Raw genomic sequence first — 55,118 nt, 5'->3', positions numbered from 1 at the left:
GGTCAGGCATGCCGGAACGAGCGCTCACCGCCGCCCAGCGCGTATTTCGCGATCAGCGGCGCGGCCCGCCCCCGCCGCCGATCGTGGTGCCCGGCCACATCTGACGCGCGGCGTCCTTGACATTCAATCGAACTATTGTTCGAATAGGTCATGCGTTGGGCGGACCAGGCTGTCGCCGTCAACGGGGAGCCCGTCGAGGACGGAGCGTTGCCGGGGTTGCAGCGGATCGGCCTGGTCCGCAGCGTGCGCGCGCCACACTTCGACGGCATCACCTTTCACGAGGTGCTGTGCAAGTCCGCGCTCAACAGGGTGCCGGATGCTTCGGCGCTGCCCTTCCGCTACACCGTCAACGGCTACCGCGGCTGCTCGCACGCGTGCCGCTATTGCTTCGCCCGGCCCACCCACGAATACCTGGATTTCAACTGCGGCAACGACTTTGACAGCCAGGTAATCGTCAAGACCAACGTCGTCGAGGTATTGCGCCGCGAGCTGCGCCGGCCGTCGTGGCGGCGCGAAACCGTCGCGCTGGGCACCAACACCGACCCATACCAGCGCGCCGAGGGCCGCTACGCGCTGATGCCGGGCATCATCGGCGCCCTGGCCGAATCCGGCACCCCGCTGTCGATCCTCACCAAGGGCACGCTGCTGCGCCGGGACCTGCCGTTGATTGCCGATGCGGCGCAACACGTTCCGCTATCGGTCGCCGTGTCGCTGGCGGTCGGTGACGCGGACCTGCATCGCGACGTCGAACCCGGCACGCCCACGCCCCAGGCGCGGCTTGGCCTGATCGCCGCGGTCCGCGAGGCCGGGCTGGACTGCCACGTGATGGTGGCGCCGGTGCTGCCGTACCTGACCGACTCGAAAGAGCACCTCGATCGGCTGCTCGGCCAGATCGCGGCGGCCGGTGCCACCGGTGTCACGGTCTTCGGCCTGCACCTGCGCGGTTCGACCCGCGGCTGGTTCATGTCCTGGCTGGGCCGTTCGCATCCCGAGCTGGTGTCCAGCTACCGCGAGCTGTACCGGCGCGGGGCGTACCTGCCGGCCGGCTACCGCGAATTGCTGCGGGGGCGGGCCGCGCCGCTGATCGCGAAATACGCGCTGGGCGGCGGTGAGCGCTCGTTCCGGCAACCCGCACCGGCGCCCGTGGAGCCGGAACCCGTTCAGGCGACGCTGTTTTGAGCTACCCGCGCGGCTTGGTCAGCGTGAACTGGTCCACCGCGGTCACCGCGCCGAACGGTCCGCTCACCGCGTAGTGCGTCGCCTTGATCGAGGTGTTGCCGCCCGGCTGGCCGGGGTCGACGTCGAACGCGACAAAGCCGTAGGGGTTGTCCCGATCCCGGACGGCGGACCACGGCGCGTCCTCCACGACGTAGGTCGGCGCCTTGTGCCCGAGCCCGGGATCGAAAGCGCCGACGGCGGTCAACACGCGGCAGCGCGGCTCGGGAAACAGCAAGCCGTTCGTGGGCATGGACGTGCCACCGCCGCCGATCACGACGTGCACCGTCCCCTTGGTGGAGTCGATGACGTCGTCGCGGGTGTCCACCGGCATCGGCGTGCGGGTGTCGGTCTGCAGCGTGCCGCGCACCGGGTGCGAACGCTCGTAGTGGTGTTCGTGCCCGCACAGCACCAGGTCGACCCGGTACTGATCGAACAGGGGGAGCCATTCCTCGCGGATGCCCAGGTCGGCGCCGTTGGCGGGCGCGTCGGCGGTGGAGATCGCCGTCTGGTGCATGCACACGACCACCCAGTCGATGTTCCGATCGCGTCGCGCGGCGGCGAGTTCGGCTGCCAGCCAACGCCTTTGCTCTCCTCCTGAGTAGCCGTGCACGTAGAAATTGCCGGCGTCCTGAAACGCCACGTCGTCGTTGTTCAGGCTGATCACCCGCACCGAACCGGCGGTGAACGAGTACCACAGCCCGCGGGTCTCGGGGCTCGATCCCGAGTCCGGCACCGCGAAGTAGGTCTGATAGGCGCCGAAGCCGATTGGCCCGTTGCCCCATTCGTTCTCGTGATTGCCCGCCGCCGGCATCCACGGCCGGTAGCGCGCCGATCGGGTGTTGTTGTCGAACCAGGCCGACCAGGTGCGGATCCGGTCTTGCGCGAGGTTGGCGTAGCACAGGTCGCCGTTGACCAGATTGAACAACGGTGCCATGCGCTCGATCGCCAGGGTGGTGTCGGCGGCGGCCGGTGACCCGATGTTGTCGGTGCCGTACCGGCCGTCGGGCAATCTCGCCAGCGTCGGCGTGGACTGATCGCCGAAGCTGGTGAAGCGGAACGGCTTTCGGCCCAGCGGGGCGGTTCGGATGGTGCCCATCTGCGGCTCGGCGCCGTCGTGGACCGCGGCGTACACGTAGTCGGTGTCCGGGGTCAGGTTCGTCAGGCGCGCGTGGTTCACTCGGACTTCGGTGTTCGACCTGGCGTCGCGGTAGGTGCGGGTTTCGGCGGCCACGGTGCGCCCGAGGCCCGACGTCGGCGTGCCGAGCAGCACGCGCGGGTTGCCGACGGCGTCGACGGTGTGCCAGGACACCACCGCCTCGGTGCCGGCATTGCGGCCGAATTGCAGGTGCAGCCCGCTCACCGGCGGCGCGCCGACGCGGCCGGGCTGATACCAGAGGCCGGGCGCGGCTGGGTGGGACCACAGCAGGGCGGCCCCGCCGCCCACGCCCGCGCCGAGGGCTGCCGAGACCGCGCCGGTCGCCAACAACCGCCGGCGGCTGACGCCGGCGGCGGGCTGTTCGGAGTCGTCGGCCACCCCTGCTTCATACCGGAGCGGCGTGAACTCCGCCGCTAGTGGCGGTGCGACTCGAGCAGCGCGGCCTGGCCGGTGGAGGGGCGGCGGCCCGCCAGCCACTCTCGGGTGGCCGCGTGCGAACGCTCGATAAGCGTTGCGCCGTGCGAGAAGTCGGCCCCGGAGATGGCGACGGGGCACAGCGGCCGGATGACTCGCAGGTCCACCGTCGGCTCGAACCGCTCGATATCGCCGGCCAGGCGATGGTTCAGGGCGAGGGTCATGGCGTGCAACGCCATGTTGACCGCCGTCTTCGGCGATTCGGGCAGGGCGCACGAGTAGCCGGTCGGCAGCACCCAGACCCGGTCGGCGCCCAGCGCGACGGCGTGCGACACCGGCGTGTTGTTCACGACACCGCCGTCCATCATGTCGCGCCCGCCGACCCGCACCGGCGGGAAGACGCCGGGAATGGCGGCGCTGGCCGCGATCGCGTCGACCGCGTTACCCGACGACAGCAGGACATCGTCGCCCGAGATCACGTCGGTGGCCACCACGTGCAGCGGGATCGGCGCGTCCTCGAGCCGGGCGAACTCCAACTTCTCGGCCAGCAGCCGGCGCAACCCGACGTTGGGCACCAGGTGCGAGCGCCGGCCCAGCATGCCCATCGCGCCCGCGATCGGGTGGGTCGGGAAGATGTCTTTTCGCGTCAGCGACCTCCACAGGTCGGCCAGCCCGAGAATCCCCTGCCGGTCGGGCCGTGAGGCGATCCAGCCGCCGTTCACCGCGCCCACCGACGTCCCGACGATCAGGTCGGGCCGTTCCCCCTCGTCGGCCAGGGCGAGCAGCATCCCGACGTGGATCGCGCCGAGGCTGGCCCCGCCGGACAACACGAAGGCCGTGGGCACAGATGCATAGTAGAGACCTTTTCGCACGCATAGCCTTCTCACGCGTAGCCCCGTAACGAATTGGGTAGCGTTTTCGATATGACGAACGTGCGAATAGTGACTACCGGGGTCGCGGTGGCGACGTTTGCGGCGGCCGCGGCGGTGGCCGTCACGCCCGCGACCTCCTCTGCGGATCCCGTCGGCCACCAGGTCACCTACACCATCACCGCCACCGGCAACCTCACCGGAAACGTCCGCTACATGAACACCGATCCGCCCAGCCAGGCGGCCTTCGACGCGAACTCGTCGCAGTTTCTGAACAGCGTGCAGACGGCGTTCGCCGCGGGCCAGCCGCTGGTGTACAACACAACCCTGGCCGACCCGAATCATTGGGCGTTCGTGAACGCGAGCGGCGGGTGTCACTGGCCGGACTGCGACTCGTCGAACACGCCGCAGATCCAGTGCCAGATCGCCGTCGACGGCCAGGTCGTGGTGACGCAGAGCGCCACCACCGGGGTCACCTGCTCGACGCGGCCCTGGTAGAGGCCGCACGGTTCATCGATGCACCCGTAGCGCGAGGAAGTACTCGTGCCGCCGGGCGCGGTCGACGGTGTAACCCACCGCCTTCGTCACGCCGTCGTGGTCGGACTCCAGCCAGCGCTCGGTGTGCTGGCGTTCGAATTCGGTCCACGACGGCACGGTGAACCTCTCGAGGACCGTGTCGGGCTGCTCCAGGCTGTGATAGAGCCCCCAGCTGTGGCCCCCGGTCCGCAGCCGCGAGCGCCGCACCGCGCTCATCGCCCCGACGAACTCCTCGAGGGTGTCGGTCGCGACGCGATAGCGCACGGTCACCAGCACGGGCCCGTCGTTGGGGCACGGCTCGAACACGACCATGGGCATCGGCCAGGCCCGCGAGATGTCGCGGCTCAGCTTCCCGGTCTCCGGCCGCAACCCGAACGGGACGACGCTGAGCGCGGCGACGCCCAGCAACACCGCCGCCAGGGTCAGCGCCACGCCGAGCCCCTCGCGCGTGGCGATCACGCCCCAGAGATACGAGCCGATCGCCTGGGATCCCGTGAAGACCAGCAGATACATTGCCAGCCCGCGGGCCCGCACCCAGCGCGGCAGGTGTAGCTGCGCCGCGGCGTTCAACGTCGTCAGCGTGATCAGCCAGGTCATCCCCGACAACACCAGGAACGGCGCGGCCGCGGCGAACGGCAGGAAAACGACCGCGAGCGTCGCGCCGCCGTACCCGGCCGCGCACGCCGCCAGGAGCGTGTTGGGCGGCAGCTTCTGGCGCAACGACGCGGGAACCGCGACGGCGAGCACCGCGCCAACACCGATGGCGCCCAGCGCCACGCCGTAGCCGCCGGCCCCCAGGTGCCAGGTGTCGGCGGCCGTCACCGGCAGCAGCGCCAGCAGGGCGGAGGCGGGGAAGACGAAAACGGCTGCGCGCAGCAGGATTCGGCGGAAGATCGGGCCGTTGATCACGTAGCCCAATCCGGTCAGGATCGCCTGGCCCAGGTGCTCCCGTTCGATGGGTGCGATCTGCTGGGGCCGCCGCCATCCCATCAAGGCGATGATGATGCCGACGAACGAGATCGCGTTGATCGCGAAGACCGCCGCCGGTCCCGTCACCGCCAGGACGATGCCGCCGATCGCGGGTCCGACCACGCGGGCGACGTTGACCGAGACGCTGGCCAACGTCGCGGCGGCGGTGATCTGCTCGCGCGGGACGACCTCGGGCTGGATCGCCTGCCAGGCCGGGGCCGTGATCGCGGAGGCGACGCCGATGGCCAGGGTGAACAGCAGCAGCGCCGTCGGGGTGAGCCGGCCGAAGTAGGTCAGCCCCGCCAGCGCCAGCGCCACCAGCACGGCGTAGGTCTGCAAAACGATCAGCAACCGCCGCTGATCGAACACGTCGGCCAGCGCGCCCGCGAACAACGCCAACACGAGCGTCGGCCCGAGGCTGGCGGTCTGGACCAGCGCCACGACGGTGGCGCTGCTGTGGCCTTCGACCAAGACCCATTGCGCCGCCACGCTTTGCATCCAGGTGCCGACGTTGGACACGAACTGCGCGACGAACAGGGCGCGGAAAACCGGATTCCGCAACGGCGTCCAGACCGATACGTCCCCGCTGTCGGTGCGCTCCTGCGTCATGTCCGACATACGAGCCTTTCGCGTCGTGCGGCGGGGTAGAAGTCTAGGGCACCCGCCCGGCGCACGCATGACGGAGCGCCGTCAGGCGCCGAAGTGATGGAAAAGCCCTGCGGCTAGCCCAAACTGGGTGCGGCGAAGGTGTCGCACTGCTTGGGGTCGCCGGTCTGGTAGCCGACGGTGAACCAATGCTGCCGCTGCTCCGACGAGCCGTGCGTCCAGGACTCGGGATTGACCCGGCCGGTCGACTCCTTCTGGATGCGGTCGTCGCCCACCGATGACGCGGCCGACAGGGCGTCGGAGATGTCCTGGTCGCTCAGGGGCTGTAGGTAGGGCACGCCAGTGCTCTCCTGCTTGACGGTGGAGGCGTAGTGCGCCCAGATCCCGGCGTAGCAGTCCGCCTGCAACTCCGTGCGCACGCCATTGCCGCCGGCGCCCTTCGCCCCCTGCTGGGCACGGCCCAGGACGCCCTGCAATTGCTGCACGTGGTGCCCGTATTCGTGGGCGACCACGTACTCCTGCGCGAAAGGCCCACCGCTGGAACCGAATTTGTCGACCAGCTCCTGGAAGAAGTCGGTGTCGAAGTACGCGGTCTGGTCCACCGGGCAGTAGAACGGCCCGACCGCGGTGGTGGCCGGTCCGCAGCCGGTGTCGACGGAACCGGTGAACAGCCGCACATGCGGCCGGGTGTAGCCCTGCATCAGCTGTTTCCACACCGCGTCCACGGAGTTGCCGGTGGCCACGACCCGGCACTGCACGTACTTGTTGGCGTCGGCCCCGGTCTTGCACTGGCTCAGGTCGAAGCCGGGCGCCGAGTAGCCGCCGGTGTTCTGCTGGGTGTTGAGCACGCGGCCCGGATCGACGCCCAACAACAGCGCCCCGACCAGGATGAGCAGGCCGAGGCCGCCGCCCCCCAGGGCCATCCCCATGCCGCCGCCGGACGAGGAAGCGGTGCTGGTGTCGATCTGCATTCCCTCGTTGAAGGACATGGAGCGCTCCTAACCTTGCTGGGTCGCGGGGTAGCGGGCGTCGGTGTAGCTGCGCAGGTTGCGCAGGAATCGGCGGAGCCCCAGGTTCAGCAGCGGCCCCACCACGAACATCGCCAGGCGGGCCGGGCCCGCGGGCTTCTGCGCCATGGTCCACGTCAACCGGCAGCCCCCCGGGACGGCCTCGACCCGATAGTCCTCCGCGAACGCGGCCACCGACCGGGTCGAGCATTCGTTGAACCGAAAAGCCATGCGCGTGAACGGCTCCCAGGCGATGTACTCTCCCCCGCAAGCGGGAGGTGCCCCCACATCACCGACAATGCCGCCGCGCATCTCGACGACGCGGGTGGTGCCCACCCCGCGCGGCTCGGGGCTGGTCCAGGTCACCTTGGTGATCACGCTCGCCCAGCGCGGCCAGGACTCCGCGTCGGCGAGCACCTCGAACAGCTGCTCGGGCGTGATGGCGAGGTCGACGCTGTTGCGGTACACGAATGGCGCGCTGTCGATGAAGCCCAGGTCGACGCGCTCGCAGGGATGCATGGAATCAATCTAACCGGGGCCGTCGCTCGCCGCGGCCAGCAGCGGCACCACGACGTCGCTGATCGGCGTCGCCAGGTTGTGCGCCCGGCCCTTGCGGATGATCACCCCGTTGCGGATGTCCCATTCCATCGCGCGGCGGTTCTCCCGGTCGGTCAGGATCGAGGTGCTCATGTCCTCGGGAACGTGCCGGAACATCTCGGCCAGCTCGTCGACGATGCCGTCGGGCAGCCGGGCGCCCTCGGCCCGCGCGACGGCCAGGCATTCGGCGACGTAGCGCCGCGACAGTTCGGCGACGTCGTCGCGGCGGAACATCCCGGACCGCCGGCCGGACAACGCCATGAACCCGGCCAGCGCGTTGGTCAGCAGCTTGCGCCAGGCCGCGGTGATGAAGTCGGGGTCGCAGTCCACCCGGCACCCCGCGCCGCGCAGCAGCTCGGCGACCTCCTGGGCGGACGGCCCACTCGGCAGCACCAGGGCGGCCTCGGTGCGCAGCCGCACCCACCCCGCGGGCTGGGTTTCGGCGGAGTACCAGACGATGCCCGGGACCACGGGCGACGACGGGCAGTGCGGTTGCACCTGCTCGACCTGCTCGACCCCGTTCTGCAGCACGGTGACGATCGTGTGCTCGTCACAGAGCCGGGCCAGCCACCCGGCCGCCGCGTCGTTCTGGGTGGCCTTGACCGCGAGCACCATGACGTCGACCGGGCCGGTAACCGAGCCGGGGTCGGTGTGCACGGGGCCGGGCACCACGATCGGATCCGCGCCGTCGGGCCGCAATTCGATGCCCTCCCGCGGGGTGTGCCCGCAGACCACCAACCGGTGTCCGGCCTTGTGCAGCAGCGCGGCGACCGTCGTGCCGACGGCGCCGGGGCCGACTAGTGCGATCCTGGCTGGGGGGTTGGTGGCAATAGGACCGAAACTACCTGCTCTAGACTGGTCACTCGTCCAAAGCCTGCTGAAAGGGAGTGTTTGTGCTGCGCAGCCACGCCGCCGGTTCGCTGAGAAGCAGCGACGCCGGGCAGCAGGTGACCTTAGCGGGCTGGGTGGCTCGCCGCCGCGACCACGGCGGCGTCATCTTCATCGACCTGCGGGACGCCTCGGGCATCGCCCAGGTGGTGTTCCGCGCCGAAGACGTGCTGGCCCAGGCGCACCGGCTGCGCGCCGAGTTCTGCGTCGCGGTGACCGGCGTCGTCGAGATCCGCCCGGAGGGCAACGCCAACCCCGAGATCGCCACCGGCGAGATCGAGGTCAACGCCGCGTCGCTGACCGTGCTCGGCGAGAGCGCGCCGCTGCCGTTCCAGCTCGACGAGCCCGCCGGCGAGGAGCTGCGGCTGAAGTACCGCTACCTGGACCTGCGCCGCGACGGCCCGGCCGCGGCAATTCGCTTGCGCTCCAACGTGAATGCCGCCGCCCGCGCGGTGTTGGCGGCCCACGACTTCGTCGAGATCGAGACACCGACGATCACCCGCTCGACGCCGGAGGGCGCGCGCGACTTCCTGGTGCCGGCCCGGCTGCACCCCGGCTCGTTCTACGCCCTGCCGCAAAGCCCGCAGCTGTTCAAGCAGCTGCTGATGGTGGCCGGCATGGAGCGCTATTACCAGATCGCCCGCTGCTACCGCGACGAGGATTTCCGCGCCGACCGCCAGCCCGAGTTCACCCAGCTCGACATGGAGATGAGCTTCGTCGACGCCGAGGACATCATCGCGATCTCCGAGGAGATTCTGTCCGCGCTGTGGGCGCTGATCGGCTACGGGATCCCGACGCCCATCCCGCGGATCAGCTACGCGGACGCGATGCGCCGCTTCGGCTCCGACAAGCCGGACATGCGGTTCGGGCTGGAGCTCGTCGAGTGCACGGAGTTCTTCAAAGACACCACGTTTCGGGTGTTCCAGGCGCCCTACGTCGGTGCGGTGGTCATGCCGGGGGGCGCCTCGCAACCGCGGCGCACGCTGGACGGCTGGCAGGAGTGGGCCAAACAGCGCGGGCACCGCGGGCTGGCCTATGTGCTGATCGGGGACGAGTCTTCCGGAGGCACGCTGGGCGGCCCGGTGGCCAAGAACCTGAGCGACGCCGAACGGGACGGCCTGGCCGCGCACGTCGGGGCCAAGCCGGGGGACTGCGTGTTCTTCTCGGCCGGACCGCCGAAGTCCTCGCGCGCGCTGCTGGGGGCCGCCCGGAACGAGATCGCCGACCGGCTCGGCCTCATCGATCCCGAGGCGTGGGCGTTCGTCTGGGTCGTCGACCCGCCGCTGTTCGAGCCCGCCGACGAGGCGACCGCCGCCGGTGACGTGGCCGTCGGCTCCGGGGCGTGGACCGCGGTGCATCACGCGTTCACCTCGCCGAAGCCCGAGTACGAAGGCGTGGTCGACACCGATCCCGGCAACGTGCTGGCCGACGCCTACGACATCGTCTGCAACGGCAACGAGATCGGCGGCGGCTCGATCCGTATCCACCGCCGCGACATCCAGGAGCGGGTGTTCGCCGTGATGGGCCTGGACCACGCCGAGGCCGAGGAGAAGTTCGGATTCCTGTTGGAGGCGTTCACCTTTGGCGCGCCGCCACACGGCGGAATCGCCTTCGGCTGGGACCGGATCAACGCGCTGCTGTCCCGGGTGGACTCGATCCGCGACGTGATCGCCTTCCCGAAGACCGGCGGCGGCGTCGACCCGCTCACCGACGCGCCTGCGCCGATCACCGCGCAACAGCGCAAGGAGTCCGGAATAGACGCCAAACCGGAGAAGGTTGACCAGGCATGACTGAAATGCCGGACACCCAGACCATCAACGCGTTCAACCAGGCCATCATCGACGAGTTCCACGCCAACGGCGGCAAGGTCGGTGGCCAGTTCGAGGGCGCCAACCTGCTGTTGCTCACCACCACCGGCGCCAAGTCGGGCGCACAGCGGGTGTCACCGCTGGCGTACTTCGACATCGACGGCAAGCTGATCATCATCGGCTCCTTCGCCGGCGCCCCCGTCAGCCCGGCGTGGGTGCACAACCTGCGGGCCAACCCGGCGGCGCGCGTCGAGATCGGGACCGACGAATTCGCCGTCACCGCACGCGAATTGCCGTCCGACGAGCGCGACGCGCTCTTCGACAAGATCACCGCGGCCGCGCCCGGCTTCGCCGAATACCAGTCCAAGACCAGCCGGGTCATTCCGTTGTTCGAGTTGCAGCGCACCTAGGTTCGTGACCACCTCGCGGCCATCGGTTGTTCTCGCCGCCGCGCGTGCGGGCAACAAGCGGCTGCGGCAGGTGTGGTTCAACCTGGTGCAGACCGCGGTGGCCGCCGGGCTGTCCTGGTACATCGCGCACGACGTCCTGGCGCACCCGCAGCCGTTCTTCGCGCCGATCGCCGCCGCCGTGTCGTTGTCGACCAGCAACGTGCTGCGCGCGCAACGCGCCATCCAGATGATGGTCGGCGTAACCCTGGGGATCGGCCTGGGCAGCCTGGTACAGGCCGCGCTCGGCCCCGGCGCCGTGTCGATCGGCGTCGCCGCGTTCGTCGCACTGTGGGCCGCGGTGTTCATCGGCCACGGCCTCATCGGGCAGGGGATGATGTTCGCCAACCAGACCGCCGTCTCGGCGATCCTGGTGCTGGCGCTCTTCCACCTCGGCCTGGGCTGGGAACGCATCTTCGACGCGTTGCTCGGTGGCGGCGTGGCCATCGTCTTCGCGGTTCTGCTCTTCCCGGCCGATCCGTTGCAGGTGCTGCGCAACGCGCGCGTCGGGGTGCTAGGAGTCTTGCACGGGGTACTGACCCGCACCGCGGACGTCGCCGCGGGTCGCCGCGTGCCGGCACACGACTGGCCGCTTGCGATGGCCGACCGCGTGCACCAGCAGCTGGGCGCGCTCATCGAGGCCCGAACCACCGCCCGCCAGGTGGTGCGCGTCGCGCCGCGGCGCTGGCGGGCGCGCGGCGCCGTGCGCGCCGCCGATGAGCAGGCGATCCACGTAGTCGAACTCGCTGGCTCGGTGCTGCAGCTGGCCCGCGTCGTCGTCCCGGTTGTAGAGGGCCACTGCGACGGATCACCCCGGCCGGTGACCGCCGTCCTGGTCCAGCTCTCGGCGGCGACGGCACTGGCCGACTCGGACCCCGCTGGGGCGGCGGCCTACACCGCCGCGGCGCGCCGCGAAGCGTCGGCGATGCAGGCCGGCGCGCACGATCGGGCGGAGGTGGTGGTGGCCGACGTCGTCAGCGCCTGCGTCGACGACCTGCAGCGGGTGATCGACCTCCGGGAGGTGTGAGGAGCTTCAGCGGGAGTCGGCCAGAAACTCCTGGACCAACTTCCGCGGGGCCTGGGTCAGCCAGGCCTCGGTGATCAGCTCCTCGAGGTCGCGGACCGAGATCGCGGACAGCTTGACCAGCACCGCCGGATAGCCGTCGAAATGCGGGGTGGTGAAGTACACGGCCGGCTCGTCGGCGATCAACCCGAACTTGACGCCCTCGTCGGACACCCGCACGCCCAGGATGTCGCCGTCGGGCGGTTCCGACCCGCCGTGCGCCAGCGCCTCGCGCTCGGACGGGCGCAGCGGCCGCTCCCAGGCCAGCAACTTCTTGCCGACCCGCCAGTCATGCGGTGACGGCTCCGAGGTGAGTGCCAGCTCATTCACGATGCGGGCGACGTCGTACCACGTGGCCACAATTCGATTGTGCTCCCGGTTTGGCACGAGTGCCGCTGTATTGGCAAACGGTTTCGCGGCGCGAACGGCGCGCAACCGCCCGGGGTGTGATGTGATCAGGCTTGTGCCTGAAGCTGACGCCGGGGTCGCGCGCCGCCATCGCGTCACCCACCGCACCGAGTACCGGTACTCCGACGTCGTGACCAGCTCCTACGGGCGTGGCTTCCTCACCCCGCGCGACTCGGCACGGCAGCGCTGCATCGCCCACCAGCTGACCATTGACCCCGCGCCCGCCGACGTCTCCACCAGCGTCGACGTGTACGGCAACATCAGCTCGTATTTCCACGTCACCGAGCCGCACCACACCCTGATCGTCACCAGCGACTCCATCGTCGACGCGTATCCGCCCGCACCCGGGCGCTACACCAGCGGCCCGGCGGTTCAGCCGTGGGAGGCCTCCCGGCCGACGGGGGGCAAGGGGGCGCTGGCCGTCGAGTTCACCTTGGACCTGATTCCGCCCGAGATCACCGACGAGATCCGCGAATACGCGGCGCCCAGTTTCGCGCCGGGGCGCCCGCTGGTCGACGTGCTGCGCGACCTCACGTCGCGAATTTTCACCGACTTCACCTACCGCTCGGGGTCCACCACGATTTCCACCGGGGTAAAAGAGGTTCTGGCGGCCCGGGAGGGGGTATGTCAGGACTTTGCACGGCTGGCAATCGCCTGCCTGCGCGCCAACGGTCTTGCAGCCAGCTACGTGTCCGGCTACCTGGCCACCGACCCGCCACCGGGGAAGGATCGAATGATCGGTATTGACGCCACCCACGCCTGGGCGGCGGTGTGGACACCGCAGGAGCCCGGCCAGTACGAATGGCTCGGGCTCGACCCCACCAATGACCAGCTGGTCGACGAGCGCTACATCATCGTCGGACGCGGCCGGGACTACGCCGACGTGCCGCCGCTGCGGGGCATCATCTACACCGATTCCGAACACAGCGTGATCGACGTCGCGGTCGACGTGGTGCCCTTCGAGGGAGATGTGCTTCATGCGTGACTTCAACTGCCCGAACTGCGGCCAGCGCCTGACGTTCGAGAACTCCACCTGCCTGAATTGCGGCAGCGCGCTGGGGTTTTCGCTCGAGCAGATGGCACTGCTGGTGATCGCCGAGGAGAACGCCAGCGAGCACGCCGGTTTCGTGGATGCCGCCGAGTACCAGCTGTGCGCCAATCTGCAACTGGCCGAATGCAATTGGCTGGTGCCCGTCAACAACCCGCGGCTGCTGTGCACGTCCTGCGCGCTGACCACCGTGCGGCCCAACGACGCCGACACCGCCGGCCTGGCCGAGTTCGCCCGCGCCGAGGCGGCCAAGCGGCGGCTGATCGCCGAGCTGCACGAGCTCAAGCTGCCGATCATCGGGCGCGACGAGGATCCTGAACAGGGATTGGCCTTCCACCTGCTGTCCAGCGCGAAGGAGAAGGTGTTCACCGGCCATGACAACGGCGTGATCACCCTGGACCTCGCCGAGGGCGACGATGTGCACCGCGAGCAGCTGCGGGTCGAGATGGAGGAGCCGTACCGCACCCTGCTCGGGCACTTCCGGCACGAGATCGGCCACTATTACTTCTACCGGCTGATCGCCCCGTCCAGCGACTACCTGGCGCGCTTCAACGAGTTGTTCGGCGATCCCGACGCGGACTATCAGGAGGCGCTCGACCGCCATTACAGCGAGGGCGCACCCGAGGGCTGGCAGGAGAACTTCGTGTCCTCCTACGCCACCATGCACGCCGCCGAGGACTGGGCCGAGACGTTCGCCCACTACCTGCACATCCGCGACACCCTGGACACCTCGGCGTGGTGCGGCTTCGCGTCCGCGTCGGCGACGTTCGACCGGCCGGCGTTGGGGCCCAGTGCTTTTCAGACGATCATCGACATGTGGCTGCCGCTGTCGTGGTCGTTGAACATGGTGAACCGGTCGATGGGCCACGATGACCTGTACCCGTTCGTGTTGCCGGTCGCGGTGCTGGAGAAGATGAAGTTCATCTACACCGTGATCGACGAGATGACCTCCGACGCGCGCGGGCCCGCAGCCATCGCGGGTTAGGCTGGGCGATGTGCTTTTCCATCACCGCCGATCTGGTGGTGGGGACCGCCCTCGTGCCGGTCGCGGTGGCGAGCCTGCGCGAGGTGAAGCACTGGCGTGAGGTGCCTTTCGCCTCGCTGCCGGCGGTGTTCTCGGTCCACCAGTTTCTCGAGGCGGCGGTGTGGCCCAATCGCTTTGTCTCCGCCGGAATGGCCGACTTCGCGATGCACGCCTACGTGTTCATCGCGCTGCCCGTGCTTCCTTTACTGCTCCCGCTGGCGATCCTGATGCTCGAGCCGCGCGGCGCGCGGCTACGGGTGGCTCCCTTCGCGTTGCTCGGTGCGGTGGTGTCGGCCTACCTCGCGTTCGTCGTCCTCGCGAAACCGGTCGGGGTGACGAGGTGCCCGCACGTGCTGGAATACCAGACCGCCTCCCGCGACAGTTATCTGTGGGCGGTGCTCTACATCCTCGCCGTCATCGGGCCGGCCCTGATGTCGGGCTATCGCTCCATTGTGGTGTTCGGTTTGGCAAACCTGGTGGGGCTGGTCCTGGTCGCGGTGCTCTACCTGCAGGCGTTCGCGTCGCTATGGTGCATCTACGCCGCCGTGATGTCGGTCCTGGTGCTGGTGCACATGGTGCGCCGGCGCCGAATGCCCGATCCGCACCGATACCGGGGTGTCGGCCCGGACCGGCCGGTGCCCGTTCGTTCTTGAAATCCCTTGTGTCACTTTAGCTTCAACCGTCACAAGTCGGCCATTTTTGTCGGTGGGGGTTTTTAGAGTTTGAGGCATGGACGCCAGTCGTGAGGAGATCGTCGAGGTTTTCGACGCGCTCGACGGCGACGTGGACCGCCTGTGCGCGTTGTCTTTTGACGTGCTCACCACCCCCGAGCGGCTGCGCGCCTTGGAGCGGTTGGAAAGCGCGGCACGCCGGCTGCGCACACCCCGGCACGCGCTGATCAACCAGCTCGATGCGCAGGCCAGTCCCGAAGAGTTGGGTGGCTCGCTGCGTGTGGGGCTGGCCGACCGGTTGCGCATCACCAAGGCCGACGCCGCCCGGCGCATCGAGGAAGCCCGCGACCTCGGGCAGCGCCGGGCGCTGACCGGCGAACCGTTGCCGCCGAAATTGAGCGCGACCGCGGCCGGCCAACGCGCGGGACTGATCGGCGACGCGCACGTCAACGTGATCCGCGGCTTTTTGGCCCACCTGCCGGCCGAGGTCGACGCGTTGACCCGCCAGGCCGCCGAAGCCGATCTGGCCGCCAAGGCCGGCGGGTATCGGCCCGACGAGTTGGCCAAATACGCCCGGCGGGTGATGGACTGGCTGCACCCCGATGGGGATTTCAGCGACGCCGAGCGGGCCCGCAAGCGCGGAATCACATTGGGCAAGCAGGACTTCAACGGTATGTCGCGCCTCAGCGGCCTGGTGACGCCCGAACTGCGGGCCGCGATCGAGGCCATGCTGGCCAAGCTGGCCGCCCCCGGGGCGTGCAATCCCGACGACGAGACCCCGGTGGTCGATGCCACCCCCGATCAGGATGCGGTGCGCCGCGACACCCGCAGCACCGCCCAGCGCAACCATGACGCGTTTGTGGCCGCCCTACGCGGCCTGTTGGCGTCGGGCAATCTGGGTCAGCACAACGGGCTGCCCGTGTCGATCGTGGTGACCACCACCTTGCAGGACCTCGAGGCCGCCGCCGGCAAGGCCCTGACCGCCGGGGGCACGCTGGTGCCCATGTCGGACGTGATCCGCTGGGCCGGCCACGCGCACCACTATCTGGCGATCTTCGACGAAGGCCGGTCGCTGGCCCTGCATCACACCAAACGGTTGGCTTCCCCCGCCCAGCGAATCATGTTGTACGCCAAGGATCGTGGCTGCACGCGGCCGGGATGTGATGCGCCGGCCTACCACAGCCAAGTCCACCACGTCCGCGGCTGGACCACCACCCACCGCACCGACATCGACGACCTCACCCTGGCCTGCGGCCCGGACAACCGGCTCGCCGAAAAGGGCTGGACCACAAGGACCAACGCCCGAGGCGAAACCGAATGGCTACCCCCGGCACACCTGGACCGCGGCCAACCCCGAACCAACAGCTTTCACCATCCCGAGAGATTCCTCCGCGACGCAGACGACGACCCCGTTTGACGCAGGAAGGATTTTGGTTACGGCGACCGGCCATGCGAGCTAAAACTTCACGGCAAGATCCTGGCGAGCCAACCTGCGAACCCCCCAGAAGTAGGTGACGAGTGGCATGGTGCACCACAAGAGGTTCAGAACCACGAACTTGACCCACATCTCGACTGGGCTTGTCATGCTTTGCAGCTTGTTGGCGATCTCCACCCCGAAGTAGACCGCTGGCAGCGTAACCTCCACGATCATCCCGCCCATGATGAAGGAGAGCTGGATGCTGGTGAACCGCTTACCATTCCGGAAGAACTGCAACATGGCATACGCCTCGAAGAGTCCAGTGAAGAAGGCGATCCACTCAAGGACGACGATGAGCGGGTCGCCATTCAGGTACCGTGCGTCCCCTCCGAGCAGGATGGGTGACCACATGTACGTCCAAAGCGCGCCATGCTGCACACCGTCCCTGATCTGATCGAAGAACAAGAGCCACGGCAGTTCCCAGATGAATCGTGGAATCAGGGCGATGAAGACCCAGACGATCACCATTGCACCCAAACGCTCCCACTTCGTGCGGTCACGTTGACCCGGAAGCGGAAGCCACGGGAGCGCAAGAGCTGTCAAGAAACAACCCACGACGAAGACGACCAACGTGGTGGACGCGACCACGTGGGACACCCCGGCATGAAATTCCAGATACCAGAACACGATGTGGATGGCGAAGAAGAACGCCAAAACACCGAAGAGCGACTTTTGCAGCGACGAGAGTCCGCCCTCGGCCGGGTAAACGTGCGTGTTGTCGGCGCTGATCGTCTCAGGCATGAGGGCGGCTTTCGGGGCGAGGCAAGCTGGACCCCGAAAGCATGGCACACGCCATGTTTTAGTCGCAAGGGTGTTGACCTAAGGTGCTGTGAATGAGCCAGCGCGGATCACAGAGATGACTGGGCGCAGACGAACCGCCCCGCGCCGTCCGAGCACCGGGCGACAGGAGCGCGGGGACCGGACCCGCGACTTGCTCATCGACGAGACGGTTCGGTGCATTCGCGAGGAAGGCTTCTCGGCGGCCAGTGCTCGGCACATCATCGAGCGCGCCGGGCTGAGTTGGGGTGTCATTCAACATCACTTCGGGGATCGGGATGGTCTGCTGACCGCGGTGATCGAAGATGCCGTTGACCGTCTCGTCGCCTCGCTGGATGCGTTGGCCGATTCTGAGCAGGTCATGGATACCCAAGACCTGGTGCGGGCGACATGGGACGCATTCGCCAATCCAAAAGCCATGGCAGGGTTGGAGATTCTTATCGCAACCAAGGACTTGCGTGACGGCCTTGATCGGCACCACATGGAGCGTCTCGGCGCCGCCCTAGCGGCGTTGATCACCCGTTTGAATACCGGTGCCAACCGTGAACATGCCGTTGCGTTGGGCCTGTTGCTGTGGACAACGCCGGTAGCGATGATGATCGCCGAGATGTTTGCCACGCCTCCGCTACGCACGGGGGATGCCCAAAAGGCGGTTGCCGATCTGATCGATGCGCATCGCTCAAGCGATCGCCGCTAGGCCTGATCGCGGCGACCCGCTTCGCCCGGCTCCGCCGCGCTCGCGATCGCCGCTAAGCCGGCATCACCCGGCGAACGTCCGGTCCCCACAGCGGCTGCACCGCGGGCAGGGCCAGCTGCGTGGTGGTGATGACGTCGGCCAGTTCGCGCAACTGCGCGTGCACCGAACCGAGCAGATCGGACAGCTCGGCGCGCAGCCCGTCGGCACTGACGGCCTCCAGTTCGCCGGGATGCGAGCGGCGCAGCAGGGTGCTGATCTCGTCCACCAGCCGCTCCGGGCGCGACGACCCCGACGCGCCCGGCAGGTCCTTGAGGTTGGCCCGCAATCGCTCCACCTGATACAGCAACGACCGCGGATTCTGCGCGTCGAACAGCATCAGCTCGGTCACCGCGGCGATGCTGACCTTGCCCACGGTGCGGCGCCGGTAGATGACCGAGGACTCGCACGCCACCAGCGTCGCCTCGATGATCATCTGTTCGGCGGCCGCGCGCCGGACCGCGATCAGCGTTTCCCGCAGCAGCGCCGTCAACCAGAGCCCACGTTCGATGCGCTTGCCGATGTCCATCATCGTCCAGCCCACGTCGCGCACCATTGACTCGCCGGCCACCCCGGCCAGGGTCAGCATCCCGGAGAGCGTCTGCACCTGGGCCGATGCCAGCAGCGCGTCGGCCTCGGCCAGCGAGTCCGGCGGCTCGCGCCGCTGGGCCAGCGCGCGCTCCACCCCGGCCAGCACCATCCAGGTGTCGTTGGACATCTGGTCGCGCACCGCCCTGGCCGCGAGCGCCAGGCCCTCCACCGACTGCACCAGGGACCCGGACCGGTCCGGGTCCACCGTCAAAGACCACAACGTCGAAGGGGCGACGGCGATCATCTCCGCCCCATCAACCGGACCGCCGTCGACCGCGGCGTCGGTCCCGGTGATCCGGCCCAGCGCGGCCAACAGCACCGGCACGCACTCGCTTTCCTCGGTGTGCTGCTGATGCCGGTAGACGTGGAACCTGTCCCGGGTGACCAACAGCAGCCGCGCCATGTTCTCCGCGCGCTCGCCGTACCGGCCGATCCAGAACAGGTCGGACAGCACGCGCGGCGAGCTGACGCCCCAGGTGCCCGCAGCCGTCTTCGCCGGGGGCGGCGGCGCTGGCAGGCTCACGGCCTCGGCCCGCGCGCGCTCCGTCGGACGCACCCAAACATCCTTCGCCGCAACGGTTTCCAGCGTGTATGCGGCCGGCCCGGGCGCCAGCACGTAGCCGACGCCGCCGATCATCGGGGCATACCCACTGCGCTGGGCCACGTTGAACAACCGAATGCCGACGCCGGCCGATGACAGCACCCCGGCGTGGTCCGTGGGCGCCGACGAGAACTGCGGCAGCTCCTGACCGATCCACTGCCATGGCATCCTCTCGATGCGCCCGGCCAACTGCGCCAACTCATAGGACGAAAGGGTGGGCCCGACAAGGGTTTTCCCACCGACGGTTGACTTCACCAGCAGCGATGACAGGTTCGCCAGCAGGTGCGAGCGTTCGGCGTCGATGCCGCCCCAGTAGACCGGCGCCGTCTGCAGCAGCGGGGCCTCGGCGAGCAGATGCTCGGACAGCTGCGGCAGGAACCGCAGCAGCCCAGGGTTTTCCAGGATTCCACTGCCCAGCGTGTTGACCACGGTCACGGTCCCGCGGCGCGACGCCTCCACCAGACCGGCCACCCCGAGCCGGGAGTCGGCGCGCAGATCCAGCGGGTCGGTGTAATCGGCGTCCACCCGGCGCAAAACCACGTCCACTCGTTTCAGCGTGCCCAGCGAGCGCATCCACATCTTGCCGTCGCGCACCACCAGGTCCGCGCTCTCCACCAACGGGAAGCCCAGCAGCGTCGCCAGATACGCCTGATCGAAGGCGGTTTCGGAGAAGATGCCCGGGCTGAGCACCACCACCACCGGATCCTGCGCGTCGTCGGGCGCGGCGTCGATCAGCGCCAGGCGCAACGCCTGGGCGAACGGCGTCGTCGGGCGCGGGGCGATCCTCTCGTACAGGTCCGGAATCGAGTGCGCGACCACGCGCCGGTCGGCCAGCGCGTAACCGGCGCCCGACGGCGCCTGCGTCCAGTCGGCGTTCACCCGGAAGGTGCCGTCGGGCAGCCGGCTGACGTCGCAGGCGTGCAGGAAAAGCTGGTGATGCCCGGGCACTTCGATGCCGTTGGCGGCACGCACGTAACCGGGATGGGCGAACAGCAGCTCCGGCGGCAGCACGCCTTCGATGAGCAGGCTGCGCGGCCCGTACAAGTCGGCGAGCACGGCGTCGAGCAGCCGCGACCGCTGCACCAGCCCGGCCTCCAGCGCCTCCCATTCCGCGGCGGACAGCACGATCGGCAGGGTGTCCAGGATCCACGGCCGCGGCTCGAGCCCGTGCCCGCCGGGTTCGACGTCGGTGTAGGTGATGCCGTCGCTGTCGATCAGGCTGCGCACCACCGAGCGGAGCCGGTCCAGCCCCGGCCGGCCCCGTTCGGCGATGGTGTCGGCCAGCTCGGACCAGGCCGGCCGCACGTTGCCGTCCTGGTCGACGAATTCGTCGTAGCCGGCCGCCGGCCCGTGCCGAAGATCGAAGAGCGCCTCTTGGGCGCGCGCGGCCCGGTAGCCGGCCAGCAGGCGGTCGGCGTCGTAGCGGTCCTCGTAGCGGTCTTCGTGACGGCCACCAGCAGCCGCCGCGGGTGCGCCGGTGCCGAATGTCATGTCCGCAAACGCCATTACCGCGAAACGGTACGCACGCGACGCAGGTCGAGGATGCCCGGCGCGCCGATGTCGGTGAAGATGCGCGCCTGTTTTTCCCGGATGTCGGACAGGTCGAGCTTGCCGGGGGTGAAGCCGGTGGCCTCGAAGCGGCGGGCGCGGCGCGCCTCGGCCTCGACCGCGTTGACGGGCGGCTCGTCGTAGGCCCGCCCGCCGGGATGCGCGACGTGATAGGTGCAGCCGCCGCGCGAGGTGCCCGTCGTCAGGTCGACAAGCTCGAACTGCAGCGGCACGTCGGTGCTGATCGTCGGGTGCAGCGCGCTCGGCGGCTGCCAGGCCTTGAACCGCACCCCGCCCACGTGGATGTCGGGGTTGTCGGTCGCCAGCAGCGGCACCGGGTAGCCGTTGACCAACACCACGTAGCGGTGCCGGTCGGCGCCGATGATGCGGATCTGGATGCGCTCGACCGACGAGTCGACGTAGCGGGCGGTGCCGGTGGCGGTGGCCTCCTCGCCGAGGGTGTTCCACGGCTCGATCGCCCCGCGCAGCTCGATCTCCACGCCGTCGAACACCGCGGTGCCGATGCGCGGGAAGCGGAATTCGGTGAAGGGATCCAGCCAGCTGGTCTCGAACGCGATGCCGTGCGCGCGCAGGTCGGCGGCGACGTCAGCGATGTCGTGAATGAGGAAGTGCGGCAACAGGTATCGGCCATGCAGATTGGCGCCGTGCCGGATCAGCGGGGCGCGCAGCGGCTCGTCCCAGAACCACGCCACCAGCGAGCGCACCAGCAGCGACTGCACCATCGCCATGCGCAGGTGCGGCGGCATCTCGAACCCGCGCAGCTCCAGCAGGCCGAGCCGGCCGCGGGGGCTGTCGGGGCTGTACAGCTTGTCGATGCAGAACTCGGCGCGGTGGGTGTTGCCGGTGATGTCGGTCAGCAGGTGGCGCAGCGCCCGGTCGATCATCCAGGGCCGGGGGGCGTTGCCGCCGAAAGGACCGGCCAGCCGGGCGATCTCGGCGAACGCGATCTCGAGTTCGTAGAGCGCCTCGGCGCGGCCTTCGTCGACCCGGGGGGCCTGCGAGGTGGTGCCGACGAACCGGCCGGCGAACAGATACGACAGCGACGGGTGCCGCTGCCAGTACGTCAACAGCGAGACCAACAGGTCCGGCCGCCGCAGCAGCGGCGAGTCCGCGGGCGTGACGCCGCCCAGGGTGATGTGGTTGCCGCCACCCGTGCCGCCGTGGGTGCCGTCGACGTCGAAGGACTCGGTGGAAAGCCGCGCCAATCGCGCCTGCTCGTAAAGGGTTTCGAGCTGCTGGCGCTGCTCGGCGAAGCTGGCGCTGGGCGCGACGTTGACCTCGATGACGCCGGGGTCGGGGGTGATGGTGGTCGAGCGCAGCCGCGGGTCCGGCGGCGGGTCGTAGCCCTCGATCACCACCGGGCAGTCGGCCTTGGCCGCGGCCGCCTCGACACGGGCGATGAGATCGACGAAGTGATCCAGCGCCTCGCTGGGCGGCATGAAAATGTAGAGCAGCCCGTCGCGAACCTCGGCGACCATCGCGGTGGGCGGCGCCGAGTCGGGGTCCTCCACCACCGCCGCGTCCGACTCGGTCGACAACGTGTCCCCGGCGGTCTGGGGATCGGCGTCGAACGTCGGCCGCGGCGGCCGCCAGCTGATGGAATCCAGCGGCAGCCGCAGCCCCGCCGGAGAATCGCCGTGCAGCAACACGATTCGGCCGCGGCGCAGCCGCCAGTCGGCGCTGGCCCAGCCCAGGCCGTCATCGCGGCGGTGCAGGGGTAACACGAAAGCCGCTGGGGCCGTGACGGATTCGTCGAGTCGTGCCAGCAGGGCGGCGCGGTCGGCGGGGGAGTCGCGGTCGAGATCGTCGGCCGGATGTACCGGCTCACCCTCGGGCTGGCGCACCTTGTCCGCCAGCCGGTGCAGCGGGTCCTCGTAGGCGGCCCGCACCTGGGTTAGCGGCAGTCCCAGACCGTCGGCGACCCCGGCGAGCACCTGATACGCCGCCTCCTCGTCGACGGGGGCCGGCCGGTCGCCCCAGGGGTCGGCCAGCAGCGCGTCGTCGGTCCACAGCGGTCGCCCGTCGGTGCGCCAGTACAACGCAATCTGCCAGCGCGGCAACGGTTCTCCCGGATACCAGCGGCCCTGTCCGCGCTGAATCAACCCGTCCGGCGCCCACGCCTGTTTCAGGCGCGCCGCCAGGTCGGAGGCGCGCTGGCGCTTGTGCGGGCCGTCGGCCGCCGTGGTCCACTCCTCGGCCACCTGATTGTCGACGGAGACGAAGGTCGGCTCACCGCCGATGGTCAGCCGCACGTCGGCGGCGGCCAGTCGCTCGTCGACGCGCTGCCCGACCTCACAGATCGTTTCCCAGGCGGCGTCGGTGTAGGGCAGGGTGACGCGGGGGTCCTCGTGGATGCGGGTGACGGTGTTGGAGAACTCCAGCACCGATTCGCACGGTTCGGTGCCGCCGCTGATCGGCGCCGCGGACGCCGGGTGTGGGGTGGCCGCCAACGGGATGTGGCCCTCGCCGGCGAACAAACCCGAGGTCGGGTCCAACCCGATCCACCCCGCGCCGGGGATGTACACCTCGGTCCAGGCGTGCAGGTCGGTGAAGTCGGCGGCGGGCCCCGACGGCCCGTCGAGCGCCTCCACGTCGGAGGCCAGCTGCACCAGATACCCGGAGACGAAGCGCGCGGCCAGCCCCAGCTGGCGCAGGATCGACACCAACAACCACGCCGAATCGCGGCACGAGCCGACCCCGGTGCGCAGCGTGTGGTCCGGCGTCTGGACGCCGGGCTCCATCCGCACGCTGTAGGCGACGTCGGCGTTGACGGCGTGGTTGAGGGCGACCAGCAGGTCGATGGTGCGCGTGCCCTCGCCCACCGAGAAGTTCTCCACCCACGCCCGCGTGAGCTTGCCCGGGCCCGACCCGTCGCCCTCTTCGTCGATCGGCCGCAGGTAGGGCTCGAGGTCGGCGGCCAGCTCCTTGGGGTAGATCAGCCCGGCCCGTCCATTGGAGGGGGCCCAGATCTCGGCCCAGTCCTCGATGAAGAAGTCGAACGGGTTGATCACCTTGAGGTCGGCGATCAAGCCGACCGTAATGGTCAGACGCCGGGTCGGATTCGGAAACACAAGGCGCGCAAGGAAATTGCCGACGGCGTCCTGTTGCCAGTTGATGAAGTGCTCCTCGGGCTCGATGCGCAGCGAGTACGCCTCGAGCGGCGTGCGGCAGTGGGGCGCCGGGCGCAGCCGCACGACGTGCGGATACACCCGGACCGCCCGGTCAAAGGTGTAGCTGGTGCGGTGCTCCAGCGCGACTTTGATGCTCATAACAAGGTGATCTCATCACAAGCGGCACAAGGCCGCAGCGCACCGCAGCCAGCGCTTACCGCGCTGTAACTTCGGACGCTGACCGGCGCTTATGCCGGCTGCGGCCCCGGCGGCGGGCCCGGTTGGTACCCGGGCTGCTGCGGCGAGACGACCTGGCCGCCCGTCAACTTGCGGTAGGCGTAGGTCAGGATGAGCCCGTCGAGCGGGGCGGTGACCAGCAGGCCGAGGCCGCACGTCACGACGCCGGCCAGGATCAACGCAAACACCACGAGCCACACCAGCAGCGCGTTGGCGAAGTTCGACCCCACCAGCGAGAAGCTGGAGGTGAAGCCGCCGATGGCCGACTCGGAGCGATCGACCACGAACAGGATGGTGAACTGCACGAAAAGGCTCAGCACCAGACCCGGAACGAAGCACAGGGAATAGCCGATCGATGTGAGCACGCCGATGATCAGCGCAGCCAGAAACGCCATTCCCAGATTGCGCGGCTTGAAGAACGAGCCGATGGTCACGGGGCGCCCATCGGCGAGATCCAGGCAGCCGGACAGGAAGCCGGCCTGGGCGAAGGCCGTCACGAGGTAGGTCAGCAGCGTGCCGAGGATGAACACGCCCAGCCCGGGCCCGGTGAGGTTCGTCGTGAAGTAGAAGCCGTAGTTGTCGGTGGTCGTCGTGCCCGGCGACATGTTCTGGCCCGCGAAGCTCACCCCGGAGGCCACCGCGAACAGCAGGCCATAGACGAGCGCCGGCACGATCAGCGTCAGGGCGTTCTTGGTGAAGGTGTTCCAGGCCCAGCTGACGGCCTCGCCGATGCTGAACGCGGGCGTGGTCGGCGCCCCGTAGCCCGGCTGGGGGTAGCCACCGTAGCCGGGCGGGGGCGGCGGCGTGCCGTAGCTCGGCGGTGCGCCGTAGCCGGGGGGTGTGCCGTAGCCAGGCGGCGGTGTGCCGTAGCCGGGCGGCGGTGTGCCGTAGCCGGGCGCCTGCGGTGGCGGTGCGCCATATCCGGACGGCGGTGCGCCATATCCGGACGGCGGTGCGCCGTAACCGGGGGGCGGTGGATAGCCCGGGGGATTCTGCTCGCTCCCGTGGGGATCGGCCGGGGTGCCTGGATATTCGGGAGGCTGGCTCATGTCCGTCCTAGCTGTTGACTCAACCTGTGGGCACGCGCACACGGGAACTTAGCAAAGATGAGTCCTCAGTGCCCGGCTTCGCCTGTCGTGGTATGCCTGAAGCCGTGTCCGACGGTCTTTTTGACCTGCCCGGCGCGGCGCCGGCGAGTGACCACGGCCTGGGCGTGTCGGCCGGCGCGCCCCTGGCGGTGCGCATGCGGCCGGCCTCGCTGGACGAGGTGGTCGGGCAGGACCACCTGCTGGCGTCCGGATCGCCGCTGCGCCGCCTGGTCGAGGGCTCGGGCGTGGCGTCGGCCATCCTCTACGGCCCGCCCGGCAGCGGCAAGACCACGCTGGCCGCGCTGATCTCCCAGGCGACCGGCCGCCGGTTCGAGGCGCTGTCGGCGCTGTCGGCCGGGGTCAAGGACGTGCGCGCGGTCATCGAAAACGCGCGGAAGGCGCTCCTGCGCGGCGAGCAGACGGTGCTGTTCATCGACGAGGTGCACCGGTTCTCCAAGACCCAGCAGGACGCCCTGCTGTCGGCCGTGGAGAACCGGGTGGTGCTGCTGGTGGCGGCGACCACCGAGAACCCGTCGTTTTCGGTGGTGGCGCCGCTGTTGTCCCGGTCGCTGATCCTGCAGCTGCGGCCGCTGGGCGCCGACGACATCCGCACCGTGGTGCAGCGCGCGATCGACGATCCCCGCGGCTTGGGCGGCGGGGTCGCGGTGACGCCGGACGCCGTCGAGCTGCTGGTGCGACTGGCCGCCGGCGACGCGCGGCGGGCGCTGACCGCATTGGAGGTGGCCTCCGAGGCGACCGATTCCGTGGGCGTCGAGACCATCGAGCAGTCGCTGGACAAGGCCGCGGTGCGCTACGACCGCGACGGCGACCAGCACTACGACGTCATCAGCGCGTTCATCAAGTCGGTGCGCGGCTCCGACGTCGACGCGGCGCTGCACTACCTGGCCCGCATGCTCGTCGCCGGGGAGGACCCCCGGTTCGTCGCGCGCCGGCTGATGATCCTGGCCAGCGAGGACATCGGCATGGCCGACCCGAGCGCGCTGCAGGTCGCGGTGGCGGCCGCGCAGACGGTGGCGCTCATCGGCATGCCCGAGGCGCAGTTGACGCTGGCGCACGCGACCATCCACCTGGCCACCGCGCCCAAGTCGAACTCCGTCACCACCGCGCTGGCCGCGGCCATGGACGACATCAAGGCGGGCAAGGCGGGCCTGGTGCCGCCCCACCTGCGCGACGGGCACTACTCCGGCGCGGCCGCGCTGGGCCACGCCCAGGGCTACCGGTATTCCCACGACCAGCCGGATGGCGTTGCGGCGCAACAATATCCACCCGACGAGCTGGTGGGCACCGACTACTACCGGCCGACCGGTCGCGGCGCCGAGCGGGAGCTGGCCGGGCGGCTGGAACGGCTGCGCGCGATCATCCGCGGGAAGCGAGGACGGGCATGAAGACCTTCACCGACGAGGAGATGGGCCGGCTGCTGGCCACCACCAAGGAATACAGCGTCGTCATCCTCAAGCGCGGCCCCAGGTTCGGCGACGAGTCGTCGCCGGGGCTCATCTGGGAGCACGGGCGGCGCAACTTCGGCCTGCGCGACGACGGCGTCCTGGCGGTGGTGCTGCCCGTCGCCGACGAGTCCGACGTGTGCGGCATCGGGGTGTTCGCCGCCACGGTCGACGACACCGCCGCGATCATGGCCGACGACCCCGGCGTCGCCGCGGGCGTGTTCACCTATCAGGTGCACCCGTGCCGGGGATTCCCGGGCGACGCGCTGCCCTGAACGCGCCGCCCTGAGCGCGCCGAGCGTCACGCCAGCGTGGCGTTGAGCCGCCGCCGCCACGCTGGCGTGACGCTCGCGAGCGCGCGAGCGACGTGAGCGCGCCGCTAGACCAGCTCGGGCACCCGCAGGTGGGCGATCGCCAGCTCGAACTCGGCGACGTCGATCACCTCGGCGCCCAGCTCCCGGACGCGCCTGCTGCGCAACTCGCTCGCCCGGTCGCTGTTGCGGGCCATCGCGTCCATCGAGTCGAACGTGGAGCAGGCCACCGCCCGCCGGCACGCGGGGTGGTCGACCAGCAGGCTGGCGCTGCAGAACCCGTCGAGTTCCTCGAGCTCGGGCAGCACCGAGGAGCGATAGAAGTCCAGCGACCGGTTGAGCTGATCCGGCACCACCTTGAGCCAGGTGGCCCGCACGCACGCCCCCTGACGGGACGGGTGGTCGCGGTGCAGCAAAGCGATGTCCCACTCCTCGACGCGGGCGCTGCCGTCGAACATCAGAGCGGCCCGGTCACGGATCGGGGCGACCCGTTCGGCGCTGGCCCGCATGGCCTCGATGCCGTCCCACGAGCTGGTGGCGATGCAGGTTCCGGACTGCCGGTCGACCAACAGTGACAGCCCGACGCACCCGTCGATCTCGGTGAGGGCCGGCATCACGACATCGCGCATATGCGCGATTCCGATGTCCACCGACAAGGGTTGCGCCTGAATGGTGGTAGAGCGTGCGTACACGGCCGACCCTCCTCTGTCGAGGGCAGCGCCCCGGTGGCGCCACCGGTCTCACCAGTTACCTTCCTCCTGCGCGCCGCACGCCGCAATGCCCGGATGTGGCGGCGCTCACAAACGATTGCCCGGCCTTGAGCGGCCCCCGCGGGTGCGCCGTAGGCTGGTCGGGATGCATACCGACGTGCTGGACGTGGACACCTCGCGCCGCCGCATCGTCGATCTGACCGAGGCGGTGCGGGGCTTCTGCTGGTCGCGGGGCGATGGGCTGTGCAACGTTTTCGTCCCGCACGCGACGGCGGGCGTCGCCATCATCGAGACCGGCGCCGGTTCCGACGACGACCTGATCGAAACGCTGGAACGGCTGCTGCCGCGCGACGACCGATACCGGCACTCGCACGGCTCCCCGGGGCACGGCGCCGACCACGTGATGCCGGCGCTGGTCGCGCCCTCGGTGACGGTGCCGGTCTCCGGCGGCGAGCCGATGCTGGGCACCTGGCAAAGCATCGTGCTGGTCGACCTGAACCGCGACAACGCGCAGCGCTCGGTGCGGCTGAGCTTTGTGGAGGGCTAGCGGTCCGATAGCCCGGCCACGCCAGCGAATAGGCTGGAACAATCCTCCACGCAACCAGGCCACAGGAAGAAGCGGATTCAACAGTGCAGACACACGAGATCAGGAAGAGGTTTCTTGATCACTTCGTGAAGGCGGGCCACACCGAGGTGCCGAGCGCCTCGGTGATCCTCGACGACCCCAATCTGCTGTTCGTCAACGCCGGCATGGTCCAATTCGTGCCCTACTTCCTGGGGGCGCGCACGCCGCCGTACCCAACGGCCACCAGCATCCAAAAGTGCATCCGCACGCCGGACATCGACGAGGTGGGCATCACCACCCGGCACAACACCTTCTTCCAGATGGCCGGCAACTTCTCGTTCGGCGATTACTTCAAGCGGCGCGCCATCGAGCTGGCGTGGACGCTGCTGACCAACGCCGTGTCCGAGGGCGGCTACGGGCTGGATCCCGAAAGAATCTGGACGACGGTCTATTTCGACGACGACGAGGCCGTGCAGCTGTGGCAGGAGATCGCCGGGCTGCCGGTCGAGCGGATCCAGCGCCGCGGCATGGAGGACAACTACTGGTCCATGGGGATCCCCGGGCCGTGTGGCCCGTCGTCGGAGATCTACTACGACCGCGGGGAGGAGTTCGGGGTCGGCGGCGGCCCGGTGGCCAACGAGGACCGCTTCATCGAGATCTGGAACCTCGTGTTCATGCAGAACGAACGCGGCGAGGGCACCGGCAAGACCGACTTCGAGATCCTGGGGCCGTTGCCCCGCAAGAACATTGACACCGGCATGGGCGTCGAGCGGGTCGCGTTCATCCTGCAGGGCGTGCACAACGTCTACGAGACCGACCTGCTGCGGCCCGTTATCGACACGGTGGCCGCCCGGGCGCCCCGCGGCTACGACGTCGGCGACCACGAAGACGATGTGCGCTACCGCGTGATCGCCGACCACAGCCGCACCGCGGCGATCCTGATCGGCGACGGCGTCACCCCCGGCAACGACGGCCGCGGATACGTGTTGCGCCGGTTGCTGCGCCGGGTGATCCGGTCGGCCAAGCTGCTCGACATCGAGGGCCCCATCGTCGGCGACCTGATGAGCACCGTGCGCGACGCGATGGGGCCGTCGTACCCCGAACTGGTCGACGATTTCGACCGGATCAGGCGCATCGCCGTCGCCGAGGAGACCGCCTTCAACCGCACCCTGGTGGCCGGATCCAAGCTGTTCGACGAGGTGGCCGGCACCACCAAAGCGGCTGGGGCGAAATCAATCTCGGGCTCCGACGCCTTCACGCTGCACGACACGTACGGCTTCCCGATCGAACTGACCCTGGAGATGGCCGCCGAGGCCGGCCTGCAGGTCGACGAGATCGGCTTCCGGGAACTGATGGCCGAACAACGCCGCCGCGCCAAGGCGGACGCCGCGGCCCGCAAGCACGCGCACGCCGACCTGAGCGCCTACCGGGAACTGGTCGACGCCGGGCCCACCGAATTCACCGGTTTCGACGAATTGTCCTCCGAGGCAAGGATTCTCGGCATCTTTGTCGACGGCAAGCGGGTGCCGGTGGTTGCCCACGGCACCGACGGGGCCCAACAGGTCGAGCTGGTGCTGGACCGCACCCCGCTCTACGCCGAGTCCGGCGGCCAGATCGCCGACGAGGGCACGATCAGCGGGACGGGCACCGGCGAGAGCGCCCGCGCGGCGGTCACCGACGTGCAGAAGATCGCCAAAACCCTGTGGGTGCACCGGGTCAACGTCGAATCCGGCGAATTCGTCGAGGGAGACACCGTAGTGGCCGCGGTCGACCCGGATTGGCGCCGCGGCGCCACCCAGGGGCACTCGGGCACCCACATGGTGCACGCCGCGCTGCGACAGGTGCTGGGGCCCAACGCCGTTCAGGCGGGATCGTTGAACCGCCCCGGCTACCTGCGTTTCGACTTCAACTGGCAGGGCGCGCTGTCCGACGAGCAGCGCACCCAGGTCGAGGAGGTCACCAACCAGGCCGTGCAGGCCGACTTCGAGGTGCACACGTTCACCGAGCAGCTGGAGAAGGCCAAGGCGATGGGCGCCATGGCGATGTTCGGCGAGGCCTACCCCGACCGGGTGCGGGTGGTGGAGATCGGCGGGCCGTTCTCGCTGGAGCTGTGCGGAGGAACGCACGTGCACAACTCGGCCCAGATCGGGCCGGTGACCATCCTGGGCGAATCGTCGGTCGGTTCCGGGGTCCGCCGGGTGGAGGCCTACGTCGGGCTGGACTCGTTCCGCCACCTGGCCAAGGAGCGCGCGCTGATGGCCGGGCTGGCGTCGTCGCTGAAGGTGCCGTCCGAAGAGGTGCCGGCGCGGGTGGCCGGCCTGGTGGAGCGGCTCAAGGCCGCCGAGAAGGAACTCGAACGCGTGCGGCTGGCCGGCGCGCGGGCCGCCGCGACCAACGCCGCGGCCGGCGCGGAGCGGATCGGTAACGTCCGTGTGGTGGCGCAACGCATGTCGGCGGGGATGACGGCCGGTGACCTGCGTTCCCTGGTAGGCGACATTCGCGGCAAGTTGGGCAGCGAGCCCGCCGTGGTGGCGCTGATCGCGGAGGGGGAGGGCGGCAGCGTGCCGTACGCGGTCGCCGCGAATCCGGCCGCCCAAGACCTGGGGATCCGCGCCAACGACCTGATCAAGCAGCTGGCCGCGACCGTGGACGGCCGCGGCGGCGGCAAGCCCGACCTTGCGCAGGGTTCGGGCAAGGATCCGAGCCGCATCGACGCGGCGCTCGAGGCGATCCGCTCCGAGATAGCGCGGGTTGGTTGAGTGGTCCCCGCCCAGCATCGCGCGCCCGACCGGCCCGGCGACCCCGATCAGGATCCCGGCCGGGGACGCCGGATCGGCATCGACGTCGGCAGCGTGCGCATCGGCGTGGCCTGCAGCGACCCCGACGGCATCCTGGCGACCCCGGTCGAGACCGTGCGCCGCGACCGCTCCGGCAAACACGTGCGGCGGCTCGCCGAGCTGGTCGCTGAGCTCGGGGCCGTCGAGGTGGTCGTCGGGTTGCCGCGGACGCTGGCCGACCGGACCGGGCCGTCGGCGATCGACGCGATCGGGTTGGCCGACGAGCTCTCCCAGCGGATCGCCCCCACGCCGGTGCGGCTGGCCGACGAGCGCCTGACCACGGTCAGCGCGCAGCGATCGCTGCGCGCCGCGGGCGTCCGCGCCCGGGAACAGCGGGCGGTGATCGACCAGGCGGCCGCCGTCGCCATCCTGCAGAGCTGGCTCGACCAACGCCGCGCCACCCTGACCGCGGGGGAGCCGGCCGATGGTTGACAGCGCGCGGCGGGAACGCGCCGAGCCCGAGGCCGTCGGCCCATCGCGAAAGCGCAGCCGCGTGGCGCGCAATCAGGCCGAGCGGGGCCGTCGCCGCCGGCGGTTCGCCGGCAAGATCGTGCTCGCGATCGTCGCCGTCGTCGTGCTGGTCGGGGTCTTCGTCGGGGCCAAGCTGTGGCATACGGTCTTCGGGGCCGGCGACGACTACACCGGAAACGGCAAGCGCGACATCGTGATTCAGATCAAGGACGGCGACTCGACCACCATGGTGGGGGAGACGCTGCAGCACGAACAGGTGATCAAGACGGTCCGCGCATTCGTCAACGCCGCGCACGGCAACAGCAAGATCTCCTCGATCCAGCCCGGCTTCTACCGGATGCGCACCGAGATCCCGGCGACCGATGCCGTCGCGCGGCTGGCCGACCCGAACAGCCGCGTTGGCCGGCTGGTCATCCCGGAGGGCCGCCAGCTCGACGACACCACCGACATGAAGACCAACGTGGTGACCCCGGGGATCCTCACGCTGATCTCCCGCGCCACCTGCGTGACCCTCGACGGCAACCAGCACTGCGTCGCGGTGGAGGAGCTGCGGGCGGCGGCCACCAACGCCACGCCCGCGGCGCTGGCCGTCCCGCCCTGGGCCGTCGAACCGTTCACCGAGCTGGGCAAGGACCACCGCCGGATCGAGGGGCTGATCGCGCCCGGAACCTTCAACGTCGACCCCTCCGCGCCGGCCGAGACCATCCTGTCGGGCCTGATCAGCGCCGGCGCGGTCGAATACGTGAAGTCCGGGTTGGTGGACACCGCCCAGGCCATGGGCCTGTCGCCCTACGACATCCTGGTGGTGGCCTCGCTGGTGGAGCAGGAATCCAAGTCGCAGGACTTCGCGAAGGTCGCCCAGGTCATCTACAACCGCCTGCACGCGCACCACACGCTGGAATTCGACTCGACGGTCAACTACCCACTGGATCGCCGGGAGGTGGCCACCACCGACGCCGACCGGGCCCAGAAGACGCCGTGGAACACCTACGTGTCGCAGGGGCTGCCCGCGACGGCGATCTGTTCGCCCGGCGTCGACGCGCTGCGCGCCGCCGAGCACCCCGAGCCCGGTGACTGGCTGTACTTCGTCACCATCGACGCCCAGGGGACGACGCTGTTCACCAAGGATTATCAGCAGCATCTGGCCAACATCGAGCTGGCTAAGCGCAACGGTGTCCTCGACAGCACGCGCTAGAAGGGCGGCCGTCCTCGGCAAGCCGATCGCCCACTCGAAATCCCCGCAACTGCATCTGGCGGCCTACCGGGCGCTGGGCCTGGACGACTGGACCTACGAGCGCATCGAATGCGACGCCGAGCAGCTGCCCGGCCTGGTCGGCGGGTTCGGGCCCGAGTGGGTCGGGGTATCGGTGACCATGCCGGGCAAGTTCGCCGCGCTGCGGTTCGCCGACGAGCGCACCGAGCGCGCGGATCGGGTGGGGTCGGCCAACACCCTGGTCCGCACGCCCTCGGGGTGGCGGGCCGACAACACCGACATCGACGGGGTGAGCGGGGCGCTCGGGTCGGCCTCGGGACGCGCGCTGGTATGTGGATCGGGCGGCACCGCGCCGGCGGCCATCCTGGGGCTGGCCCAACTGGGCGTCAGCGACATCGCCGTCGTCGCGCGCGACCCCGACAAGGCGGCCCGGCTGGTGGAGCTCGGCGCGGGCGCCGGGGTGCCGACGCGGTTCGTGGCCCTGGACAGCGACGAGCTGGCCGGCGCGGTGCGCGGGGCGCAGGTGCTGGTCAGCACCATCCCCGCGGGCGTTGCGGCGCGCTACGCGGACACTTTCGCGCCCATCCCGGTGCTGCTCGACGCCGTCTACGACCCCTGGCCCACGCCGCTGGCCGCCGCGGTCGCCGCGGCCGGCGGCCGGGTGATCGGCGGCCTGCAGATGTTGCTGCACCAGGCCTTCACCCAGGTCGAGCTATTCACAGGGCTGCCCGCGCCGCGAGAGGCCATGGCCGCCGCCCTGCGTTAGCGTCTCGCGGCATGCGGATAGCCGCGGCGGCGCTGGTGCTGGCCTGGCTGGCGGCGTTGAGCGGCTACGACGTCCGCGAACGTCGGCTGCCCAACCTGCTGACGCTGCCCGGGGCGTGCGCGATCCTGCTGGCGGCCGCGGCGAGCGGGCGCGGCGGGCCCGCGCTCGCCGGGGCGGCGGCGCTGACCGCGATCTACCTGCTGGTGCACTGCATCGCCCCGGCGGGGATGGGCGGCGGCGACGTCAAGCTGGCGATCGGGCTGGGCGCGCTGGCGGGTTGTTTCGGGGTGGGGGCGTGGTTCCTGGCCGCGCTGGCCGCGCCTTTGCTGACGGCGCTGCTCGCCGCGCTGTGCGGTGCGCGGGCGGTGCCGCACGGCCCGTCGATGTGCCTGGCCACCGCCGGCGCGATCGGCCTGGTTCTCGGGATTTAAGCCCGCGCCGGACCCCGTGGGAGAATGTCCGGGTGTTGCGTTGGATCACCGCCGGGGAGTCGCATGGCCGCGCGTTGGTGGCCATGCTCGAGGGCATGGTCGCCGGCGTGGAGGTCAACTCCACCGACATCGCCGACCAATTGGCCCGCCGCCGGCTCGGTTACGGCCGCGGCGCGCGGATGAAGTTCGAGCGCGACGCGGTGACCGTGCTGTCCGGGGTGCGCCACGGCGTCACGCTGGGCGGCCCCATCGCGATCGAGATCGGCAACACCGAGTGGCCCAAGTGGGAAACCGTGATGGCCACCGACCCGGTCGACCCGGCGGAGCTGGCCAACGTCGCGCGCAACGAACCGCTCACCCGGCCGCGGCCCGGCCACGCCGACTACGCAGGCATGCTCAAGTACGGCTTCGACGACGCCCGCCCGGTGTTGGAGCGGGCCAGCGCGCGCGAGACCGCCGCCCGCGTCGCGGTGGGCACGGTGGCGCGGTCCTTCCTGCGCCAGGCCCTGGGCGTCGACGTGCTCTCCCATGTCGTCGCGATCGGGCCGTCGGCGCCGTACGACGGCCCGCCGCCGCGGCCGGAGGACCTGGCCGCGATCGACGACAGCCCGGTGCGCGCGTTCGACAAGGCCGCCGAGGAGGCGATGATCGCCGAGATCGAGGCCGCCAAGAAGGACGGCGACACCCTCGGCGGCGTCGTCGAGGTGGTAGCGCTGGGCCTGCCGGTCGGGCTGGGCTCCTTCACCAGCGGCGACAACCGGCTCGACAGCCAGCTCGCCGCCGCGGTGATGGGCATCCAGGCCATCAAGGGCGTGGAGATCGGCGACGGCTTCGAGACGGCGCGCCGCCGCGGCAGCCGCGCCCACGACGAGATGTATCCCGGACCCGACGGCGTCGTGCGCTCGACCAACCGCGCCGGCGGGCTCGAGGGCGGCATGACCAACGGCCAGCCGCTGCGGGTGCGCGCCGCGATGAAACCCATCTCCACGGTGCCGCGGGCGCTGGCCACCGTCGACCTGGCGACCGGTGACGAGGCCGTCGCCATCCACCAGCGCTCGGACGTCTGCGCGGTGCCGGCCGCCGGCGTCGTGGTCGAGGCCATGGTGGCGCTGGTGCTGGCCCGGGCGGCCCTGGAGAAGTTCGGCGGCGATTCGCTCACCGAGACCCGCCGCAACATCGAGGCGTACCAGCGCGCGGTCGCCGACCGCGAATCGCCGGCCGCCCGGGGTACCGCCTGATGGCACCCAGGGCGGTACTCGTCGGGTTGCCGGGGTCGGGCAAGTCCACCATCGGACGGCGCCTGGCCAAGGCGCTCGGCGTCGGATTCCTCGACACGGACACCGCCATCGAACAGCAGACTCAGCGCAGCATCGCCGACATCTTCGCCACCGACGGGGAGCAGGAGTTCCGCCGCATCGAGGAAAACACGGTGCGTGCCGCGCTGGCCGACCACGACGGCGTCTTGTCGCTGGGCGGCGGCGCCGTCACCAGCCCGGGGGTGTGCGAGGCGCTGGCCGGCCACACGGTCATCTACCTGGAGATCAGCGCCAACGAAGGCGTGCGCCGCACCGGCGGCAGCACGGTGCGCCCGCTGCTCGCCGCGGCGGACGACGCCGAGAAGTACTCGAAATACAAGGCGCTGATGGCGAAGCGGGCCCCGCTGTACCGGCGGGTGTCGACGATCCGGGTCGACACCAACCGCCGCAATCCCGGGGCGGTGGTGCGCTACATCGTGTCCCGGCTGCAGACGCCGGAGAACGCGCACGCGGAGGCCGCCACATGACCGCGCCGGTCACCGTGCAGGTGGCCGTCGACCCGCCGTACCCCGTGGTCATCGGCACCGACCTGGGCGACCAGCTCGTCGAACTGCTTTGCGACCGGCACCGGGTGGCCGTCGTGCACCAACCGGCCCTGGCGCACACCGCCGAGGCGATTCGAAGCCGCCTGGCGGACAAGGGTGTTGACGCCCACCGCATCGAAATCCCGGACGCCGAAGCCGGCAAGGACCTGCCGGTCGTCGGGTTCCTCTGGGAAGTGTTCGGCCGCATCGGGATTGACCGCAAAGACGCGGTGGTCAGCCTCGGCGGCGGCGCGGCCACCGACGTGGCCGGCTTCGCGGCGGCCACCTGGCTGCGCGGCGTCGACATCGTCCACGTCCCCACCACGTTGCTCGGCATGGTCGACGCCGCCGTCGGCGGCAAGACGGGCATCAACACCGACGCGGGCAAGAACCTGGTCGGCGCGTTCCACCAACCGCTGGCGGTGCTGGTCGACCTGGCGACCCTGGAAACGTTGCCGCACAACGAACTCGTCGCCGGCATGGCCGAGGTGGTCAAGGCCGGATTCATCGCCGACCCGGTGATCCTCGATCTCATCGAGGCCGACCCCGACGCCGCCGTCGACCCCGCGGGTGACGTGCTGCCGGAACTGGTCCGGCGCTCGATCGCCGTCAAGGCACACGTCGTCGCCGCCGACGAGAAGGAGTCGGAGCTGCGCGAAATCCTCAACTACGGCCACACTTTGGCGCACGCGATCGAGCGCAGGGAGCGCTACGAGTGGCGCCACGGGGCCGCGGTATCGGTAGGCCTGGTGTTCGCCGCGGAGCTGGGCCGGCTCGCCGGCCGGCTCGACGACGCGACCGCGCGGCGCCATCGCACCGTGCTGTCGGCGCTCGGCCTGCCGGTCAGCTACGACGCGGACGCGCTGCCGCAGCTGCTGGAATACATGGCGCAGGACAAGAAGTCGCGGGCCGGCGTGCTGCGGTTCGTGGTCCTCGACGGGTTGGCCAAGCCGGGACGGCTGGCCGGCCCCGACCCGGCGCTGCTGGCGGCGGCGTACGCGGGAGTGTGCGGCGAAGAGGGGGCCCGATGACCGTGACCGTGCAAGTCATCAACGGCCCCAACCTGGGCCGGCTGGGCCGCCGGGAGCCGGACGTCTACGGGGACACCACGCACGACCAGCTGGCCGAGCTCATCGAGCGGGAGGCCACCGCGCTCGGCCTGAAAGCCGTTGTGCGCCAAAGCGATGACGAAGCCCAGCTGCTGGATTGGATCCATTCGGCCGCCGACGCGGGCGAGCCGGTGATCCTCAACGCCGGCGGCCTGACCCACACCTCGGTGGCGCTGCGCGACGCGTGCGCCGAGTTGCGCGCGCCCCTGATCGAGGTGCACATCTCCAATGTGCATGCCCGCGAAGAGTTTCGCCGCCACTCATACCTCAGCCCGGTGGCGACCGGGGTGATCGTCGGGCTGGGCGTCCAGGGCTATTTGCTTGCCCTGCGCTACCTGGCGGAAGCCGCGCCGAACTAACCCTGCGCTAGTCCTTGCCGGCCTCGGTGCCCGGCTTGCGGATCACCTCGGTCTTGGGGTCGTCCTCGCTCTTGGGGATCGTCTCGGTGGGTGCTTCGCCTTCGCCGGTGCGCGCCGCCTCGGTGGGCGCATCGCGCTCGGCCGTGGCGACCGCGGCGGTCCGCTCCTCGTGCTGCGCACCCGCCGCGGGGATCTCCCCGGTCGGCGCGTCGTCACCGCGGACCGCGGAGAAGACGTCGGTGTCGGCGCGCTCCTCGTCGGTTCCCTGCCGCCGGGGCGGGGGATTGCGGTCGACCCGCCAACGGCCGATGGTCACGCCGATGATCCCGGGCAGGAACACGCACAGCGCGGTGAACGCGGCGAACGTGGTCACCTCGTTGATCAGCCCACCGGTGTAGAGCCCGTTGTACACCAGCGCGATGAGCCAGCAGACGGCGCCGGACAGGACGCCCGCCACCAGCCCGGCCAGCAACCAGGTCATCGCCAGGTCCCCGCGGCGGTCGGGGTCCGGGTTGGCGATCGCGTCGGCCCGGCCGTCGAACACCCCCCACACGGCCACGGCGATGACGAACAACAGCAGCAGCACCACGCTGAAAAGTCCTGCCTGCGTCTGCCACGCGTTGATGAGCGCCCCCTGCAACAAACGGACGACGATCATCACGGCGGCGTAGACCAATCCGCGCACCATCCAGCTCCTCATGGGCAATCAGCGTAGCGAGTACCGTCAAGGGTCGTGACACATTCTCAGCGTCGGGACAACCTGAAAGCGCAAATCAGTGCCAGCGGACTGGACGCGATGCTGGTCAGCGACCTGAACAACGTGCGCTACCTCTGCGGTTTCACCGGCTCGAACGGCGCGTTGCTGGTGTTCGCCGACGATCGGGGCCCCGTGCTGGCCACCGACGGCCGCTACCGCACGCAGGCGGCGGAGCAGGCGCCCGGCCTCGAGATCGCCATCGAACGCGCCCTCGGGCGCCATCTGGTCGGCCGGGCCGCCGAGGCGGGCGTGGGCAGGCTGGGCTTCGAAAGCAACGTGGTCACCGTCGACGCCTTCGACGTCCTGACCGGCGAACTGGGCGAGCGCAAGGCCGCCACCGAGCTGGTGCGGGCCGCCGGAACCGTCGAGGCGCTGCGTGAGGTCAAGGACGACGGCGAGGTGGCGCTGCTGCGGCTGGCCTGCGAGGCCGCCGAAGCCGGCCTCGCCGACCTGGTGGAGCGTGGGGGGCTGCGGCCCGGGCGAACCGAACGCGAGGTGAGCCGGGAGCTGGAGGCGCTGATGCTCGACCACGGCGCCGACGCGATCTCGTTCGAGACCATCGTGGCCGCCGGGCCCAATTCGGCGATCCCGCACCACCGGCCCACCGACGCGGCGCTGGCCACCGGCGATTTCGTCAAGATCGACTTCGGCGCGCTGGTGGCCGGCTACCACTCCGACATGACCCGCACCTTCGTGCTCGGCAAGGCCGCCGACTGGCAGCTGGAGATCTACCAGCTGGTCGCCGACGCGCAGCGGGCCGGCCGGGAGGCGCTGACCCCGGGTGCGAGCCTGCGCGACGTCGACGGCGCGGCGCGGCAGTTGATCGTCGATGCGGGCTACGGCGAGCAGTTCGGCCACGGCCTGGGGCACGGCGTGGGGTTGCAGATCCACGAGGCGCCGGGAATCGGCGCCACCTCCACCGGCACCTTGCTGGCGGGTTCGGTGGTGACCGTCGAACCCGGCGTCTACCTGCCGGGCCGCGGCGGCGTCCGCATCGAGGACACCCTGGTCGTGCCCGACGAGAAGCGCGGACGGACACCCGAACTGCTGACCAGGTTCCCCAAGGAGCTGGCGGTTCTGAGCTAGGCCGCGCCGATCGGCGGCGCGCCGCCGAGGGTACAGTCGGGTGCGTGAATGGGGTGGAACCAATCGAACGCGGCCTGGCGCGCCTGCGGGATTTTCGGTGGGAACTGCACGCCCAGCCCCTGCGGGAGCTGCGGCTGGAGCTTCAGATCGTCTACTTCGCGGTCCCGGTGCCGTTCTCCGGCGGGGCCAAGCTGAACGTCCCCTTCCTGACGATGATCAACCGGCTGCCCCCGGCCGGCGAGGCCGCCGGCGGCCGCCCGGAACAGGGCACGGACCGGCCGGCGTCCCGCCGGTCCTAGGTCCCCCGACGCGCTGGGCCGGGTCGCGCCGCGCTCTAGACTGACGGACAAATTGCGGGCGGTCGGCGAACGACCGTCCATTCCTCTAGGAGATACACCGAACCGTGGCAAGCACCGCCGATTTCAAGAACGGACTGGTGTTGGTGATCGACGGCCAGCTCTGGCAGATCGTCGAGTTCCAGCACGTCAAACCCGGCAAGGGCCCGGCCTTCGTGCGCACCAAGCTGAAGAACGTGCTCTCCGGCAAGGTCGTCGACAAGACGTACAACGCCGGCGTGAAGGTGGAGACGGCCACCGTCGACCGGCGCGACACCACCTACCTCTACCGCGACGGGTCGGACTTCGTGTTCATGGACAGCCAGGACTACGAGCAGCACCCGCTGCCCGAGTCGCTGGTCGGCGACGCCGCCCGATTCCTGCTCGAGGGCCTGCCGGTGCAGGTGGCGTTCCACAACGGGGCGCCCCTGTACATCGAACTGCCGGTGTCGGTCGAGATGGAGGTCACCCACACCGAGCCGGGTCTGCAGGGCGACCGGTCCAGCGCCGGCACCAAGCCCGCCACCGTGGAAACCGGGGCCGAGATCCAGGTGCCGCTGTTCATCAACACCGGCGACAAGCTGAAGGTGGACACGCGCGACGGCAGCTACTTGGGGCGCGTCAACGCGTGAGCAGGCCCGTCAGGGGGCGCCATCAGGCCCGCAAGCGTGCCGTTGACCTGTTGTTCGAGGCCGAGGCCCGCGGGTTGAGCCCGGCCGAGGTCGTCGACGGGCGCGCGACGCTGGCCGCGGCCAACCCGGACGTGGCGCCGCTGCAGCCGTACACGGTCGCGGCGGCGCGGGGGGTCGGCGAGCACGCCGCCCACATCGACGAACTGATCAGCTCGCACCTGCAGGGCTGGACGCTGGACCGGCTGCCCGCCGTCGACCGCGCCATCCTGCGCGTCGCGGTGTGGGAGCTGCTCTACGCCGACGACGTCCCCGAGCCGGTCGCCGTGGACGAGGCCGTCCAGCTGGCCAAGGAGCTGTCCACCGACGACTCACCGGCCTTCGTCAACGGCGTCTTGGGCCAGGTCATGCTGGTGACGCCGCAGATCCGGGCGGCCGCCGCGGCGGTCCGCGTCCGCGCCGCCGCCCCGGCGGAGAACGAGGAACACCAGGCGTGACCCGGCTGGAGCTGCGCGCCGTCGTCGCGGGGTTGCTGGCCGCGACGGTGGTGTTGGGTGCCGTCGTGTGCGCCGCATTCGGGTGGGCGATCGTCGCGTCGGCGCTGTCGATTTACGCGCTGGCCGTGGGCGCCTGGCTGTACCACTGCGTCGAACGGCTGATCGTGGCCCGCCGCATCAGCACGGTCCGCACCGCCGCCAAGCCGCTGCAGCCGCTGCTGCCGGTGATGGCCGCGCTGATGGGCCTGACGCAATCCGTGGTGCGGTCGCTGTCCGACGTGACCGAGCTGCCGGCCCGCCGCTGGGAGCTTCCGGTGCTGCGCTGGGTGGAAACCACGCGCGGCAACCGGCGCGTCGTGGACGCCGACGAGGATGACGACGAGTTGAACAGCTGAAGGGACCTCACGCGAAACGATGACGCGTGCGGTGCGGCGGGGTGAGAATACAAGTCGCCCAGAAGAACAGGTGAGATATGACTCGATACACCACCCAGCCGCGACGCCTCCGGGTCTCCGCGCTGGCGGCGGTGGCCAACCCGTCCTACGCCCGCGTCGACACCTGGAACCTGCTCGACGACGCGTGCCGTCACCTCGCCGAGGTCGACCTGGCCGGGCTCGACAAGACGCACGACGTGGCCCGGGTCAAGCGGCTGATGGACCGCATCGCGGCCTACGAGCGGTACTGGCTGTATCCCGGCGCGGCGAACCTGGCGAGCTTCCGGGCGCACCTCGAGAGCCTCTCCACGGTGCGGCTCACCGAAGAGGTATCCATGGCGGTGCGGCTGCTGAGCGAATACGGCGACCGCGCAGGGCTTTTCGACACCTCGGCACCGCTGGGCGACCAGGAGCTGGTGGCCCAGGCCAAACAGCAGCAGTTCTACACCGTGTTGCTCGCCGACGACGCGCCTGCGACGGCGCCCGACTGCCTGGCCGAGTGCCTGCGGGCCCTGCGTAACGCGTCCGACGACGTGCAGTTCGAAATCCTGGTGGTGCCCAGCGTCGAAGACGCCATCACCGCGGTCGCGCTGAACGGCGAGATCCAGGCCGCGATCATCCGCGACGACCTGCCGCTGCGGTCCCGCGACCGGCTGCCGCTGATGAACACGTTGCTCGGGCCCAACGAGGCCGCGGAGGGCGGCGCCATTCCCGACCACGCCAACGACTGGGTGGAGTGCGGCGAGTGGATCCGCGAGCTGCGGCCCCACATCGACCTGTACCTGCTCACCGACGAGTCGATCGCGGCGGGCGACGACACCGAGCCCGACGTCTACGACCGGACGTTCTACCGGCTCAACGACGTCACCGACCTGCACAGCACGGTGCTTGCCGGGCTGCGGAACCGTTACGCCACACCGTTTTTCGATGCGCTGCGCGCGTACGCGGCGGCGCCCGTGGGCCAGTTCCACGCGCTGCCCGTCGCGCGTGGTGCCAGCATCTTCAACTCGAAGTCGTTGCAGGACATGGGCGAGTTCTACGGCCGCAACATCTTCATGGCCGAGACCTCGACCACGTCCGGTGGCCTGGACTCGTTGCTCGACCCGCACGGCAACATCAAGAAGGCGATGGACAAGGCCGCGCACACGTGGAATTCCGACCACACGTATTTCGTCACCAACGGCACCTCAACCGCCAACAAGATCGTCGTCCAGTCCCTGACCAGGCCGGGCGACATCGTGCTGATCGACCGCAACTGCCACAAGTCGCACCACTACGGGCTGGTGCTGGCAGGCGCCTACCCGCTGTACCTCGACGCGTATCCGTTGCCGCAGTTCGCCATCTACGGGGCGGTGTCGCTGCGAACGATCAAGCAGACGCTGCTGGATCTCGAGGCCGCCGGTCAGTTGTCCCGGGTGCGGATGCTGCTGCTGACCAACTGCACCTTCGACGGCGTGGTCTACAACCCGTTGCAGGTCATGAAGGAGGTGCTGGCGATCAAGCCGGACATCGTCTTCTTGTGGGACGAGGCCTGGTACGCGTTCGCCACGGCCGTGCCGTGGGCCCGGCAGCGGACCGCGATGGTGGCGGCCGAGCGCCTCGAGCAGATGCTGGCGTCGCCGGAATACGCTGCGGAGCATCGGGTTTGGGCGGCGGAGATGGAAGGCGTCGACCGGTCGGAGTGGGTGGAACGCCCGCTGTTGCCCGACCCCGCCAACGCGCGGGTCCGCGTTTACGCGACGCACTCGACGCACAAGTCGCTGTCGGCGCTTCGGCAGGCGTCGATGATCCACATCCGCGACCAGGATTTCAACGCGCTGACGCGCGACGCGTTCGGTGAGGCGTTTTTGACCCACACCTCGACCTCGCCCAACCAGCAGCTGCTGGCCTCGCTGGACCTGGCGCGCCGGCAGGTCGACATCGAGGGCTTCCAGCTGGTCCGGCAGACCTACGACATGGCGCTGGTCTTCCGGCACCGGGTGCGCCGAGACCGGTTGATCAGCAAGTGGTTTCGTATCCTCGACGAGTCCGACCTGGTGCCCGAGGAGTTCCGGGCGTCGTCGGTGAGTTCGTACCGGGAGGTTCGGCAGGGTGCGCTGGCCGAGTGGAACGAGGCCTGGCGGTCGGATCAGTTCGTGCTGGACGCGACGCGGGTGACCCTGTTCGTCGGCAAGACCGGGATGAACGGCTACGACTTCCGCGAGAAGATCCTGATGGAGCGATTCGGCATCCAGATCAACAAGACGTCGATCAACAGCGTGCTGTTGATCTTCACCATCGGGGTCACGTGGTCGAGCGTGCACTATCTGCTCGACGTGTTACGCAGGGTGGCAATCGATTTCGATCGCGTCGAGAAGGCGGCCAGCGTCGCCGACCGGGCGCTGCAGGAGCGGCACGTCGAGGAGATCACCCAGGACCTGCCGCACCTGCCCGACTTCAGCGAGTTCGACATGGCCTTCCGGCCCGTCGACGCGTGCATGTTCGGCGACATGCGGTCGGCCTTCTACGCCGGATACGAGGAGTCCGACCGCGAGCACGTCCTGATCGGCATGGCGGGGCGACGGCTGGCGGAGGGTAAGACGCTGGTGTCCACCACGTTCGTGGTGCCCTACCCGCCGGGGTTCCCGGTGCTGGTTCCCGGGCAGGTGGTCTCCAAGGAGATCATCTACTTCCTGGCCCAGCTCGACGTCAAAGAGATCCACGGTTACAACCCCGACCTCGGGTTGTCGGTGTTCACCGAGGCCGCGCTGGCGCGGATGGAGGCCCAGCGCAACGCGGCGTTGGCCGCGGTGGGTTCGGCGTTTCATTCCTTCGAGCTGCCCTCGGACGCCTCCGGGCTGAACGGGGCGCTCAACGGCGACGGCGCCGCGCAGGTCGTCAGCGAGGACGCCTGAGTTAGCCGGCCTGCCGGCCCGGATCCGACGTGGGCTGCGCCGGCCAGCCGAGCTCCCCTCGCAGGAGCCCGCGCGCGATCGCGTCGTGCCGGGCCGGGCTGCCGGCTGGAGCGCTCGTGGGGCAGGTGCAATTGAGGGTGTTGAACGGGCTGGGATCGGCGTTGGCCGGCGCGGCCGCCAGTAGGGCGGAACCGAGGACCGTGGCGGCGAAAATCAGCAGTGGGGTGAGCGCGCCGTTCTGACGACGCGCGGGGCGTGCGGTATCAGACATGACAACTTCAGCGTAGGGCGCGTCGCTGGGAACCCGCTGAGAGCACTCAGGCCTCTTCCGGGGCCGCCCCGGGGTGGCTTCCGGGCCGCTGCGGCAGCACGACGAGCAGGGCCACGATGACCGCGGCGAGCACCGCCGAGGCCAGCGGGCGGCTCAGGGCCAGGCCGCCGTCGGCCACCGGCTTGTCGATGAAGTCGCCGACCGTCGCCCCGAGCGGCCGGGTCAGGATGAACGCGACCCAGAACAACGCGACGCGCGAGATGCCGGTCCAGTAGTAAAGGGCGATCACCACGGCCAGGCCGGCCGCGAACACCAATGCGCCACGCTCGTAACCGAATCCGCGGGTGTCGGCCAGCCAATCGCCGAGCGCGGTGCCCAGGGTCTGCGAGAAGGTGATGGTCGCCCAATAGAAGGCCTCGACTTTCGGCGTCGAGACGGTGGTGACCGAGACGGTGCCCTGCGACCAGCGCCAAAGGCCCAGGGTGGCCAGCAGGCAGGCCAGCAGCACCAGCGACCCGCCGGTGTAGCCGATGCCGAGCGATCGGTCGGCGAAGTCGGCCAGCGTCGTGCCGAACGTCGTCGAGGCCACGATCGTCGCCCAGTAGAGGCTGGCGTGGAAACGCTTGGCCAGGATTTGGGCGGCCACCAACGCCACCAGCGCGACGCCGAACAGCGCGACCCCCGCCGCGTAGCCCCAGTTCAAGGTCATGGTGACCGTGTCGCCGCCGGTCTCGCCCAGGGTGGTGGCCAAGATCTTGATGATCCAGAAACCAAGGGTGACCGCGGGCACCTTGGTCAGCGCCTGCCGTGACACGTTGCTCATGCTTGTCCAGGGTAGCGGCGGTGAGAAAGACCTGAGTTTGCGGATAAGTATTCGCTGTGCGCCGGCTATGAATCGCCCTCCCGCGCAGCGCTTTTGCCTGGTTCCAAACCCGCACGCGCACAGCGTATCTCGCGAGGTAGAAGGGCGGCGGACCGGCCCGCATCACTGAGCTAGACATTTGAATTACCTTATAAATCAATAAGTTACACGGGTTCCGGGTGCGTCTTGGCGCCCGGGGGCGCTGCGAATGGCGTGCACTATGGATTCATGCTCTCCGAGGTCAGCGGCGCCGACCGAATCGGCGCGGGCGCGCGCTGGTCGGTCATGGCCGTCTCCTTGGGGGTGACGGCGTCGTCGTTCCTCTTCATCAATGGCGTTGCGTTCCTGATTCCTTCGCTGCAGGCGCGCAGCGGCATCACGTTGATCGAAGCCGGCCTGCTGGCATCGATGCCGAGCTGGGGCATGGTCGTAACGCTCGTGCTTTGGGGCTGGGTGTTGGACCGCGTCGGTGAGCGGGTGGTGCTGACCGCCGGTTCGGCCCTCACGGCGGCGGCGGCCTATGCCGCGGCGTCCGCTCAGTCGATAACCGAAATCGGCGTCTTTCTCTTTCTCGGTGGAATGGCGGCGGCCAGCTGCAACACCGCCGGTGGGCGGCTGGTGTCCGCATGGTTCCCGTCGCATCAGCGGGGCCTGGCGATGGGCATCCGCCAGACCGCACAACCGTTGGGCATCGCCCTTGGCGCGCTGGTGATTCCGGAGCTGGCCGAGCGCGGCCCCCGTCGCGGGCTGATGTTCCTGGCGCTCATGTGCACCGTGGCCGCGGTGGCCAGCGTGCTGGGGATCGCCGATCCGCCGCGCAAACCGCGCGGGCTGGCCACCGGCGCGGAACTGGCCAGCCCCTATCGCGGATCGTCGGTGCTGTGGCGGATCCACGCGGTGAGCGCCCTGCTGATGGTGCCGCAGTCGCTGACCGTGACGTTCATGCTCGTCTGGCTGATGAATCGCCATGGCTGGTCGGTCGCGGCCGCCGGTGGGCTCGTCACCCTGTGCCAACTGCTGGGCGCGGCGGGGCGGATCGCGGTCGGGCGCTGGTCGGATCGTGTCGGCTCGCGGATGCGACCGGTCCGCACCATCGCCATCGGCGCCGCGCTGGCCCTGTTCCTGCTTGCCCTCACCGACAACACGGGTTCGGGCTACGACGTGTTGCTCATGGTCGCGATCTCGGTGATCGCGGTGCTCGACAACGGACTGGAGGCCACCGCCATCACCGAGTACGCCGGGCCGTTCTGGAGCGGCCGTGCGTTGGGGCTGCAGAACACCACCCAGCGTTTGACGGCCGCCGCCGCGCCCCCGGTCTTCGGTGCACTGATCACGGCCGCCGAATACCCGGCCGCATGGGCGCTTTGCGCGCTGTTCCCGTTGGCGGCCGTGTCGCTGGTGCCGCTTGAGTTCGGGCATCGAATGGGGGCGCCCCATGAGCCCGAGCGCCGTTCCGCTCACGGGGATTGGAAAGACGGCGTCGTGTCCGAGGTGGCGCAATAGCGCAGACGGTCGTTGTTTGCGCTGGTCGTCATCGAATACGCCCCGGCGCAATGCGCGCGGCCGCCGCGGCGGTTCGTTCTCGGGCACCCAAAAACCGCCCGTGAGCTGCGTTAGCGTGGCCGCGTGGCGCAACCGATCAGCAGCGGACCACGGGCCGACCGCGCCCGGCGGGTGGCTGACGTGTTGCGCCAGCAGATTCACGCCGACGCCTATCCCGGCGGCCTGCCGGCCGAACACGAGTTGGCGGCCGAATTCCTGGTGTCGCGCAACACGATTCGTGAGGCGCTCGCGGTGCTGAAGCACGAGGGCCTGATCGACCGCGGACCCAAGGTTGGCACGCACGTCGCCCAGCGCAAGTACGACCACGGCCTGGACACGCTGCTGGGGTTGAAGGAGACGTTCAAGAACCTCGGCGAGGTGCGCAACGAGGTGCGCGCCGCGATGGCCGTCACCGCGCCGCCGTCGGTGGCCCGCCGGCTGCGGCTGCAAGCCGGCGAGCAGGCGGTGTTCATCGAACGCTTGCGATACCTCGGCGATCTGCCGCTCAGCCTCGACCTGACCTACCTGACCCCGGACATCGGGGCCCGGGTGCTGGACCACCCGCTGGAAACCAACGATCTGTTCGCGCTCATCGAACAGGTCAGCGGTCAGCGGCTGGGGTCGGCGGCGCTGGCCCTGGAGGCCATCCCCGCCGACGCGCATTCGGCGGCCACCCTGCAGGTGCCCGACGGCGCGGCGCTACTCATGCTGGAGCGGCTCACCAGCCTCGCCGACGGCACGCCGGTCGATTTGGAGTACATCCGCATGCGCGGTGATCGAATCACCATGCGCGGCAGCCTGATAAGGAGCGATACATGACGCTGGTCAACAACACTCGCGCCGACGTGCCGGTGACGATCGACGAGTCGTTGTGTATCGACGGCTGCACCCTGTGCGTGGAGGTCTGTCCGCTCGACGCGCTGGCCATCAACCCCGAAACCGGCAAGGCGTACATGCACGTCGACGAGTGCTGGTACTGCGGCCCGTGCGCGGCCCGCTGTCCGACCGGCGCCGTGACCGTCAACATGCCCTATCTACTCCGCTGAAACCCGAAGCCATCATGGAAAAGCATGCCCTCCGGCTGCTTTCGGTGGCGTTCACCGTCGTCGTGTTCGCCACCGGGTGCTCGCTGGAATCATTCTCGCAATCCTCCGGCGTGGTCAACGTCGTGGTCGGATACCAGTCCAAGACCATCAACACCGTCACCGCCGGCACGCTGCTGCGCGCGCAGGGCTACCTGGAGCACCGGCTCGCCGACATCACCGCGCGCACCGGCACCAAATACGCGGTGCGATGGCAGGATTACGACACCGGTGCCCCGATCACCGCGCAGATGCTCGCGGAGAAGATCGACATCGGCTCCATGGGCGACTACCCGATGCTGATCAACGGCTCCAAGACGCAGGCCAACCCGTTGGCCCGCACCGAGCTGGTGTCGATCACCGGCTACAACCCCAAGGGCGCGCTGAACATGGTGGTGGTGGCGCCCGATTCGTCGGCGACCGGGCTGGCCGACCTGGCCGGCAGCAAGGTGTCGGCCAGCGTGGGCTCGGCGGGCCACGGCACGCTGGTGCGGGCGCTGGCCAAGGCGGGCGTCAACGGAGTCGAGGTGCTCAACCAACAACCACAGGTGGGCGCCTCCGCGCTGGAATCCGGTCAGGTGAACGGGCTTTCGCAGTTCGTCGCGTGGCCGGGGCTGCTGGTGTACCAGGGCAAGGCCAAGCTGCTCTACGACGGGGCCGAGCTGAACTTTCCGACGCTGCACGGTGTGGTGGTGCGGCGCTCGTACGCGTCCGCGCACCCGGAGGTGCTGGCGGCGTTCCTGCAGGCGCAACTGGACGCCACCGATTTCCTGAACGACAAGCCGCTTGAGGCCGCGCGCATCGTCGCGCAGGCCAGCGGGCTGCCGCAGGAGGTGGTGTACCTCTACAACGGGCCGGGCGGGACGTCGTTCGACACCACGCTCAAGCCGTCGCTCGTCGACGCGCTGAAAAGCGATGTGCCGTACCTGAAGTCGATCGGTGACTTCGCCGACCTCGACGTCACGAAGTTCGCCGTGGACGACCCGCTGCGCGCGGTGTTCGCCGCCCGCGGGCTGGACTACGCCGCGACCCGCGCGCGCACCACCAACCCGTCGGCCCTCGCCGGCGACCCCGCGTTGGCCGGCGAGCTGTGGTTGGACGGGGCCGACACGACCCAGACGGTCGCCAACCCCACCGCGCTGCTGCGGGCGATCGCCGACGCCACCGGCCGCGGCGGCAAGGTCCGCGCGGCCTACGTCCCCGACGCCGAGCTCGGCACCCGATGGTTCGCCGACAAGGCGATCTGGGTCAAAGACGGCCAGAACTATCTGCCATTCGGCACCCAGGCCGGGGCGCGGCGCTATCTGGCCGCACACCCGGGCGGCGTCGTCATGAATTATCAACAGGCATTGGGAGGTTCGGTATGACCGCCGAAGTGGTGGCCGACCAGGTCCTGGGCGTCGTCTCGACGCCCACGCTCACCCGGCCGCGGCAATTGCCCTCGCCGTGGCGGTCGCGGCTACTGCGGCTGGCGTCGGTCGCGGCCGCAATCGGGTTGTGGCAGTTGCTCACCGCCGGCAAGGTGCGGCTGCTGCTCCGATTCGACACGCTGCCCACCGTCACCCAGATCGTGCACGCGCTGCAGCGCCGGCTCGGCGCGTACGAGTACTGGCTCGACCTGGCGCAGTCGCTGATCCGCATCCTCACCGGCTTCGGCCTGGCCGCGGTGGTCGGGGTGGCGACCGGGGTACTGCTGGGCCGCTCCCGGCTGTTCGCCGACCTGTTCGGGCCGCTGGCCGAGCTGGCCCGACCGATTCCCGCGATCGCGATCGTGCCGGTGGCGATCCTGTTGTTCCCCACCGACGAGGCGGGCATCGTGTTCATCACCTTCCTCGCGGCCTACTTCCCGATCATGGTCAGCACCCGGCACGCGGTGCGCGCGCTGCCCACTCTGTGGGAGGACTCGGTGCGCACTCTGGGCGGGGGCCGCTGGGAGGTGCTGACCCAGGTGGTATTGCCGGGCATCCTTCCCGGCGTCTTCGGTGGGCTATCGGTCGGCATGGGGGTGGCCTGGATCTGTGTCATCTCCGCCGAGATGATCTCGGGCCGTCTCGGCGTCGGCTACCGCACCTGGCAGGACTACACGATGCTGGCCTATCCGCAGGTGTTCGTCGGCATCATCACGATCGGCGTCCTCGGTTTCGCCACGTCGGCGGCCGTGGAAGTGGTCGGCCGGCGGGTGACCCGGTGGTTGCCCCGCGCACAGGAGGGCTCGCGATGAAAGCAGTCGGTCTCGAACTGGACCGAGTTCGGTTGTCCTACACGGGGACCCCGGTGATCGACGGGCTCAGCCTGACGGTGCGCCCGGGGGAGATCCTGGTGCTCACCGGTCCGTCGGGCTGCGGCAAGTCGACGCTGCTGCGCGCCCTCGCCGGGCTGCTGCGGCCCGACGAGGGCCGGGTGCTGGCCGACGGGGCCGAGGTCACCGCCACCTCCCGGGATCGCGGCATGGTCTTCCAGGACAACGCCCTGCTGCCGTGGCGCACGGTGCGGTCCAACATCGAGCTGGCGCTGCGGTTGCGCGGCGAACCGCGCGCCACCCGGCGCGCGCAGGCGGAGCGCTGGATCGACGAGCTCGGGCTGGCCGGCTTCGGCCACTACCTGCCCAAGAGCCTGTCCGGCGGGATGCGTCAACGGGTCCAGCTGGCCCGCGGCCTGGCCGGGGCGCCGCGCGCGGTGATGATGGACGAGCCGTTCGGCGCGCTGGACACCCAGACCCGGGCCGCCATGCAGCGGCTGTTGATCGACACCTGGCGCACGCATCCGACGACGATCGTCTTCGTCACTCACGACGTCGACGAGGCCTTGGCGCTCGGCGACCGGATCGTCGTGCTGGGCCGCGCCGGCGAGCCGCTGCGCGCGTCGATCGACGTGCCCGATCCGCGCAGCGAACTCCCCAGGGACCGGCTGCGCGCCGAAATCATTGCGGCCCTGGACCATTCGGTGGCGGCATGATTGAGATTCCGGACCCGGCGGCACCCGTCCGCCTCGACTGCGACGTGCTGGTCATCGGCGGCGGCACGGCCGGCACCATGGCCGCGCTGTCGGCCGCCGAGCACGGCGCGCAGGTGCTGCTGCTCGAAAAGGCACACGTGCGGCACTCCGGCGCGTTGGCGATGGGAATGGACGGCGTGAACAACGCCGTCATCCCCGGCAAGGCCGAACCCGAGGACTACGTCGCCGAGATCACCCGCGCCAACGACGGAATCGTCAACCAGCGCACCATCTATCAGACCGCCAGCCGCGGTTTCGCGATGGTGCAGCGGCTGGAGCGCTACGGCGTGAAGTTCGAGAAGGACGAGCACGGCGAATACGCGGTGCGCCGGGTGCACCGCTCCGGCTCCTATGTGCTGCCCATGCCGGAGGGCAAGGATGTCAAGAAGGCGCTGTACCGGGTGCTGCGGCAGCGCTCGATGCGGGAGCGGATCCGCATCGAGAACCGGCTGATGCCGGTGCGGGTGCTGGTTCAGGATGGACGCGCGGTGGGCGCGGCCGCGCTGCACACGCGCACCGGCGAATTCGTCGCGGTCGGCGCCAAGGCGGTGATCCTGGCCACCGGCGCCTGCGGGCGGCTGGGGCTGCCGGCGTCGGGTTACCTGTATGGCACGTACGAGAACCCGACGAACGCCGGCGACGGATACGCGATGGCGTTTCACGCCGGCGCGGAGCTCTCGGGAATCGAGTGCTTCCAAGTGAATCCGTTGATCAAGGACTACAACGGCCCGGCGTGCGCCTATGTCGCCAACCCGTTCGGGGGTTACCAGGTCAACGCGCACGGCGAGCGGTTCGTGGACTCCGACTACTGGTCGGGTCAGATGATGTCCGAGGTGAAAAGCGAGATCGACTCCGCCCGCGGGCCGATCTACCTCAAGGTCTCCCACCTGCCTGACGAGACGCTGACCGCGCTGGAGAACATCCTGCACACCACCGAACGGCCGACCCGTGGCACCTTCCACGCCAACCGCGGTCACGACTACCGCACTCACGACATCGAAATGCACATCTCCGAAATCGGTTTGTGCAGCGGCCATTCGGCGTCGGGGGTGTGGGTCGACGAGCACGCTCGCACGACGGTGCCCGGCCTGTATGCCGCCGGCGACCTGGCCTGCGTCCCGCACAATTACATGATCGGGGCGTTCGTCTTCGGCGACCTCGCCGGCACCGACGCGGCGACCGCCTGCGCGGGTGTGGATGCGCCACAACAACTCCCGGACGACCAGCTGCGCGATGCGCACGAGCTGATCTACCGGCCCCTGCGGCATCCCGACGGGCCACCCCAACCTCAGGTCGAGTACAAGCTGCGCCGGTTCGTCAACGACTACGTGGCCCCGCCCAAGACGGCGGCGAAGCTGTCCATCGCCGTGCGCACCTTCGACCGGATGCGAGACGAGATCGCCGACATGGGTGCGCGCAATCCGCACGAGCTGATGCGCGCCGTCGAGGTGTCCTTCATCCGGGACTGCGCCGAGATGGCCGCCCGGTCCTCGCTCACCCGGACCGAATCCCGTTGGGGCCTCTACCACGATCGGGCCGACCTGCCGGGCCGCGACGACGGTCAGTGGGGCTATCACCTCAACCTGCGCAAGGACGCCGACGGCGGGATGGTGTTCCTGAAGCGGCCGGTCGCGCCGTACTTCGTGCCGGTCCCGGAACTGGACGGCCTGCCGCCCGTCGACCAGACCGTTCAGCGGGTGGAGCAGCCGCCGCTGGTCGGCGGCCAGGCCCCCACCACCACCCGGTCCCGGATCGGCTCGGGCGCAACGACGTTCGAGCCGCCGTCGCCGCGCATCGCCGAGGTGCTCGCCCTCGAGCAGCCGACGATCGCCGGGCTGCGGCCGTATCTGGTCGACCCCGATCCGGGGGTGCGCCGCACCGCGGTGGCCACGCTCACCGAGCACATCCCCGACGGTTACGCGCCCGCCCTGATCGCCGCGCTGGACGACACCGACGCCGCCGTGCGCCGCACCGGCGCCGACGGGATCCGCGAGCTCGTCGAGGTGTTGCCCGAGCCCGCCGACGTCCAGCCGCGGCTGGAGTCCGGCGACGTGGTGGTGCGCGCGGCCGCTCTCTACGTGCTGGCCGCGCGGCGGGTCGGCGACGCCGAGGATTACCGCCGCGCGCTGAGCGATCCCGACCACCGGGTGCGGATCGAGGCCGTGCGGGCGTTGGTGTCGGTCGACGACGTGGCCGGGGTGGTCGCCGCGACCGGGGACGAGAGCCGGGAGGTCCGGATCGCGGCCGCGGCCGGCCTGGCGACGCTGCGCGGCGGTGCCGCGGCGGTCGGCGCGCTGACCGCCGACCCGGACCCGCTGGTGCGCGCGGCGGCGCTGGCCGCCTTGGGTGAAATAGGCTGTGGCCCAGAGAATGTCGCCGCCGTGGAATCGGCCTTGCGGGCGCCGGCCTGGCAGGTGCGCCAGGGCGCGGCGCGGGCCCTGGCGGGCGCCACACCCGGCGTCGCGGTGCCGGCGATCACCGAGGCGCTCGCCGACGCGCATCTCGACGTGCGCAAGGCGGCCGTGCTGAGCCTGACGCGCTGGGCGGGCGAGCCCGCCGCGCGCGACGCGCTGGGTCTCGCGCTGAAGGACACCGATGCCGACGTCCGCGCCTACGCGCGCCGGGCGCTGGACCAGGGCGGGTCGCCGGCGGTCTAGGGTTTCCCGAGGATCACCGCAGGATCCTGGCGTAGAGCAGGCTGTCTTGCGGCTCGGGGCCCAGGTTGGGGTAGACGGCGTGGCGGGCCAGCCGGCCCTCCAGCACGAACCCGGCGCGCTCCAGCAGCCGCGCCGAGCGCTCGTTGTCGACGTTGCAGGTGGCCCACACCCGGTACACGGCCCGGTCGCCGTCCAGCGCGTCGAGCAGCATCTCGAGCACCTCGCGCATCAAGCCCTTGCCCCACCACCGCCGGCCCAGGCAGTACCCGATCTCGACCGAATGCGGCACCGGGCGGCGACAACTGGTGAGGCCGACCACCTCGCCGCTGTGGCGCAATTCGATCGCCCAGGTTCGCTCGTCGGGCGTGGCGTTGAGCTTCTCGGTGATCACCCGCCGCGTCGCCGCCACGTCGGGATGCGGCGCCCACATCAGATACTTGGTGACCTCGGGATCGCGGGCGACCCGCTGGTACAGCGCGCCGGCGTCGTCGAGCACGGGCCGGCGCAGCACCAGCCGGGGGCCGGTGATGCGATCGGGCGGGTAGTCGGCCACGGTGCTAGAGGCCGAGTGCGGAATAGGTGCGGCGGACGAATTTGGGTTGCGCCGATTGGAGTTTCGCCAACGAGGTGTTGCCGGCGATCGCCGCGGCCACGTCCGCGGACATGTCGGGCAGGTTCTGGACCAGATACAGCAGGACCAGGTCGGCCGTCGGGTCGGCCTGCCACCACGTCCCGTAGGCGCCCGGCCAGCTGAACGTCCCGAGCCCGCCGGGCCCGAACAGCGGCGCCGACCTCGCCGGGTCGGTCACCACCGACAGGTTCAGCCCGAAGCCGCGGCCCACCCAGTAGGGCGCCCCCAGGAAGTCGTGGCGCTTCTGCTCGTCGGTGAGCCGGTCGGTGCGCATCAGGCGGGCGGACTCGGGCGAGAGCACCCGCACGCCGTCGATCGTTCCGTCGCCGAGCAGCATGCGCACGAACCGCAGGTAGTCGTCGGCCGTCGACCACAACCCGCCGCCCGCGTTGGGGAAGGAGGGCGGCTTGATGTGGGGCGGGCCCATCACGTCGTGGTGCAGTTGCCCCCGTTCGTCGAGCCGGTACATGGTCGCGGCGCGGCGGCGGGTCTCGGGGGAGGCGAAGAACCCGGTGTCGGGCATGCCCACCGGGCCCAACACCCGTTCGTCGAGAACCTCGTGGAACGGCTTGTCCTCGATGCGCGACGCGATGACGCCCAGCAGGTCGATGGAGTGGCTGTAGGTGAGGCGGTCGCCGGGCTGGTGCACGAGCGGCAGCTTGGCCAGCTCGGCCAGCCACGCGTCGGGGCCCTGGTTGAAGGGCAGCCGCACGTAGGCCTTGGCGATCGGCCCGGACACCGAGAACCCGTAGGCCATGCCGCTGGTGTGGGTGAGCAGGTCCTCGATCAGGATGGCGCGCCGCGCCGGATGGGTCCGGTCCAGCGGGCCGCGCGGGTCGTCGAGCACCCGCAGTTCGGCCAGCTCCGGCGCCCAGCGCACGACGGGGTCTTTCAGCGTGAGCTTGCCCTCATCCACCAGGCTCATCACGGCCGCGACGGTGACCGGCTTGGTCATCGACGCGATCCGGAACAGTGTGTCCCGCCGCATCGGCAGGCCCGCGTCCACATCGCGATAGCCGATCTCGTTGACCTGCAACACTTCTCCGCGCTGCCACACCACCGTCAGCGCACCGGCGAGCAGGCCCGCGTCGCAGACTTCGCGGATGGAGGCCGCGTTGGCGTCGAGATTCACCCGAATCAGGTTAGCGTCGGGCCCGGGGGAGCTCCGGCCAAGGCTTCGTCCACGGTCGGGTAGAGGTCGATGAACTCGTCGAGGCCCACGATCCGCAGCGGCCGGCTGGTGGCCGAGCCGTCGGCCGCCACCCGCAATGACGTCGCGCTGGCCGGCACGCCCGCGGTGCTGGTCATCGACCTCACCGAAGTCGATTTCCTATCGTCCGCGGGCATCACCGTGCTGGTCGAGGTGCATCGACTGACCGAGAACAGCCCGACGTCATTGCGGGTGGCGGCCGACGGCTCGGCCACCAGCCGGCCGCTGCGGATCGTGGGCCTCGACGAGT

General features: G+C 69.9%; 53 protein-coding genes. 36 read left to right on the top strand and 17 right to left on the bottom strand.

Annotated features, from left to right (window positions below):
• Window positions 1-150: 150 nt before the first annotated feature.
• Window positions 151-1,179, top strand: a complete 1,029-nt coding sequence (locus tag A5702_RS08990; RefSeq protein ID WP_068219954.1) for an Rv2578c family radical SAM protein — start codon at window positions 151-153, stop codon at window positions 1,177-1,179.
• Window position 1,180: 1 nt separating this feature from the next.
• On the opposite strand, the gene A5702_RS08985 is transcribed toward A5702_RS08990, so the two are convergent.
• Entirely contained in the window at window positions 1,181-2,752 is a 1,572-nt protein-coding gene (locus tag A5702_RS08985; RefSeq protein ID WP_068219949.1) for a metallophosphoesterase family protein, read from the bottom strand.
• Window positions 2,753-2,787: 35 nt separating this feature from the next.
• Complete coding sequence (locus tag A5702_RS08980; RefSeq protein WP_055400928.1) at window positions 2,788-3,633, bottom strand: patatin-like phospholipase family protein; 846 nt, start codon at window positions 3,631-3,633, stop codon at window positions 2,788-2,790.
• 78 nt (window positions 3,634-3,711) lie between these two features.
• On the opposite strand from A5702_RS08980, the gene A5702_RS08975 reads away from it, so the two are divergent.
• Window positions 3,712-4,155: a hypothetical protein gene (locus A5702_RS08975; RefSeq protein ID WP_068219946.1), complete on the top strand. Its 444-nt coding sequence runs from the start codon at window positions 3,712-3,714 to the stop codon at window positions 4,153-4,155.
• Between the two features lie 12 nt (window positions 4,156-4,167).
• Here A5702_RS08975 and A5702_RS08970 read toward each other — a convergent pair whose 3' ends face one another.
• The 4 genes from A5702_RS08970 to A5702_RS08955 form a co-directional block, all read right to left on the bottom strand.
• Entirely contained in the window at window positions 4,168-5,772 is a 1,605-nt protein-coding gene (locus A5702_RS08970) for an MFS transporter (protein ID WP_082955995.1), read from the bottom strand.
• A gap of 113 nt (window positions 5,773-5,885) precedes the next feature.
• Window positions 5,886-6,758: a neutral zinc metallopeptidase gene (locus tag A5702_RS08965; RefSeq protein WP_055400932.1), complete on the bottom strand. Its 873-nt coding sequence runs from the start codon at window positions 6,756-6,758 to the stop codon at window positions 5,886-5,888.
• Between the two features lie 9 nt (window positions 6,759-6,767).
• Window positions 6,768-7,295 carry an SRPBCC family protein gene (locus A5702_RS08960; RefSeq protein WP_068219943.1) on the bottom strand — a complete coding sequence of 176 codons (528 nt, stop codon included), beginning with the start codon at window positions 7,293-7,295 and terminating at the stop codon, window positions 6,768-6,770.
• Between the two features lie 9 nt (window positions 7,296-7,304).
• The gene (locus tag A5702_RS08955) at window positions 7,305-8,204 is read right to left on the bottom strand and encodes an oxidoreductase (protein ID WP_197506521.1); all 900 of its coding nucleotides are present in this window, start codon (window positions 8,202-8,204) and stop codon (window positions 7,305-7,307) included.
• A gap of 56 nt (window positions 8,205-8,260) precedes the next feature.
• On the opposite strand from A5702_RS08955, the gene aspS reads away from it, so the two are divergent.
• Genes aspS through A5702_RS08940 form a run of 3 tightly spaced genes read left to right on the top strand, consistent with a single transcriptional unit; the run spans window position 8,261 to window position 11,542 of the window.
• Entirely contained in the window at window positions 8,261-10,051 is a 1,791-nt protein-coding gene (gene aspS / locus A5702_RS08950) for an aspartate--tRNA ligase (RefSeq protein ID WP_156669535.1), read from the top strand.
• Entirely contained in the window at window positions 10,048-10,479 is a 432-nt protein-coding gene (locus A5702_RS08945; RefSeq protein ID WP_068219940.1) for a nitroreductase family deazaflavin-dependent oxidoreductase, read from the top strand. The genes aspS and A5702_RS08945 overlap by 4 nt, the downstream gene beginning before the upstream one ends.
• A gap of 4 nt (window positions 10,480-10,483) precedes the next feature.
• On the top strand, window positions 10,484-11,542 hold the full coding sequence (locus A5702_RS08940; RefSeq protein WP_055400938.1) for an aromatic acid exporter family protein: 1,059 nt from the start codon (window positions 10,484-10,486) through the stop codon (window positions 11,540-11,542).
• A gap of 6 nt (window positions 11,543-11,548) precedes the next feature.
• On the opposite strand, the gene A5702_RS08935 is transcribed toward A5702_RS08940, so the two are convergent.
• Window positions 11,549-11,938 (bottom strand): MmcQ/YjbR family DNA-binding protein, encoded by a 390-nt coding sequence (locus A5702_RS08935; protein ID WP_068219937.1) that lies wholly within the window; start codon window positions 11,936-11,938, stop codon window positions 11,549-11,551.
• A gap of 91 nt (window positions 11,939-12,029) precedes the next feature.
• Between A5702_RS08935 and A5702_RS08930 the strand changes: the two genes are divergently transcribed.
• The 4 genes from A5702_RS08930 (at window position 12,030) to A5702_RS08915 (ending at window position 16,146) form a co-directional block, all read left to right on the top strand.
• Window positions 12,030-12,971: a transglutaminase family protein gene (locus A5702_RS08930; protein ID WP_231633863.1), complete on the top strand. Its 942-nt coding sequence runs from the start codon at window positions 12,030-12,032 to the stop codon at window positions 12,969-12,971.
• Complete coding sequence (locus A5702_RS08925; protein WP_055400956.1) at window positions 12,964-14,019, top strand: putative zinc-binding metallopeptidase; 1,056 nt, start codon at window positions 12,964-12,966, stop codon at window positions 14,017-14,019. Before A5702_RS08930 ends, A5702_RS08925 begins: the two co-directional genes overlap by 8 nt.
• Before the next feature lie 8 nt (window positions 14,020-14,027).
• On the top strand, window positions 14,028-14,711 hold the full coding sequence (locus A5702_RS08920; RefSeq protein ID WP_068219935.1) for a DUF6629 family protein: 684 nt from the start codon (window positions 14,028-14,030) through the stop codon (window positions 14,709-14,711).
• A 76-nt stretch (window positions 14,712-14,787) separates the two neighbouring features.
• Window positions 14,788-16,146 carry an HNH endonuclease signature motif containing protein gene (locus A5702_RS08915; RefSeq protein ID WP_068219931.1) on the top strand — a complete coding sequence of 453 codons (1,359 nt, stop codon included), beginning with the start codon at window positions 14,788-14,790 and terminating at the stop codon, window positions 16,144-16,146.
• Between the two features lie 39 nt (window positions 16,147-16,185).
• On the opposite strand, the gene A5702_RS08910 is transcribed toward A5702_RS08915, so the two are convergent.
• Window positions 16,186-16,947: a hypothetical protein gene (locus tag A5702_RS08910; RefSeq protein ID WP_068219929.1), complete on the bottom strand. Its 762-nt coding sequence runs from the start codon at window positions 16,945-16,947 to the stop codon at window positions 16,186-16,188.
• Between the two features lie 190 nt (window positions 16,948-17,137).
• Between A5702_RS08910 and A5702_RS08905 the strand changes: the two genes are divergently transcribed.
• The gene (locus A5702_RS08905) at window positions 17,138-17,680 is read left to right on the top strand and encodes a TetR/AcrR family transcriptional regulator (protein WP_231965026.1); all 543 of its coding nucleotides are present in this window, start codon (window positions 17,138-17,140) and stop codon (window positions 17,678-17,680) included.
• 52 nt (window positions 17,681-17,732) lie between these two features.
• Here the strand turns inward: A5702_RS08905 and A5702_RS08900 are convergent, their stop codons facing one another.
• The 3 genes from A5702_RS08900 to A5702_RS08890 all read right to left on the bottom strand — a co-directional run bounded on the left by A5702_RS08900 (window position 17,733) and on the right by A5702_RS08890 (window position 24,873).
• Window positions 17,733-20,414, bottom strand: a complete 2,682-nt coding sequence (locus A5702_RS08900; protein ID WP_068219927.1) for a circularly permuted type 2 ATP-grasp protein — start codon at window positions 20,412-20,414, stop codon at window positions 17,733-17,735.
• On the bottom strand, window positions 20,414-23,746 hold the full coding sequence (locus A5702_RS08895; protein ID WP_068219925.1) for a DUF2126 domain-containing protein: 3,333 nt from the start codon (window positions 23,744-23,746) through the stop codon (window positions 20,414-20,416). Before A5702_RS08895 ends, A5702_RS08900 begins: the two co-directional genes overlap by 1 nt.
• Before the next feature lie 89 nt (window positions 23,747-23,835).
• Entirely contained in the window at window positions 23,836-24,873 is a 1,038-nt protein-coding gene (locus A5702_RS08890) for a hypothetical protein (protein WP_067820265.1), read from the bottom strand.
• A gap of 92 nt (window positions 24,874-24,965) precedes the next feature.
• Between A5702_RS08890 and A5702_RS08885 the strand changes: the two genes are divergently transcribed.
• Window positions 24,966-26,318, top strand: coding sequence for a replication-associated recombination protein A (locus A5702_RS08885; protein WP_067820270.1), 1,353 nt, complete (start codon window positions 24,966-24,968; stop codon window positions 26,316-26,318).
• A complete protein-coding gene (locus A5702_RS08880; RefSeq protein WP_068219922.1) occupies window positions 26,315-26,650 on the top strand; it encodes a hypothetical protein in 336 nt (111 codons plus the stop codon). The genes A5702_RS08885 and A5702_RS08880 overlap by 4 nt, the downstream gene beginning before the upstream one ends.
• Before the next feature lie 104 nt (window positions 26,651-26,754).
• Here the strand turns inward: A5702_RS08880 and A5702_RS08875 are convergent, their stop codons facing one another.
• Window positions 26,755-27,378 (bottom strand): hypothetical protein, encoded by a 624-nt coding sequence (locus A5702_RS08875; RefSeq protein ID WP_055404772.1) that lies wholly within the window; start codon window positions 27,376-27,378, stop codon window positions 26,755-26,757.
• Between the two features lie 175 nt (window positions 27,379-27,553).
• Here A5702_RS08875 and A5702_RS08870 point away from each other — a divergent pair, with 175 nt between their 5' ends.
• From A5702_RS08870 to aroQ, 10 genes are all read left to right on the top strand, one after another.
• Window positions 27,554-27,943, top strand: coding sequence for a secondary thiamine-phosphate synthase enzyme YjbQ (locus A5702_RS08870; RefSeq protein WP_197281301.1), 390 nt, complete (start codon window positions 27,554-27,556; stop codon window positions 27,941-27,943).
• Between the two features lie 83 nt (window positions 27,944-28,026).
• Window positions 28,027-30,720 carry an alanine--tRNA ligase gene (gene alaS / locus A5702_RS08865; protein WP_068219919.1) on the top strand — a complete coding sequence of 898 codons (2,694 nt, stop codon included), beginning with the start codon at window positions 28,027-28,029 and terminating at the stop codon, window positions 30,718-30,720.
• Window positions 30,721-31,230: a Holliday junction resolvase RuvX gene (ruvX, locus tag A5702_RS08860; RefSeq protein ID WP_068219917.1), complete on the top strand. Its 510-nt coding sequence runs from the start codon at window positions 30,721-30,723 to the stop codon at window positions 31,228-31,230. It abuts the gene before it with no gap.
• Entirely contained in the window at window positions 31,223-32,464 is a 1,242-nt protein-coding gene (mltG, locus tag A5702_RS08855) for an endolytic transglycosylase MltG (protein WP_055404776.1), read from the top strand. The genes ruvX and mltG overlap by 8 nt, the downstream gene beginning before the upstream one ends.
• Window positions 32,442-33,248, top strand: coding sequence for a shikimate dehydrogenase (locus A5702_RS08850; RefSeq protein ID WP_156349670.1), 807 nt, complete (start codon window positions 32,442-32,444; stop codon window positions 33,246-33,248). Before mltG ends, A5702_RS08850 begins: the two co-directional genes overlap by 23 nt.
• Window positions 33,249-33,259: 11 nt before the next feature.
• A complete protein-coding gene (locus A5702_RS08845) occupies window positions 33,260-33,679 on the top strand; it encodes an A24 family peptidase (RefSeq protein WP_068219915.1) in 420 nt (139 codons plus the stop codon).
• 32 nt (window positions 33,680-33,711) lie between these two features.
• On the top strand, window positions 33,712-34,917 hold the full coding sequence (gene aroC / locus A5702_RS08840; protein WP_055404778.1) for a chorismate synthase: 1,206 nt from the start codon (window positions 33,712-33,714) through the stop codon (window positions 34,915-34,917).
• Window positions 34,917-35,462 carry a shikimate kinase gene (locus A5702_RS08835; protein ID WP_055404779.1) on the top strand — a complete coding sequence of 182 codons (546 nt, stop codon included), beginning with the start codon at window positions 34,917-34,919 and terminating at the stop codon, window positions 35,460-35,462. The genes aroC and A5702_RS08835 overlap by 1 nt, the downstream gene beginning before the upstream one ends.
• Window positions 35,459-36,550 (top strand): 3-dehydroquinate synthase, encoded by a 1,092-nt coding sequence (aroB, locus tag A5702_RS08830; protein WP_055404780.1) that lies wholly within the window; start codon window positions 35,459-35,461, stop codon window positions 36,548-36,550. The genes A5702_RS08835 and aroB overlap by 4 nt, the downstream gene beginning before the upstream one ends.
• Complete coding sequence (aroQ, locus tag A5702_RS08825) at window positions 36,547-36,987, top strand: type II 3-dehydroquinate dehydratase (protein WP_055404781.1); 441 nt, start codon at window positions 36,547-36,549, stop codon at window positions 36,985-36,987. The genes aroB and aroQ overlap by 4 nt, the downstream gene beginning before the upstream one ends.
• Window positions 36,988-36,994: 7 nt before the next feature.
• Here aroQ and A5702_RS08820 read toward each other — a convergent pair whose 3' ends face one another.
• Window positions 36,995-37,687: a B-4DMT family transporter gene (locus tag A5702_RS08820; RefSeq protein ID WP_197506520.1), complete on the bottom strand. Its 693-nt coding sequence runs from the start codon at window positions 37,685-37,687 to the stop codon at window positions 36,995-36,997.
• A 33-nt stretch (window positions 37,688-37,720) separates the two neighbouring features.
• On the opposite strand from A5702_RS08820, the gene A5702_RS08815 reads away from it, so the two are divergent.
• The 6 genes from A5702_RS08815 to A5702_RS08790 all read left to right on the top strand — a co-directional run bounded on the left by A5702_RS08815 (window position 37,721) and on the right by A5702_RS08790 (window position 43,619).
• Window positions 37,721-38,830 carry a Xaa-Pro peptidase family protein gene (locus A5702_RS08815; RefSeq protein WP_068219909.1) on the top strand — a complete coding sequence of 370 codons (1,110 nt, stop codon included), beginning with the start codon at window positions 37,721-37,723 and terminating at the stop codon, window positions 38,828-38,830.
• A gap of 44 nt (window positions 38,831-38,874) precedes the next feature.
• Window positions 38,875-39,129, top strand: a complete 255-nt coding sequence (locus A5702_RS08810) for a hypothetical protein (protein ID WP_068219905.1) — start codon at window positions 38,875-38,877, stop codon at window positions 39,127-39,129.
• 104 nt (window positions 39,130-39,233) lie between these two features.
• Window positions 39,234-39,797 carry an elongation factor P gene (efp, locus tag A5702_RS08805; RefSeq protein ID WP_007171952.1) on the top strand — a complete coding sequence of 188 codons (564 nt, stop codon included), beginning with the start codon at window positions 39,234-39,236 and terminating at the stop codon, window positions 39,795-39,797.
• Complete coding sequence (nusB, locus tag A5702_RS08800; RefSeq protein WP_068219902.1) at window positions 39,794-40,291, top strand: transcription antitermination factor NusB; 498 nt, start codon at window positions 39,794-39,796, stop codon at window positions 40,289-40,291. Before efp ends, nusB begins: the two co-directional genes overlap by 4 nt.
• Window positions 40,288-40,686 (top strand): hypothetical protein, encoded by a 399-nt coding sequence (locus A5702_RS08795; protein WP_055403678.1) that lies wholly within the window; start codon window positions 40,288-40,290, stop codon window positions 40,684-40,686. Before nusB ends, A5702_RS08795 begins: the two co-directional genes overlap by 4 nt.
• Window positions 40,687-40,763: 77 nt before the next feature.
• Window positions 40,764-43,619, top strand: coding sequence for an aminotransferase class I/II-fold pyridoxal phosphate-dependent enzyme (locus A5702_RS08790; protein ID WP_068219898.1), 2,856 nt, complete (start codon window positions 40,764-40,766; stop codon window positions 43,617-43,619).
• Window position 43,620: 1 nt separating this feature from the next.
• On the opposite strand, the gene A5702_RS08785 is transcribed toward A5702_RS08790, so the two are convergent.
• Window positions 43,621-43,890 carry a hypothetical protein gene (locus A5702_RS08785; protein WP_067820297.1) on the bottom strand — a complete coding sequence of 90 codons (270 nt, stop codon included), beginning with the start codon at window positions 43,888-43,890 and terminating at the stop codon, window positions 43,621-43,623.
• Window positions 43,891-43,936: 46 nt separating this feature from the next.
• Window positions 43,937-44,713 carry a hypothetical protein gene (locus tag A5702_RS08780; protein ID WP_067820300.1) on the bottom strand — a complete coding sequence of 259 codons (777 nt, stop codon included), beginning with the start codon at window positions 44,711-44,713 and terminating at the stop codon, window positions 43,937-43,939.
• Window positions 44,714-44,980: 267 nt separating this feature from the next.
• Between A5702_RS08780 and A5702_RS08775 the strand changes: the two genes are divergently transcribed.
• From A5702_RS08775 to A5702_RS08745, 7 genes are all read left to right on the top strand, one after another.
• The gene (locus tag A5702_RS08775) at window positions 44,981-46,255 is read left to right on the top strand and encodes an MFS transporter (protein ID WP_082955994.1); all 1,275 of its coding nucleotides are present in this window, start codon (window positions 44,981-44,983) and stop codon (window positions 46,253-46,255) included.
• Between the two features lie 123 nt (window positions 46,256-46,378).
• Window positions 46,379-47,113 carry a GntR family transcriptional regulator gene (locus A5702_RS08770; protein WP_055403686.1) on the top strand — a complete coding sequence of 245 codons (735 nt, stop codon included), beginning with the start codon at window positions 46,379-46,381 and terminating at the stop codon, window positions 47,111-47,113.
• A complete protein-coding gene (locus A5702_RS08765; RefSeq protein ID WP_055403687.1) occupies window positions 47,110-47,340 on the top strand; it encodes a ferredoxin family protein in 231 nt (76 codons plus the stop codon). The genes A5702_RS08770 and A5702_RS08765 overlap by 4 nt, the downstream gene beginning before the upstream one ends.
• 14 nt (window positions 47,341-47,354) lie before the next feature.
• Window positions 47,355-48,743 carry an ABC transporter substrate-binding protein gene (locus A5702_RS08760; RefSeq protein WP_055403688.1) on the top strand — a complete coding sequence of 463 codons (1,389 nt, stop codon included), beginning with the start codon at window positions 47,355-47,357 and terminating at the stop codon, window positions 48,741-48,743.
• The gene (locus A5702_RS08755; protein ID WP_055403689.1) at window positions 48,740-49,597 is read left to right on the top strand and encodes an ABC transporter permease; all 858 of its coding nucleotides are present in this window, start codon (window positions 48,740-48,742) and stop codon (window positions 49,595-49,597) included. The genes A5702_RS08760 and A5702_RS08755 overlap by 4 nt, the downstream gene beginning before the upstream one ends.
• The gene (locus tag A5702_RS08750; RefSeq protein WP_055403690.1) at window positions 49,594-50,331 is read left to right on the top strand and encodes an ABC transporter ATP-binding protein; all 738 of its coding nucleotides are present in this window, start codon (window positions 49,594-49,596) and stop codon (window positions 50,329-50,331) included. Before A5702_RS08755 ends, A5702_RS08750 begins: the two co-directional genes overlap by 4 nt.
• Window positions 50,328-53,027, top strand: coding sequence for a fumarate reductase/succinate dehydrogenase flavoprotein subunit (locus A5702_RS08745; RefSeq protein ID WP_068219897.1), 2,700 nt, complete (start codon window positions 50,328-50,330; stop codon window positions 53,025-53,027). Before A5702_RS08750 ends, A5702_RS08745 begins: the two co-directional genes overlap by 4 nt.
• A gap of 13 nt (window positions 53,028-53,040) precedes the next feature.
• Here A5702_RS08745 and A5702_RS08740 read toward each other — a convergent pair whose 3' ends face one another.
• Together A5702_RS08740 and A5702_RS08735 are read right to left on the bottom strand one after the other, a co-directional pair.
• On the bottom strand, window positions 53,041-53,580 hold the full coding sequence (locus A5702_RS08740; protein WP_055403692.1) for a GNAT family N-acetyltransferase: 540 nt from the start codon (window positions 53,578-53,580) through the stop codon (window positions 53,041-53,043).
• Window positions 53,581-53,584: 4 nt separating this feature from the next.
• Entirely contained in the window at window positions 53,585-54,790 is a 1,206-nt protein-coding gene (locus tag A5702_RS08735; RefSeq protein ID WP_055403693.1) for a serine hydrolase, read from the bottom strand.
• Between the two features lie 69 nt (window positions 54,791-54,859).
• Here A5702_RS08735 and A5702_RS27250 point away from each other — a divergent pair.
• Window positions 54,860-55,118, top strand: a 259-nt coding sequence (locus A5702_RS27250; protein ID WP_369817882.1) for an STAS domain-containing protein, incomplete at its 3' end; no start/stop codon positions are given.

Source organism: Mycobacterium sp. E3339, from assembly GCF_001666915.1.
Classification (GTDB): domain Bacteria; phylum Actinomycetota; class Actinomycetes; order Mycobacteriales; family Mycobacteriaceae; genus Mycobacterium.
The sequence above is the reverse complement of the archived record's forward strand: the minus strand, read 5'-3'. Positions and strand labels throughout refer to the sequence as shown.

Coding starts and splice junctions, on each gene's coding strand:
- A5702_RS08990 (WP_068219954.1), top strand. CDS start 151: ATGCGTTGGGCGGACCAGGCTGTCGCCGTCAACGGGGAGCCCGTCGAG.
- A5702_RS08975 (WP_068219946.1), top strand. CDS start 3,712: ATGACGAACGTGCGAATAGTGACTACCGGGGTCGCGGTGGCGACGTTT.
- A5702_RS08970 (WP_082955995.1), bottom strand. CDS start 5,772: ATGACGCAGGAGCGCACCGACAGCGGGGACGTATCGGTCTGGACGCCG.
- A5702_RS08965 (WP_055400932.1), bottom strand. CDS start 6,758: ATGTCCTTCAACGAGGGAATGCAGATCGACACCAGCACCGCTTCCTCG.
- A5702_RS08960 (WP_068219943.1), bottom strand. CDS start 7,295: ATGCATCCCTGCGAGCGCGTCGACCTGGGCTTCATCGACAGCGCGCCA.
- A5702_RS08945 (WP_068219940.1), top strand. CDS start 10,048: ATGACTGAAATGCCGGACACCCAGACCATCAACGCGTTCAACCAGGCC.
- A5702_RS08925 (WP_055400956.1), top strand. CDS start 12,964: ATGCGTGACTTCAACTGCCCGAACTGCGGCCAGCGCCTGACGTTCGAG.
- A5702_RS08920 (WP_068219935.1), top strand. CDS start 14,028: ATGTGCTTTTCCATCACCGCCGATCTGGTGGTGGGGACCGCCCTCGTG.
- A5702_RS08915 (WP_068219931.1), top strand. CDS start 14,788: ATGGACGCCAGTCGTGAGGAGATCGTCGAGGTTTTCGACGCGCTCGAC.
- A5702_RS08910 (WP_068219929.1), bottom strand. CDS start 16,947: ATGCCTGAGACGATCAGCGCCGACAACACGCACGTTTACCCGGCCGAG.
- A5702_RS08900 (WP_068219927.1), bottom strand. CDS start 20,414: ATGGCGTTTGCGGACATGACATTCGGCACCGGCGCACCCGCGGCGGCT.
- A5702_RS08895 (WP_068219925.1), bottom strand. CDS start 23,746: ATGAGCATCAAAGTCGCGCTGGAGCACCGCACCAGCTACACCTTTGAC.
- A5702_RS08890 (WP_067820265.1), bottom strand. CDS start 24,873: ATGAGCCAGCCTCCCGAATATCCAGGCACCCCGGCCGATCCCCACGGG.
- A5702_RS08885 (WP_067820270.1), top strand. CDS start 24,966: ATGCCTGAAGCCGTGTCCGACGGTCTTTTTGACCTGCCCGGCGCGGCG.
- A5702_RS08880 (WP_068219922.1), top strand. CDS start 26,315: ATGAAGACCTTCACCGACGAGGAGATGGGCCGGCTGCTGGCCACCACC.
- mltG (WP_055404776.1), top strand. CDS start 31,223: ATGGTTGACAGCGCGCGGCGGGAACGCGCCGAGCCCGAGGCCGTCGGC.
- A5702_RS08845 (WP_068219915.1), top strand. CDS start 33,260: ATGCGGATAGCCGCGGCGGCGCTGGTGCTGGCCTGGCTGGCGGCGTTG.
- A5702_RS08835 (WP_055404779.1), top strand. CDS start 34,917: ATGGCACCCAGGGCGGTACTCGTCGGGTTGCCGGGGTCGGGCAAGTCC.
- aroB (WP_055404780.1), top strand. CDS start 35,459: ATGACCGCGCCGGTCACCGTGCAGGTGGCCGTCGACCCGCCGTACCCC.
- aroQ (WP_055404781.1), top strand. CDS start 36,547: ATGACCGTGACCGTGCAAGTCATCAACGGCCCCAACCTGGGCCGGCTG.
- A5702_RS08820 (WP_197506520.1), bottom strand. CDS start 37,687: ATGAGGAGCTGGATGGTGCGCGGATTGGTCTACGCCGCCGTGATGATC.
- A5702_RS08790 (WP_068219898.1), top strand. CDS start 40,764: ATGACTCGATACACCACCCAGCCGCGACGCCTCCGGGTCTCCGCGCTG.
- A5702_RS08785 (WP_067820297.1), bottom strand. CDS start 43,890: ATGTCTGATACCGCACGCCCCGCGCGTCGTCAGAACGGCGCGCTCACC.
- A5702_RS08780 (WP_067820300.1), bottom strand. CDS start 44,713: ATGAGCAACGTGTCACGGCAGGCGCTGACCAAGGTGCCCGCGGTCACC.
- A5702_RS08775 (WP_082955994.1), top strand. CDS start 44,981: ATGCTCTCCGAGGTCAGCGGCGCCGACCGAATCGGCGCGGGCGCGCGC.
- A5702_RS08765 (WP_055403687.1), top strand. CDS start 47,110: ATGACGCTGGTCAACAACACTCGCGCCGACGTGCCGGTGACGATCGAC.
- A5702_RS08760 (WP_055403688.1), top strand. CDS start 47,355: ATGGAAAAGCATGCCCTCCGGCTGCTTTCGGTGGCGTTCACCGTCGTC.
- A5702_RS08755 (WP_055403689.1), top strand. CDS start 48,740: ATGACCGCCGAAGTGGTGGCCGACCAGGTCCTGGGCGTCGTCTCGACG.
- A5702_RS08750 (WP_055403690.1), top strand. CDS start 49,594: ATGAAAGCAGTCGGTCTCGAACTGGACCGAGTTCGGTTGTCCTACACG.
- A5702_RS08745 (WP_068219897.1), top strand. CDS start 50,328: ATGATTGAGATTCCGGACCCGGCGGCACCCGTCCGCCTCGACTGCGAC.